This is a genomic window from Anaeromyxobacter soli, assembly GCF_022808855.1.
Taxonomy (GTDB): domain Bacteria; phylum Myxococcota; class Myxococcia; order Myxococcales; family Anaeromyxobacteraceae; genus Anaeromyxobacter; species Anaeromyxobacter soli.
Window position 1 is genome coordinate 1 of sequence record NZ_JAKZLF010000006.1, and the last position, 54,757, is coordinate 54,757.

The 54,757-nt window shown below is 74.7% G+C and carries 54 protein-coding genes and 1 riboswitch (1 of these 55 cut by a window edge); of the genes, 32 read left to right on the top strand and 22 right to left on the bottom strand.

Features of this window, described 5'->3' with window-relative positions; translation table 11 throughout:
• Nucleotides 1–184 precede the first annotated feature (184 nt).
• The 3 genes from MLV88_RS06225 to MLV88_RS24515 all read right to left on the bottom strand — a co-directional run bounded on the left by MLV88_RS06225 (nt 185) and on the right by MLV88_RS24515 (nt 4,349).
• Complete coding sequence (locus tag MLV88_RS06225) at nt 185–1,657, bottom strand: sigma-54-dependent transcriptional regulator (protein ID WP_242337819.1); 1,473 nt, start codon at nt 1,655–1,657, stop codon at nt 185–187.
• A gap of 17 nt (nt 1,658–1,674) precedes the next feature.
• A complete protein-coding gene (locus tag MLV88_RS06230) occupies nt 1,675–3,225 on the bottom strand; it encodes an ATP-binding protein (protein WP_242337821.1) in 1,551 nt (516 codons plus the stop codon).
• A 149-nt stretch (nt 3,226–3,374) separates the two neighbouring features.
• Nucleotides 3,375–4,349, bottom strand: coding sequence for a GGDEF domain-containing response regulator (locus MLV88_RS24515; protein ID WP_242337823.1), 975 nt, complete (start codon nt 4,347–4,349; stop codon nt 3,375–3,377).
• 158 nt (nt 4,350–4,507) lie between these two features.
• Between MLV88_RS24515 and MLV88_RS06240 the strand changes: the two genes are divergently transcribed.
• A complete protein-coding gene (locus MLV88_RS06240) occupies nt 4,508–5,278 on the top strand; it encodes a haloacid dehalogenase-like hydrolase (protein ID WP_242337825.1) in 771 nt (256 codons plus the stop codon).
• Between the two features lie 13 nt (nt 5,279–5,291).
• Here the strand turns inward: MLV88_RS06240 and MLV88_RS06245 are convergent, their stop codons facing one another.
• On the bottom strand, nt 5,292–6,632 hold the full coding sequence (locus tag MLV88_RS06245; protein ID WP_243337084.1) for a hypothetical protein: 1,341 nt from the start codon (nt 6,630–6,632) through the stop codon (nt 5,292–5,294).
• Nucleotides 6,633–6,687: 55 nt separating this feature from the next.
• Here MLV88_RS06245 and MLV88_RS06250 point away from each other — a divergent pair, with 55 nt between their 5' ends.
• From MLV88_RS06250 to MLV88_RS06265, 4 genes are all read left to right on the top strand, one after another.
• Nucleotides 6,688–7,251, top strand: a complete 564-nt coding sequence (locus tag MLV88_RS06250; protein WP_242337828.1) for a cob(I)yrinic acid a,c-diamide adenosyltransferase — start codon at nt 6,688–6,690, stop codon at nt 7,249–7,251.
• A 100-nt stretch (nt 7,252–7,351) separates the two neighbouring features.
• On the top strand, nt 7,352–8,047 hold the full coding sequence (locus MLV88_RS06255) for an SDR family oxidoreductase (RefSeq protein WP_242352895.1): 696 nt from the start codon (nt 7,352–7,354) through the stop codon (nt 8,045–8,047).
• A 121-nt stretch (nt 8,048–8,168) separates the two neighbouring features.
• Nucleotides 8,169–8,558 carry an iron-sulfur cluster insertion protein ErpA gene (gene erpA / locus MLV88_RS06260; protein WP_242337832.1) on the top strand — a complete coding sequence of 130 codons (390 nt, stop codon included), beginning with the start codon at nt 8,169–8,171 and terminating at the stop codon, nt 8,556–8,558.
• Between the two features lie 119 nt (nt 8,559–8,677).
• Nucleotides 8,678–9,331 carry an MBL fold metallo-hydrolase gene (locus MLV88_RS06265; RefSeq protein WP_242352897.1) on the top strand — a complete coding sequence of 218 codons (654 nt, stop codon included), beginning with the start codon at nt 8,678–8,680 and terminating at the stop codon, nt 9,329–9,331.
• 13 nt (nt 9,332–9,344) lie between these two features.
• Here the strand turns inward: MLV88_RS06265 and MLV88_RS06270 are convergent, their stop codons facing one another.
• Both MLV88_RS06270 and MLV88_RS06275 read right to left on the bottom strand, forming a co-directional pair.
• Nucleotides 9,345–10,202 (bottom strand): enoyl-ACP reductase FabI, encoded by an 858-nt coding sequence (locus MLV88_RS06270; protein WP_277956783.1) that lies wholly within the window; start codon nt 10,200–10,202, stop codon nt 9,345–9,347.
• Nucleotides 10,203–10,208: 6 nt separating this feature from the next.
• Nucleotides 10,209–10,538 (bottom strand): tetratricopeptide repeat protein, encoded by a 330-nt coding sequence (locus MLV88_RS06275; protein ID WP_242337836.1) that lies wholly within the window; start codon nt 10,536–10,538, stop codon nt 10,209–10,211.
• A gap of 102 nt (nt 10,539–10,640) precedes the next feature.
• On the opposite strand from MLV88_RS06275, the gene mobA reads away from it, so the two are divergent.
• The 6 genes from mobA (at nt 10,641) to narI (ending at nt 19,817) form a co-directional block, all read left to right on the top strand.
• Nucleotides 10,641–11,249 (top strand): molybdenum cofactor guanylyltransferase, encoded by a 609-nt coding sequence (gene mobA, locus MLV88_RS06280; protein ID WP_242352899.1) that lies wholly within the window; start codon nt 10,641–10,643, stop codon nt 11,247–11,249.
• Between the two features lie 284 nt (nt 11,250–11,533).
• Complete coding sequence (locus tag MLV88_RS06285; protein ID WP_242352901.1) at nt 11,534–12,052, top strand: cytochrome c family protein; 519 nt, start codon at nt 11,534–11,536, stop codon at nt 12,050–12,052.
• On the top strand, nt 12,049–15,654 hold the full coding sequence (locus tag MLV88_RS06290; RefSeq protein WP_242352904.1) for a nitrate reductase subunit alpha: 3,606 nt from the start codon (nt 12,049–12,051) through the stop codon (nt 15,652–15,654). The genes MLV88_RS06285 and MLV88_RS06290 overlap by 4 nt, the downstream gene beginning before the upstream one ends.
• Nucleotides 15,655–15,727: 73 nt before the next feature.
• A complete protein-coding gene (gene narH / locus MLV88_RS06295) occupies nt 15,728–17,179 on the top strand; it encodes a nitrate reductase subunit beta (RefSeq protein WP_255821417.1) in 1,452 nt (483 codons plus the stop codon).
• The gene (locus tag MLV88_RS06300) at nt 17,176–17,721 is read left to right on the top strand and encodes a molecular chaperone TorD family protein (protein ID WP_242337844.1); all 546 of its coding nucleotides are present in this window, start codon (nt 17,176–17,178) and stop codon (nt 17,719–17,721) included. The genes narH and MLV88_RS06300 overlap by 4 nt, the downstream gene beginning before the upstream one ends.
• A complete protein-coding gene (narI, locus tag MLV88_RS06310; protein WP_277957209.1) occupies nt 17,718–19,817 on the top strand; it encodes a respiratory nitrate reductase subunit gamma in 2,100 nt (699 codons plus the stop codon). Before MLV88_RS06300 ends, narI begins: the two co-directional genes overlap by 4 nt.
• A 79-nt stretch (nt 19,818–19,896) precedes the next feature.
• Here narI and MLV88_RS06315 read toward each other — a convergent pair whose 3' ends face one another.
• Together MLV88_RS06315 and crcB are read right to left on the bottom strand one after the other, a co-directional pair.
• Nucleotides 19,897–20,910: a hypothetical protein gene (locus MLV88_RS06315; RefSeq protein WP_242337846.1), complete on the bottom strand. Its 1,014-nt coding sequence runs from the start codon at nt 20,908–20,910 to the stop codon at nt 19,897–19,899.
• Between the two features lie 152 nt (nt 20,911–21,062).
• Nucleotides 21,063–21,437 carry a fluoride efflux transporter CrcB gene (gene crcB, locus MLV88_RS06320; protein WP_242337848.1) on the bottom strand — a complete coding sequence of 125 codons (375 nt, stop codon included), beginning with the start codon at nt 21,435–21,437 and terminating at the stop codon, nt 21,063–21,065.
• A 190-nt stretch (nt 21,438–21,627) separates the two neighbouring features.
• On the opposite strand from crcB, the gene MLV88_RS06325 reads away from it, so the two are divergent.
• Nucleotides 21,628–22,371: an SDR family NAD(P)-dependent oxidoreductase gene (locus MLV88_RS06325; protein WP_243337087.1), complete on the top strand. Its 744-nt coding sequence runs from the start codon at nt 21,628–21,630 to the stop codon at nt 22,369–22,371.
• A 180-nt stretch (nt 22,372–22,551) separates the two neighbouring features.
• Here MLV88_RS06325 and MLV88_RS06330 read toward each other — a convergent pair whose 3' ends face one another.
• Both MLV88_RS06330 and MLV88_RS06335 read right to left on the bottom strand, forming a co-directional pair.
• On the bottom strand, nt 22,552–22,920 hold the full coding sequence (locus MLV88_RS06330) for a DUF1841 family protein (protein ID WP_243337091.1): 369 nt from the start codon (nt 22,918–22,920) through the stop codon (nt 22,552–22,554).
• Between the two features lie 102 nt (nt 22,921–23,022).
• On the bottom strand, nt 23,023–23,511 hold the full coding sequence (locus tag MLV88_RS06335; protein ID WP_242337854.1) for a hypothetical protein: 489 nt from the start codon (nt 23,509–23,511) through the stop codon (nt 23,023–23,025).
• Between the two features lie 376 nt (nt 23,512–23,887).
• Between MLV88_RS06335 and MLV88_RS06340 the strand changes: the two genes are divergently transcribed.
• The 10 genes from MLV88_RS06340 (at nt 23,888) to MLV88_RS06385 (ending at nt 33,967) form a co-directional block, all read left to right on the top strand.
• Nucleotides 23,888–25,225 carry a YeiH family protein gene (locus tag MLV88_RS06340; protein ID WP_242337856.1) on the top strand — a complete coding sequence of 446 codons (1,338 nt, stop codon included), beginning with the start codon at nt 23,888–23,890 and terminating at the stop codon, nt 25,223–25,225.
• Between the two features lie 9 nt (nt 25,226–25,234).
• Entirely contained in the window at nt 25,235–25,468 is a 234-nt protein-coding gene (locus tag MLV88_RS06345) for a hypothetical protein (protein WP_242337858.1), read from the top strand.
• Nucleotides 25,465–26,826 carry a uroporphyrinogen-III C-methyltransferase gene (gene cobA / locus MLV88_RS06350; RefSeq protein WP_242337860.1) on the top strand — a complete coding sequence of 454 codons (1,362 nt, stop codon included), beginning with the start codon at nt 25,465–25,467 and terminating at the stop codon, nt 26,824–26,826. Before MLV88_RS06345 ends, cobA begins: the two co-directional genes overlap by 4 nt.
• A gap of 10 nt (nt 26,827–26,836) precedes the next feature.
• On the top strand, nt 26,837–28,675 hold the full coding sequence (locus MLV88_RS06355; protein WP_242359821.1) for a nitrite/sulfite reductase: 1,839 nt from the start codon (nt 26,837–26,839) through the stop codon (nt 28,673–28,675).
• A 73-nt stretch (nt 28,676–28,748) separates the two neighbouring features.
• Nucleotides 28,749–28,824: riboswitch (SAM riboswitch) on the top strand.
• A gap of 37 nt (nt 28,825–28,861) precedes the next feature.
• On the top strand, nt 28,862–30,139 hold the full coding sequence (gene thrC / locus MLV88_RS06360) for a threonine synthase (RefSeq protein WP_242338313.1): 1,278 nt from the start codon (nt 28,862–28,864) through the stop codon (nt 30,137–30,139).
• Nucleotides 30,140–30,156: 17 nt separating this feature from the next.
• Complete coding sequence (locus MLV88_RS06365) at nt 30,157–30,432, top strand: MoaD/ThiS family protein (RefSeq protein ID WP_242338311.1); 276 nt, start codon at nt 30,157–30,159, stop codon at nt 30,430–30,432.
• A 4-nt stretch (nt 30,433–30,436) separates the two neighbouring features.
• Nucleotides 30,437–31,603: a molybdopterin-synthase adenylyltransferase MoeB gene (moeB, locus tag MLV88_RS06370; protein WP_242338309.1), complete on the top strand. Its 1,167-nt coding sequence runs from the start codon at nt 30,437–30,439 to the stop codon at nt 31,601–31,603.
• Between the two features lie 2 nt (nt 31,604–31,605).
• Entirely contained in the window at nt 31,606–32,574 is a 969-nt protein-coding gene (cysK, locus tag MLV88_RS06375) for a cysteine synthase A (protein ID WP_242338307.1), read from the top strand.
• Nucleotides 32,571–33,527 (top strand): PLP-dependent cysteine synthase family protein, encoded by a 957-nt coding sequence (locus tag MLV88_RS06380; RefSeq protein ID WP_242338305.1) that lies wholly within the window; start codon nt 32,571–32,573, stop codon nt 33,525–33,527. The genes cysK and MLV88_RS06380 overlap by 4 nt, the downstream gene beginning before the upstream one ends.
• On the top strand, nt 33,524–33,967 hold the full coding sequence (locus tag MLV88_RS06385) for a Mov34/MPN/PAD-1 family protein (RefSeq protein WP_242338303.1): 444 nt from the start codon (nt 33,524–33,526) through the stop codon (nt 33,965–33,967). Before MLV88_RS06380 ends, MLV88_RS06385 begins: the two co-directional genes overlap by 4 nt.
• 90 nt (nt 33,968–34,057) lie before the next feature.
• On the opposite strand, the gene MLV88_RS06390 is transcribed toward MLV88_RS06385, so the two are convergent.
• From MLV88_RS06390 to MLV88_RS06410, 5 genes are all read right to left on the bottom strand, one after another.
• Nucleotides 34,058–34,891, bottom strand: a complete 834-nt coding sequence (locus tag MLV88_RS06390; protein WP_243337093.1) for a DUF3014 domain-containing protein — start codon at nt 34,889–34,891, stop codon at nt 34,058–34,060.
• Between the two features lie 7 nt (nt 34,892–34,898).
• A complete protein-coding gene (locus tag MLV88_RS06395; protein WP_242338299.1) occupies nt 34,899–35,915 on the bottom strand; it encodes a bile acid:sodium symporter family protein in 1,017 nt (338 codons plus the stop codon).
• Nucleotides 35,916–36,024: 109 nt separating this feature from the next.
• On the bottom strand, nt 36,025–36,600 hold the full coding sequence (locus MLV88_RS06400; RefSeq protein ID WP_242338297.1) for a class I SAM-dependent methyltransferase: 576 nt from the start codon (nt 36,598–36,600) through the stop codon (nt 36,025–36,027).
• 93 nt (nt 36,601–36,693) lie between these two features.
• Nucleotides 36,694–37,857 (bottom strand): M24 family metallopeptidase, encoded by a 1,164-nt coding sequence (locus MLV88_RS06405; protein ID WP_242338295.1) that lies wholly within the window; start codon nt 37,855–37,857, stop codon nt 36,694–36,696.
• 122 nt (nt 37,858–37,979) lie between these two features.
• Nucleotides 37,980–38,162, bottom strand: coding sequence for a hypothetical protein (locus MLV88_RS06410; protein WP_242352924.1), 183 nt, complete (start codon nt 38,160–38,162; stop codon nt 37,980–37,982).
• Nucleotides 38,163–38,307: 145 nt separating this feature from the next.
• Between MLV88_RS06410 and MLV88_RS06415 the strand changes: the two genes are divergently transcribed.
• A complete protein-coding gene (locus tag MLV88_RS06415) occupies nt 38,308–38,823 on the top strand; it encodes a GNAT family N-acetyltransferase (RefSeq protein ID WP_242338291.1) in 516 nt (171 codons plus the stop codon).
• 14 nt (nt 38,824–38,837) lie between these two features.
• On the opposite strand, the gene MLV88_RS06420 is transcribed toward MLV88_RS06415, so the two are convergent.
• Nucleotides 38,838–40,367: a hypothetical protein gene (locus MLV88_RS06420; RefSeq protein ID WP_242338289.1), complete on the bottom strand. Its 1,530-nt coding sequence runs from the start codon at nt 40,365–40,367 to the stop codon at nt 38,838–38,840.
• A gap of 169 nt (nt 40,368–40,536) precedes the next feature.
• Here MLV88_RS06420 and MLV88_RS06425 point away from each other — a divergent pair, with 169 nt between their 5' ends.
• On the top strand, nt 40,537–41,187 hold the full coding sequence (locus tag MLV88_RS06425) for a hypothetical protein (RefSeq protein WP_243337095.1): 651 nt from the start codon (nt 40,537–40,539) through the stop codon (nt 41,185–41,187).
• A 438-nt stretch (nt 41,188–41,625) separates the two neighbouring features.
• Here the strand turns inward: MLV88_RS06425 and MLV88_RS06430 are convergent, their stop codons facing one another.
• Nucleotides 41,626–42,252, bottom strand: coding sequence for a TetR/AcrR family transcriptional regulator (locus tag MLV88_RS06430; RefSeq protein ID WP_242338285.1), 627 nt, complete (start codon nt 42,250–42,252; stop codon nt 41,626–41,628).
• Between the two features lie 112 nt (nt 42,253–42,364).
• On the opposite strand from MLV88_RS06430, the gene MLV88_RS06435 reads away from it, so the two are divergent.
• The 3 genes from MLV88_RS06435 to adeC are packed head-to-tail and all read left to right on the top strand — an operon-like array spanning nt 42,365 to nt 48,240.
• Entirely contained in the window at nt 42,365–43,576 is a 1,212-nt protein-coding gene (locus MLV88_RS06435) for an efflux RND transporter periplasmic adaptor subunit (protein ID WP_242338283.1), read from the top strand.
• A 37-nt stretch (nt 43,577–43,613) separates the two neighbouring features.
• Nucleotides 43,614–46,784, top strand: coding sequence for an efflux RND transporter permease subunit (locus MLV88_RS06440; RefSeq protein ID WP_242338282.1), 3,171 nt, complete (start codon nt 43,614–43,616; stop codon nt 46,782–46,784).
• Nucleotides 46,777–48,240, top strand: a complete 1,464-nt coding sequence (gene adeC / locus MLV88_RS06445) for an AdeC/AdeK/OprM family multidrug efflux complex outer membrane factor (protein WP_242338280.1) — start codon at nt 46,777–46,779, stop codon at nt 48,238–48,240. Before MLV88_RS06440 ends, adeC begins: the two co-directional genes overlap by 8 nt.
• 28 nt (nt 48,241–48,268) lie before the next feature.
• On the opposite strand, the gene MLV88_RS06450 is transcribed toward adeC, so the two are convergent.
• From MLV88_RS06450 to MLV88_RS06460, 3 genes are read right to left on the bottom strand one after another with little or no spacing between them, the layout of a single operon-like run.
• Entirely contained in the window at nt 48,269–48,868 is a 600-nt protein-coding gene (locus MLV88_RS06450; protein WP_242338278.1) for a hypothetical protein, read from the bottom strand.
• The gene (locus MLV88_RS06455) at nt 48,865–49,131 is read right to left on the bottom strand and encodes an anti-sigma factor family protein (protein ID WP_242338276.1); all 267 of its coding nucleotides are present in this window, start codon (nt 49,129–49,131) and stop codon (nt 48,865–48,867) included. Before MLV88_RS06455 ends, MLV88_RS06450 begins: the two co-directional genes overlap by 4 nt.
• Nucleotides 49,128–49,787 carry an RNA polymerase sigma factor gene (locus tag MLV88_RS06460; RefSeq protein ID WP_242338274.1) on the bottom strand — a complete coding sequence of 220 codons (660 nt, stop codon included), beginning with the start codon at nt 49,785–49,787 and terminating at the stop codon, nt 49,128–49,130. Before MLV88_RS06460 ends, MLV88_RS06455 begins: the two co-directional genes overlap by 4 nt.
• 222 nt (nt 49,788–50,009) lie before the next feature.
• On the opposite strand from MLV88_RS06460, the gene MLV88_RS06465 reads away from it, so the two are divergent.
• The 3 genes from MLV88_RS06465 (at nt 50,010) to MLV88_RS06475 (ending at nt 52,075) form a co-directional block, all read left to right on the top strand.
• On the top strand, nt 50,010–50,315 hold the full coding sequence (locus MLV88_RS06465) for a hypothetical protein (protein ID WP_242338273.1): 306 nt from the start codon (nt 50,010–50,012) through the stop codon (nt 50,313–50,315).
• A 93-nt stretch (nt 50,316–50,408) separates the two neighbouring features.
• A complete protein-coding gene (locus MLV88_RS06470; RefSeq protein ID WP_242371253.1) occupies nt 50,409–51,797 on the top strand; it encodes a dihydrolipoyl dehydrogenase family protein in 1,389 nt (462 codons plus the stop codon).
• The gene (locus MLV88_RS06475) at nt 51,794–52,075 is read left to right on the top strand and encodes an anti-sigma factor family protein (RefSeq protein WP_242338269.1); all 282 of its coding nucleotides are present in this window, start codon (nt 51,794–51,796) and stop codon (nt 52,073–52,075) included. The genes MLV88_RS06470 and MLV88_RS06475 overlap by 4 nt, the downstream gene beginning before the upstream one ends.
• Nucleotides 52,076–52,129: 54 nt before the next feature.
• Here MLV88_RS06475 and MLV88_RS06480 read toward each other — a convergent pair whose 3' ends face one another.
• Both MLV88_RS06480 and MLV88_RS06485 read right to left on the bottom strand, forming a co-directional pair.
• Nucleotides 52,130–52,879, bottom strand: a complete 750-nt coding sequence (locus tag MLV88_RS06480; RefSeq protein WP_242338268.1) for a hypothetical protein — start codon at nt 52,877–52,879, stop codon at nt 52,130–52,132.
• On the bottom strand, nt 52,876–53,403 hold the full coding sequence (locus tag MLV88_RS06485; RefSeq protein WP_242338266.1) for an RNA polymerase sigma factor: 528 nt from the start codon (nt 53,401–53,403) through the stop codon (nt 52,876–52,878). Before MLV88_RS06485 ends, MLV88_RS06480 begins: the two co-directional genes overlap by 4 nt.
• Before the next feature lie 273 nt (nt 53,404–53,676).
• Here MLV88_RS06485 and msrB point away from each other — a divergent pair, with 273 nt between their 5' ends.
• Both msrB and msrA read left to right on the top strand, forming a co-directional pair.
• Nucleotides 53,677–54,165, top strand: coding sequence for a peptide-methionine (R)-S-oxide reductase MsrB (msrB, locus tag MLV88_RS06490; RefSeq protein ID WP_242352973.1), 489 nt, complete (start codon nt 53,677–53,679; stop codon nt 54,163–54,165).
• Nucleotides 54,162–54,757 carry the 5' portion of a peptide-methionine (S)-S-oxide reductase MsrA gene (gene msrA / locus MLV88_RS06495; RefSeq protein ID WP_242338262.1) on the top strand. Its footprint extends 61 nt past the window's final position, so only the first 596 of its 657 coding nucleotides appear in the window; the start codon lies at nt 54,162–54,164; the stop codon falls past the right edge of the window. The genes msrB and msrA overlap by 4 nt, the downstream gene beginning before the upstream one ends.

The window sequence follows — 54,757 nt, forward strand, 5'->3', positions numbered from 1 at the left end:
GGCCCCACCCGGCTCGGCGGGGCCCGTGAACCTGCGCGCCCGCTGACGCGGGTGCGCGCAGGTTCCCCGCCGGGAGGGACTGCGTCCCTCCCCGTCGCTTCGCGACGGGGCCCCTCCCTGTGAACGACTCGGCTAGGGGCGTGCGCCACCGCGTGGCGGCGCGCTCGCTTCGCTCGCCGGCCGCCTACCCTGCCGCGCGATCGGCCTCGTCCTGCTCGCCCACGTCGGGCTCCACGTCGGTGCGGTACTTGCGCAGCACGCGCTTGAAGTTGGACCGGTCCATGCCGGCCTTGCGGGCCGCCGCCGAGATGTTGCTGTCGCAGTGGCGCATCAGCGTCTCGACGTAGCCCTTCTCGAACCGGCGCAGCGCCTGCTCCTTCGCGGCGGCGTAGGACATGGTGAGCCACACGGACTCGTCGCCGCTCGCCGGCGCCTCGCGCACGAGCGGCGCGGTGCGGCCGGTCACGGCGGGCGGGAGGTCCGACGCGCTCACCGCCTCGCCGCGGCAGAGCACGACCGCGCGCTCGATCGCGTTCTCGAGCTCGCGGACGTTCCCGGGCCAGCGGTAGCCGCAGAGGAGCTCGACCGTCTCCGGCGACAGGGTGCGCACGCGCTTGGCGAGCCGCTCCGCGTACCGGCGCAGGAAGTGGTGGGCGAGCAGCGGGACGTCGTCGACGCGATCGCGGAGCGGGGGGAGCGGGATGTTGATGACGTTGAGGCGGTAGAACAGGTCCTCGCGGAACTTGCCGGCCTTCACGAGGCGCGGCAGGTCGCGGTGCGTGGCGGCGATGACGCGCACGTCGACCCGCACCGAGTCGGCCGAGCCGACGCGCTTGAGCTCGCCCTCCTGCAGCACGCGCAGCAGCCGGACCTGGGTCGCCATCGGGATGTCGCCGATCTCGTCGAGGAAGATCGTCCCGCCGTCGGCGGCGTCGAACAGGCCCTTCTGGTCGCGCTGCGCGCCGGTGAACGCGCCCTTCACGTGCCCGAAGAGCTCAGACTCGAGCAGCGTCTCGGTGAGCGCGCCGCAGTTGAGCGCCACGAACGGCTGGGCGCGCCGCGGGCTCCGCGCGTGCAGGGCCCGGGCGACGAGCTCCTTGCCAGTGCCGCTCTCGCCGGTGACGAGCACGGTGGTCGCGCTGTAGGCGACCGCCTCGATCATCCGCACCACCTCGCGGATGGGCGCGGAGTTGCCGACGAGCCCCTCCGGCGCCGCGCCCTCCTTCTCGCGGAGCTGCGTCTCGAGCCGGCGGTTGCGGTCGAAGAGCATCTTGCGCTCGGCCGCCTTGGCGACCGCACGCGCGACGAGCTCGACGTCCTCGAACGGCTTCGTGAGGTAGTCGTACGCGCCGGAGCGGACCGCGGCGAGCGCGGTCTCGACCGTCGCGTGCCCGGTCATCATGATGACCTCGACCTCGGGCCGGCGGTGCTTCACCGCCGACAGGAGCTCGAGGCCGGAGAGCTGCGGCATCTTGATGTCGAGCAGCGCGACGTCGAAGTCTTCGTGCGCGAGCCGCTGCGTCGCCGCGATGGGCGAGTCGAGCGCGACCACCGCGTAGCCCTTCTGCTCGAGCAGAGCCTGGAGCGCGCGGAGGAGCGTCGGCTCGTCGTCGACCACGAGGACGCGTACGGGCTTGGTGTCTGTGCCTTCGGCCATGATGAGGTCCCCTCGGTTCAGTGCTTCGACTGCGTCGCCGGCAGGTCGACCACGAAACAGGCGCCCCCCTCAGGGCCCGGCTCGACGCGGATCGAGCCGCCGTGGTCCTCGGCGATCTGGTAGCAGATGGAGAGACCGAGCCCGGTGCCCTTCCCCTCGGGCTTGGTCGTGAAGAACGGCTCGAAGATCCGCTTCGCGATCTCCGGGCGCACGCCCGGCCCGGTGTCGGCGACGGACACCCGCACGCGCCCCGGCGCGCCGGGGCCGGCGGTCACGGTGAGCCGCCCCGCGCCGCTCATCGCCTGGATGGCGTTCACCACCAGGTTCACGACGATCTGCTGGAGCTGGTTCGCGTTCCCGAGCGCGGTGACCGGGCGGTAGTCGCGCACCACCTCGACCTTCCCGTCCTTCATCTGCGGGCGGAGCAGGAACAGCGCGTCGTCGGCGACCTGCGCGAGCTCGACCGGGCCCTTCTCCTCGCCGCGCGGCCGGCGCGAGAAGCGCAGCAGGCTCTCGACGATGCGCTTGGCGCGCATCGCCGCGTCCTGGATGAGCTTCAGGTTCTCGAGGTCGGCCGGCGAGCGGTCCTCGCGGCTCATGAGCTGCGCGAAGGCCAGGATCCCGCCGAGCGGGTTGTTGATCTCGTGCGCGACGCCGCCGGCGAGCTGGCCGATGGCGGACATCTTCTCCGCCTGGAACAGCCGCTGCGTGACCTCGCGCTCCTCGGTGACGTCCTTCATCACCACGACGAAGGCGGCGTCCTCGCCCGTGAACGGGAAGGAGCGGACGAGCCAGGTGCGGTCGCCGCGGACGGCCTCGGCCTCGGCGCCGCCCGCCGCGACGCGGCACCGCGACGGGCAGGGCAGCGCGCCGAAGGCGTGCTCCCGGCAGCGCAGGCTGGGGAGCGCGTTCACGGCCACGCCCGCGGCGCGCGCGAACGCCGCGTTCGCGCGGACCACCTCGCAGCCGCCGCTCTTCACGATCGCGACCGGGTCGCCGAGCGCGTCGAAGCAGGCGCGCCACTCCTCGGCGGCGCGCACGAGGGCCACCTGCCGCGCCACGAGGTGCGCGTCGAGCTCGCGGTTCACCCGCTCGAGCTCCGCGTTGCGCACCGCGAGCTCACCGGCGAGCCGGTCGTTCTCCTCGAGCGTCCAGAACTGGTCGATCGCGCTCTGCACGGTGATGAGCAGGTGCGCGTCGTCCCAGGGCTTCCAGATGAAGCGGAAGATCTCGGAGCGGTTCACCGCCTCCTCGATGGCGGCGGAGTCGGCCTGGCCGGTGAGCAGGACCCGCTGGACCCGCGGCCAGCGCTCCTTCACCCTGCGCAGGAGGTCGATGCCCGTCATGCCCGGCATCCGGTGATCCGAGACGATCGCGTGCACGGGCTCGCGCTCGAGGAGCTCGAGGGCGTCCTCCGCCCCGGCCGCCTCCAGGATCCGGCAGCGCGCGCGGCGCAGGACGCGCTGGAGCGCGCGCCGGACGAGCTCGTCGTCCTCGACGATGAGGAGGGTGCACTCCCGGCTGGGTCCGGGGTGCACGCATCCCGTCGAGGTGACCTGCGCGTCCATCACGGGGTGCCCCCACGGTGCATCGTCCGGTCCACGTGGGACGGACCCGGGGAGCAATGTTTTCGCAGCGTTGAGCGCGCTCGGACCCGGGTAGCGATGCGCTCCGGGTCAACCTATACCCTTACCCTGACAGTAACGCCACTTTGCGTTCAGCCGTTTGCGGGAGGGCCGGGCGGCGGGGTCGAGCTGGGCGACTGGTAGAGACGGATGGTGTTCCGCCCGGCGCGCTTCGCCTGGTAGAGCGCGTCGTCCGCGAAGCGGAGGAGGTGCTCGTGCGCCGTGATGTCCTTCGAGGGGAAGAACGCCACGCCGAGGGAGGCGGTCACGCGCAGCTCCGCCGGCCCGGCGTGCGCCTCCGCCGCGACGGCGTACGCCTTCGCGCCGAGCGCGCGCCAGATCCGCTCCGCGACGGCGAGGGCGCCGGGCAGGTGCGTCTTCGGCAGGATGACCGCGAACTCCTCGCCCCCGTAGCGGCAGCAGATGTCCGGATCGCGGATCGACGCGCGCGCCACGGCGGCCGCCTCGCGCAGCACCGCGTCGCCGGCCGGGTGGCCGTGCCGATCGTTCACGGTCTTGAAGTGATCGAGGTCGATCATGATGAGCGACAGCGGGTCCGCGTAGCGGTGCGCGCGGCAGAACTCCTCGTAGAGCCGCTCGTCGAAGAAGCGCCGGTTCTTGAGGCCCGTCAGCGCGTCCGTGACCGAGCGCTCCTCCAGATCGCGCTGGGCGCGGCGGAGCTGGTCCTGGAGCGACTTGATGCGCAGCATCGCCGCGCAGCGGGCGAGGACCTCCGCCTCGGCGAACGGCTTCGCGAGGAAGTCGTCCGCCCCGAGCCGCAGCCCGGTCACCTTGGAGTCGACGTCGCACCTCGCCGACAGGATCATGACCGGGACGAAGGGCTCCTCGGGCCTGGCCTTGACGGTGCGCAGCACCTCGAGCCCGTCCAGGTCCGGGAGCATGAGGTCGAGCAGCACGAGATCGGGCGGCACCCCGCGGATGGCGCGGATCGCCTCGCCTCCGTCGCGCGCGATCCGGACGCGGTAGCCCTCACGCCTCAGCACGGACACGAGCCAATCGACCTGGCTCGGCGAGTCGTCGACGACGAGGATCTCCGGCGCGGGCACGCGGCGCCGACTCTAGCCGAGATCCGGGGGGCCCCCAAGGACGCGGGCGTGCGCGCCTACGCCCACGCGACGCGCCGCGCGCACACCGGCGACGCGCTCCCACCGCAGGCTCCCACCCGGGCGTTTCCGCCGCCGCGCCGGCGCCCTACTCGAGGGACATGAGCCGCCGCACGCGCCCAGCCGCGCAGGAGCCCACCCTCGCCGCCGCGCTCTCGCGCGCCGCCGCCGCCGCGCCCCGGGGCGTGGTCGTCCTGGATCTCGACTCGACGCTGCTCGACAACCGCCCGCGCCAGGCCCGCATCCTCCAGGACTACGGCCGCGTGGCGGGGCTGCCCGCGCTGCTCGAGGCGCGCCCCGAGCACTGGCAGGGGTGGGACCTGCGGCTCGCGATGGCCAACGCCGGCCTCACGCCCGCGGAGGTGGCGGCGCACGCCGGACCGGCGCGGCGCTTCTGGGCGGAGTGGTTCTTCACGAGCGCGTACTGCCGCCTCGACGCCGCGCTCCCCGGCGCGGCCGCGTTCGTCCGCGCGCTCGCGAGCGCCGGCGCGCGCATCGCGTACGTGACCGGCCGACCCGCCCGCATGGTCGAGGGCACGTTGCACGTCTTCCGGCGCGAGGGGTTCCCGGCCCCGGACGGCGCGGGCGTACACCTGCTCATGAAGGACGACCTCGCGCTCGACGACGACGCGTGGAAGGAGGTCGCGGCCGCGCGCGTCGAGCGGCTCGGCCCGGTGGTCGCCGCGTTCGACAACGAGCCCGCGCACGTGAACCTCTACGCCCGCCGCTTCCCGGAGGCGCTCGTCGTCCACCTCGCGACCGATCACTCCGCGCGGCCGATCGCGGTGCTCCCGGGGATCCCGGCGATCGCGGACTTCCGCTCCGGGCCGCTCACGGGGGAGGAGCCGTCCGCCGCCGCGGGAGTCCCGTGACCCGCCGCGGCGCTCACCGCAGCGCCTCGTACACGTCCGCGGGCACCACCGGCGCGAGCCCGCCGCCGCCGAGGATGTTGACCACCGGCGAGGCGGCGGCGCGGACCACGGAGCCGTCGGCCCGCGAGGGCCCCAGCCCGCAGTAGGTGGACAGGTCGCGATAGAGCATCCCGCTGTCGAGGCCCTCCGGCGTCACGCGCGTCGCCGCCCGGCGCGCCGCGAAGATCCGCTCCTGCGCGACGAACCCTCCCCCGCGCGCGTCGCCGAGCGCCGCCTCGACGGTCCGCGCCCACTCCTCGGGGGCCTCCTCCGCGCCGAGGTGCACGCTCTTCCCGCCGTAGTCCCAGCTCCGCTTCAGCACCCAGCGCGCCCGCTCCTCGAGGAGGCGCGGCGCGAGCGCCGGGGTGAGCCGCCGCGTGATCGGGAGCCGCGCCGCGGCGGCGCGCTCCTCCGCGTCGAGCCCGGCGCGCCCGGCGAGCGCCGCGTCGTCCGCGCACTCCGACAGCCGCGCGAAGAGGGCCTTCGCCTCGAGCAGGCCGTTCACCGGGTTCACGAGCACGTGGCGCGCCGGGGCGAGCAGCGCGCGCGCGAACGGCGTGGCCGGGTCCACGCGGTTCGCCCACACGTGCCGGTACAGCACGTCCCAGCGCTCCGGCTCGCACGCCGCCGGGACGAGGTTCGCCGCGGCGTGCCCCATCCGCGCGAGGTGGGCCTGGAGGCACCGGAGCTCGCCGATCTGCGCGTCGCCCGGCCGCGCGACGATCGCGATCGACGGGCGCTCGCGCGTGCCGCCGCGCGCCCGGTAGTACGCGACGAGCACCTCGCGCAGCCGCTCCATGTGGCTGCCGCAGCGGGCGACGAGCGCCTCCGCCTCGCGGGGAGGCTTGCCGCGCGCGGCGGCGGCGGCGCGGATCCAGGCGTGCGCGGCGAGATCCGCGTAGCCGGACATGGCCGGGATGGTGGCGTTGAGCTCGAGCGCGCGGGGCGGGCCGCCGCCCTCGGGGACGAGGAAGTCGACCCGGGCGTGGAGCACGGGGAGCGGCGCCTCGGCGAAGAGCTTCGCCATCGCCTCCGCCTCGAGGCCCTCGAACGGCTCCACGAGCGCGGCGCGATCCCGCGCGTCCCCGTGGAGGAGGAGGTGGCGCACGAGCTTCACCGCGCCGGACAGGATCGCCTGCGCCTCCCGCGCGGCCGCGGCGAGCGCCTCGCGCGACGGCACCTCCGGCTCGGCGACGAGCGGGATCGGCACCACGCTCCCGTCGGGCCTCGCCACCGTGAGCCCGCCCGCCCAGGCGCGCTCCGCCGCCGCGCGTCCGACCGCCGCGAGCGCGTCTCCCTCGAAGATGGGCTCCATCCGCTCCTCGCGCGGGCGTTGCGGCCCGCCTCGTGCCTCTGATAGGCACGCTGGCGTGAAGATCTACACGAAGAGCGGCGATCGCGGAGAGACCGGCCTGTTCGGGGGGCCGCGCGTGCGGAAGAGCGACGCGCGGGTCGACGCCTACGGCGAGGTGGACGAGCTCAACGCGGCGGTGGGCTCGGTCCGCGCGATCGTCGAGGATCCCGAGATCGACGCCCAGCTCGCGCGCGTGCAGCACGAGCTGTTCTGCGTCGGGGCGGAGCTCGCGACGCCGCACGAGGCGAAGGCGCGCAGCGCGATCCCGCCCATCGCCCCGGCGTGGACCGCCCGGCTCGAGGCGGCCATCGACGCGTTCGACGCAGCGCTCCCGCCGCTCCGCCAGTTCGTGCTCCCGGGCGGCACGCGGACCGCGGCGGCGCTCCACCTCGCGCGCTGCGTCTGCCGCCGCGCGGAGCGGCGGGTGGTGGCGCTCGCGGCGGAGGTCGAGGTCGCGCCCGAGGCGCTCGCGTACCTGAACCGGCTCTCCGACTTCCTGTTCGTCGCGGCGCGGGTCGCGAACGCGCGAGCGCGGCGCGACGAGACGATCTGGGACCCGCCGCGCGAGGACGAGGCATGACGGCGCCGTCCGCGCGCATGGAACCGGCCGCGACGCCCGCCGCCTCCCTGCGCGACGGCACCGCGCGCCTCGCGGCGGCGCCAGGCAGGCGAGGGCCGCCGTGACGCCCGTCGCGCTCGTCACCGGCGCGGGCGTGCGGGTCGGGAACGCGATCGCGCGCGACCTCGCGCGCCACGGGTACGCGGTCGTCGCCCACTACCGCTCGCACCCGCCGCGCGGCCTCGCGGACGCGTTGCAGGCGGACCTCGCCCAGCCGGACGGACCCGCGGCGCTCGCCGCCGCCTTCCGGCGCGGCCACCGCAGGCTCGATCTCCTCGTGAACAGCGCGGCGGCGTTCGACGCGCTCCCGCTCGAGGAGACCGACGCCGCGGCGTTCGACTCGCAGATGGACCTCAACGCCCGCGCGCCGCTCCTGCTCACGCGCGCGCTCGCGCCGCTCCTCCGCCGGTCCCGCGGCTCCGTCGTGAACGTCGCCGACGTGGGCGGCGGCCTCGTGCCTTGGCGCGGCTTCGCGGCCTACGCGGCCTCCAAGGCGGCGCTCGTCCGGCTCACCGAGTGCCTGGCGCTCGAGCTCGCGCCGGAGATCCGGGTGAACGCCGTCGCGCCCGGGACGGTGCTCTGGCCGGAGGCGTACCCGGAGAAGCTCCGCCGCACGCTCGCCGCCCGCATCCCGCTGGGGCGTCCGGGCACTCCCGCCGACGTCGCGGCGGCCGTGCGCTTCCTCGCCGGGGCGCCCTTCGTGACCGGCGCGGTGCTCCCCGTGGATGGCGGGCGCCACCTCTCGGGGCGCGCCTGAAGCTCGCGGCTTCCGCGCCCGTCCGCACCTCGCATTGAAGCGCCCAACCCCCGCTGTTAGACTCCCTTGCGTCACGTCAAAGCGGGCGGGCGACCAACCCCGCCACGGAGAATTTCGACACATGGATGCCATCACCCAGACTCCCGTCACCCCTGCCGCCCCCGCCGCCGACGCCGGGACGGAGAATCCCGTCAGCCTCACCGCCAAGGCGATCGAGATGGTGAAGGACGCGATGGAGCGCGAAGGGCTCCACGCGTACGGCATCCGCGTCGGCGTGATGGGCGGCGGCTGCGCGGGCTTCCAGTACTCGATGGACTTCGAGAAGGACCCCCGTGAGGGCGACGTCTCGTTCGAGCAGGACGGCGTGAAGCTCTACGTCGATCCGATGAGCTCGATGTACCTCCAGGGCGTCACGATCGACTACGTGGTCGGCCTCCAGGGCGCCGGCTTCAAGTTCAACAACCCCAACGCGCGCACGACCTGCGGCTGCGGGTCGTCCTTCTCGTACTAGCCAGGCGCGCGCCCGCGAGCGCGGGTCGCCATCGTCGCCGGGGGCCGGGGGATCGATTCCCGCCGGCCCTCGTCGCTTCCAGGGGCCCGGCAGCGCGCGAGGGCCGGGGGATCGAAGCGATGCTCGTCGTCCGGAACGCCGTCGTCGGCCCCTTCGCCGCGAACGCCTACGTCGCCGCCTGCGACCGGACGGGCGAGGCGCTCCTCGTGGACCCGGGCGGCGAGATCCCGCGCGTCCTCGCGCTCCTCGAGCCGGACTGGCGCGTGACGCGGATCGTGTGCACGCACGGACACATCGATCACGTCGCCGGCGCCGCCGAGGCGAAGGACGCGACGGGCGCCCCCCTCTCGCTGCACGCGGCCGACGCGGGCTGGCTCGAGGCGCTGCCGCGCCAGGCGGAGATGTTCGGGTTCGATCCGGTCGTCGCGCCGGCGGTCGATCACCAGCCGGCCGACGGTGAGACCTTCCGCGTGGGCGCGTCGGAGGGGCGCGTCATCCACACGCCCGGTCACAGCCCGGGCTCGATCTGCCTCTTCTTCCCGGAGGAGCGGCTGCTCTTCAGCGGCGACACCCTGTTCGCCGGCTCGGTCGGGCGGACGGATCTCCCCGGCGGCGACTTCGACGCCCTGCACGCCTCCATCCAGGGGAAGCTCTTCCCGCTCGGCGACGAGGTGCGCTTCCACCCCGGCCACGGGCCGGCGGGGCTCCTCGGGGAGGAGCGCCGCTCGAACCCGTTCGTGGGAGAGAAGCCGCGGCGCGGCCGCTTCGTGTGAGCGGCGGCGGCGCCTACTCCATCGACACGACGCCCAGGATGTTCTGCCCGGCGTCGACGTGCAGCACCTCGCCCGTCACGTTGCGCGCCAGGTCCGAGCAGAGGTAGAGGGCCGCGCGCGCGCAGTCCTCCTGGTCGACGTTCCGGCGGAGCGGCGTCTTCGCCGCGTTCTCGCCGAGCATGGTGCGCATGCCCTTGATGCCGGCGGCGGCGAGCGTCTTGATGGGCCCGGCGCTGATCGCGTTCACCCGGATGCCCTCCTGGCCGAGGTCCTCGGCGAGGTAGCGCATCGAGGACTCGAGCGCGGCCTTCGCGACGCCCATCACGTTGTAGTTCCGGACGACCTTCTCGGCGCCGTAGTACGTGAGCGTCACGATGCTCGAGCCAGCGGGCATCATCGGCCGGAACGCGCGGGCGAGGGCGATGAGCGAGTAGGCGGAGACGTCCATGGTGATGCGCCACGCGTCGCGGGTCGTCACGTCGGCGAAGCGGCCGTCGAGCGCGCTGCGCGGCGCGAAGCCGATCGAGTGGACGAGCACGTCCACGCGATCCCACACCTTGCCGATCTCCGCGACCGTGCGGGCGATGTCCTCGTCCTTCGAGACGTCGCAGTCGACGATCGCCTTCGCGCCGATGCCCTCGGCGATGGGGCGGACGCGCCGCTCCATCGACTCGCCGGGGTACGTGAACGCGAGCTCGGCGCCCTCGCGCTGGAACGCCTCCGCGATCCCCCAGGCGATGGAGCGGTCGTTCGCGACGCCGGTGATGAGCGCGCGCTTGCCGCGCAGGAGGCCGCCGAGCGAGAGCCGGACGTCGTCCGTCTCCATGCGCGCGCGGGTCACTTCGACGTCCTTGGGATCGATGGGGCTCATCTTCTGTCAGGCTCCTCGGGCACGGACGGCGTCGAGCGCCTGCGAGAGCTCGCTCCGTGCGTGCATGTCGTTCGTGCGGGTCGCGGCCGCGATCCCGTCCTCGTAGGCCCGCGCCGCCTCGCCGTCCAGGCCCGCCGTCTCGAGCGACTGGCCGAGCATGAGGTAGGTCGGGACGTAGTCGGGCTTGCGCCGCGCCGTCTCGCGGAACTCGGCGACGGCCTCGTCTCCGCGGCCGGCGGTGCGGAGCGCCATCGCGAGCGAGTAGCGCGCGAAGGCGTCGTCCGGGCTCTTCGCCACGAATGCCCGGAAGGCCTCGATGCGCTGTTCCGGCGTCATAGGGGGGCTAGGGTTGTACCCGAATCGACCGCTCGACTCCATAGCGGCGGCGGTCCGCCGGCGCCCGGCGGACGCCTCCTCACGTTATGCTCGACCCCGGTGATGTCGGCACGCATCTCGGACTGCACCGGCGCGCTCATCGCGGGCGGACGGGCGACGCGGCTCGGCGGCCGGCCGAAGGGGCTCCTGCGCGTGGGCGGCGAGCCCATCGCGGCGCGCTCGCTCCGCCTGTTCCGCGCGCTCTTCGACGGCGGCGCGCTCGTCGTCGCGAACGACCCCGCGCCCTACGCGCCGCTCGGCGCGCCCATCGTGCCGGACCTCGTGAAGGGGAAGGGCGCGCCCGGCGGCGTGCACGCCGCGCTCTCCGCGGCGCGCACGACCTGGGTGTTCACCGCCGGCTGCGACATGCCCTTCGTGTCCGAGGCGGGCATCGCGCTCCTCGCCTCGCGCCGGGCCGGGGCCGAGGCAGTCGTGGTGCGCTGGCAGGGCCGCCTCGAGCCCCTGCACGCGCTCTGGTCGCGCGCGTGCCTGCCGCTCCTCTCGCGCCTCCTCGCGGAGGGCGATCCGTCGCTCCAGGCGATCGCACGGAGCGTCGCGGCGGCGATCGTGGAGGAGAGCGAGTGGCGCGCGGTCGATCCCGAGGGGCTCGCGTTCGCGAACGTGAACACGCCCGAGGATCTCGCGCGGCTCGGGCTCGTCCCGCCGCCGTGAGGGCGCGGCGGCGCCCGCGCCCGGGGCCGCCGTCGCACGAGCCCTGCGAGCATCGACTCCGTCGCGAGCGGCCGCGGGGGCGCGCGCAAAGCATGCGGACGTCCGGATCCGACCTACCGTTCCATCGGTGGATTCGGTGAGGTCAGCGGTCGCGTATTGACGCACGTCAAATTAGGCCCCGAATGGCCACCGACGGAAACTCTTCCGGTCTCGGCAATTCCTGCGCTAACCAGCAATGGCAACTTCGGGTCAACCAGCACCGACCCGCACCCGAGGAGCAAGCGATGCCTCCCATCGATCGCCTGTGCGGCGCGCTCGTCCTCGCCGCCGCGCTCACCCCCGGCCTGGCCGGCGCCGCCGCCGACCCGCGCCAGGGCGAGGCGCTGTACGTGGGGACGACGCCGCTCGCGAACGGCGGCGCGCCGTGCCTCGCCTGCCACGGGCTCGCGGGGCACGGGCTCGCCTTCAGTGCGAGCTTCGGGCCGGACCTCTCGGCCGCGGCGGAGACCTACGACGCGGAGACGCTCGCGGCCGCGCTCGAGGACGTGCCGTTCCCGAGCATGGAGCCCATCTACCGCGGCCACGCCCTCACCGCGCGCGAGCGCGGCGACCTCGCCGCGTTCCTCCTCGAGGCGCGCGCGGCGCCGCCTCCCTCGGGAGGCCCGCTCGGGCGCCTGCTCCTGGAGGCGGGCCTCGTCGCCGCGGCGATCTTCGCGCTCCTCGCCGTCCTGTTCCGCCGCCGCATGCCGCCCGTCTCGGCCGCGCTCGCGCGCGCCCGCCGGGCCGAGGGGGGTTCCCGATGAGCTTCCTGCGTGACGTCCTCGACCCCTCCTCGCGCCGCTGGGAGCGGCTGTGGCGCGACCGGCACCAGCACGACCGGTCCGTGCGCTCGACCCACGGCGTGAACTGCACCGGGAGCTGCTCCTGGAACGTGCACGTGAAGGAGGGGATCGTCGCCTTCGAGACCCAGGCGACCGACTACCCCGCCCTCGAGGGCGTGCCGCCCTACGAGCCGCGCGGCTGCCAGCGCGGCGCGTGCTACTCGACCTACCTCTACTCTCCGCTCCGCGTGAAGACCCCCTACGTGCGCGGCGCCCTCCTCGACGCGTGGCGCGCGGCCAGGGCGGCGGACGCCGATCCGGTCGCGGCCTTCGGCGCGCTCATGGCCGACCCGGCGCGCCGCGCCGCGCTGCAGGCGGCGCGGGGCAAGGGCGGCTTCCGCCGCGCGAGCTGGCAGGAGGCGGTCGAGATCGTCGCGGCCTCCATCGTCCACACCGTGAAGCGCTGGGGCCCGGACCGCGTCATCGGCTTCTCGCCCATCCCGGCCATGTCGATGCTCTCGTTCGCCGCGGGCTCCCGCTTCCTCCAGCTGCTCGGCGGCGTGAACCTCTCGTTCTACGACTGGTACTGCGACCTCCCGAACGCCTCGCCGGAGGTGTTCGGCGAGCAGACCGACGTCGCGGAGAGCGCCGACTGGTTCAACAGCAAGTACGTGCTCGTGCTCGGCTCGAACGTGGCGGTGACGCGCACGCCCGACGCGCACTTCCTCGCGGAGGCGCGCCACGACGGGGCGAAGGTCGTCGTGCTCTCGCCCGACTTCAACCCCACCTGCCGCCAGTCCGACTGGTGGATCCCCGCGCACGCCGGGCAGGACGGCGCGCTGCTCTGCGCGGTGAACCACGTGCTGCTCTCGGAGGTCCACGCCCAGCGCGAGGTGCCGGCGTTCCGCGACTTCCTCACCCGCTACACCGACGCGCCGTTCCTCGTCGCGCTCGACGTGAAGGACGGCGTCGCCGCGCCCGGGCGCATGCTCCGCGCGGAGGCCCTCGGCCGCTACCGCGGCGAGGAGCACGGAGGGTTCAAGTTCCTGGTCTGGGATCGCGCCGCCGACGCCCCGCGCATGCCGCAGGGCACGCTCGGCTTCCGCTGGCAGGCGCGCAAGGGGCAGTGGAACCTGAAGCTCGAGGACGGGCAGGACGGCTCGCCCATCGACCCGGTGCTGTCGTTCCTCGAGCGCCACGACGCGGTGGTCGCGCTCGAGGTGCCCGACTTCGGCTCGGACCGGGTGTGGCGGCGCGGGGTGCCGGTGCGGTTCGTCGAGACGGACGCCGGCCGGGTGGCGGTCGCGACCGTGCAGGATCTGCTCTTCGCGCAGCACGGGGTGGGGCGCGGCCTCGCGGGCGAGTACCCGGCGAGCTACGACGACGCGGAGGCGCCGTTCACCCCCGCCTGGCAGGAGCGGTACACCGGCGTGGACCGCGCGCAGGTCGTGAGGCTCGCGCGCGAGTGGGCGGACACGGCGGAGCGCACCGGCGGGCGCTGCTCCGTCATCATCGGCGCCGGCGTGAACCACTGGTACCACGCGGACCTCGCCTACCGCGCCGCGCTCACGACGCTCATGTTGTGCGGCTGCGTCGGCAAGAACGGCGCCGGCCTCAACCACTACGTCGGCCAGGAGAAGCTCGCGCCGGTGGCGCCGTGGGCCACGCTCGCGGGCGCGCTCGACTGGGCGAAGCCGCCGCGCTTCCAGAACGCGCCCTCGTTCCACTACGTCCACTCCGACCAGTGGCGCTACGAGCACGCCGAGCGGGAGGGCCGGCTCGACCCCGCCTCGCGCGGCGATCGTCCCCACGCGATGGACCACCAGATCCGCGCGGTGCGGCGCGGCTGGCTCCCGTTCTACCCTCAGTTCGACCGGAGCTCGCTCGAGGTCGCGCGCGAGGCGGCCGAGGCCGGCGGGGCGGAGCCGAAGGCCATGACCGCCCACGTGGCGCGCGCGCTGGAGGAGAAGCGCGTGCGGCTCGCGGTGGAGGATCCCGACGCGCCCGAGGCCTGGCCGCGGGTGCTCCTCGCCTGGCGCGGCAACGCGCTCTCCTCGAGCGCCAAGGGCCACGAGTACTTCCTGCGCCACTACCTCGGCGTGAAGGCGCTCTCGATCGCGGAGGAGTCGCCGGAGGGCGCCCGCGAGGCGGTGGTGCGCCCCGCGCCGGAGGGGAAGCTCGACCTCGTGGTCGCGCTCGACTTCCGCATGACCACCACCGGGCTCCTCGCCGACGTGGTCCTGCCGGCGGCGACCTCGTACGAGAAGGACGACCTCTCCTCGACCGACCTCCACTCCTTCGTCCACCCGATGCAGGCGGCGGTCCCGCCCTGCTGGGAGGCGAAGAGCGACTTCGACGCCTTCGCGGCCCTCGCCGACGCGGTCACGGCGCTCGCGAAGGCGCACCTCCCCTCCCCCGTGCTCGACGTGGTCGCGACCGCGATCGCGCACGACACGCCCGCGGAGATGGGCGATCCCGAGGCGCCGGACTGGGCCGACGGCGCGGCGCCGCTCGTCCCCGGCCGCAACGCCCCGGCGCTGGCGATCGTCGAGCGCGACTACGCGCACCTCGCCGAGCGCTTCCGCGCGCTCGGGCCGCTCGCCCGCGAGCAGGGCATCGGCGCCCACGGCCTCGGCTGGCCCATCGCCGACCTCTACGACGAGCTCCTGCGCGAGCGGCCCACCGTCGCCTTCGGCGGGAAGACCTACCCGTCGGTCGCGACGGCCCGCGACGCCGCGAACGTGGTGCTCCACCTCGCGCCCGAGACGAACGGCGAGGTCGCCTGGCGCGCCTTCCACGAGGAGGAGAAGAAGGTCGGCCTCCCGCTCGCGGACCTCGCCGAGGGCACGCGCGGGGTGCGCACCACCTTCGAGGACCTCGCGGCCCAGCCGCGCCGCGTGCTGACGAGCCCGTGCTGGTCCGGGATCGTGAACGACGGCCGGCCCTACGCGGCGTACACGCTCAACGTCGAGCGGCTCGTCCCCTGGCGGACGCTCACCGGGCGCGCGCACCTCTACCTCGACCACCCCGGCTTCCTCGCCGCCGGCGAGGGGCTCCCCACCTACAAGCCGAAGCTCGATCCGGCGCTGCTGCAGGACCTCGACGCCACGCAGGCGGACGGGCCGGCGCTGAAGGTGAACTTCATCACCCCGCACGGAAAGTGGAGCATCCACTCCACCTACGGCGACACCGTGCGGATGCTCACCCTCTCGCGCGGGCTCCACCCGCTCTGGCTCAACGACCGCGACGCCGCCGGGTGCGGGATCCGCGACGGCGACTGGGTCGAGGTCGTGAACGACCACGGCGCCGTGGTGACGAAGGCGGTGGTGAGCGCGCGCGTGCCGCGCGGCATCGCGATGCAGTACCACGCGCCCGAGCGGACGATCGCCACGCCGCGGACGCCCGCGCGCGGGGGCCGCCGCGCGGGCGTGCACAACTCGCTCATGCGCATCCGGCTCAAGCCCACGCTCATGCTCGGCGCCTACGGGCAGATCTCGTACGGCTTCAACTACTGGGGTCCCACCGGGACGAACCGCGACGCTTACGCGCTCGTGCGCAGGCTCGAGCGCGCGCCGGAGTACTGACGACCGCGATGGCACGGCAACGTTCAACGAGCGAAGCGAGCCCGCCGGGGCGCCCGTTCAATTGGAGACGGCCATGACGATGGAAGTGCGCGCGCAGCTCGCGTCGGTGTTCCACCTCGACAAGTGCATCGGCTGTCACACCTGCTCGGTGGTCTGCAAGAACCTGTGGACCGACCGGCGGGGCTCCGAGCACATGTGGTGGAACAACGTCGAGACGCGGCCCGGGACGGGCTACCCCGCGCTTTGGGAAGACCAGGAGCGCCACCGCGGCGGGTTCGTGGTGGAGGACGGCGAGCTCCGGCTCCGCCTCGGCGGCCGCGGCAGCATCCTCGAGCACCTGTTCCAGGCCCCGCGCCTCCCCACGCTCGACGACCAGTACGAGCCGTGGACGTACCGCTACGAGGACCTGTTCCAGGCGAAGGCCTCGGACGACCTGCCCACCGCGCGGCCGGTGTCGGCCGTGACGGGCCTGCCGATCGACCCGAGCGCCGGACCGAACTGGGACGACGACCTCGCCGGCTCGAGCGTGCACGCCGCCGCGGATCCCAACCTCGCCGCGCTCGAGCCGGCGGAGCGCGAGGCGCTCCTCGCGCTCGAGGGGATCGTCTTCTTCCACCTGCCCCGCACCTGCAACCACTGCCTAAACCCGGCCTGCGCCGCGGCCTGCCCGTCCGGCGCCATCTACAAGCGCGGCGAGGACGGGATCGTGCTCATCGACCGGGAGGCCTGCCGCGGGTGGCGCATGTGCGTCCCGGCCTGCCCGTACAAGAAGACGTTCCACTCGTGGTCTGAGGGGAAGTCGGAGAAGTGCATCGGCTGCTACCCGCGCGTCGAGAGCGGCGAGCCCCCCGCCTGCTTCCAGGCGTGCGTCGGGAGGATCCGCTACCAGGGCGTCCTGCTCTTCGACGCGGAGGCGGCCCTGCGCGCCGCGCGCGCGCCGGAGCACGATCTCGTCGCCGCGCAGCGCGCCGCGCTGCTCGACCCCGCCGACCCGGAGGTCGTCGCGGCGGCGCGGCGGAGCGGGATCTCCGACGCGACCCTCGACGCCGCGCGGCGCTCGCCCGCCGATCGGTTCGTGCGGCAGTGGGAGGTGGCGCTGCCGCTCCACCCCGAGTTCCGCACGCTGCCCATGGTCTTCTACGTGCCGCCGCTCTCGCCGGTGCGGACCGGCGCCGCTGACGGCGCGGCCCTCACCCCGGCCGACGCCCAGCGCATCCCGGTCCGCTACCTCGCGGCGATGTTCGCGGCGGGCAACGACGAGGTCGTCCGGTCCGCGCTCAGGCGGCTCGTCGCGGTGCGCACCCGCCGCCGCGCGGCCACGGTGGGCGACGTCAGCGAGGCGGACGCGGCCGAGGCGCTCCGCACGGCCGGGCTCACGCCCGAGGTGGCGGACGCGCTCCACCGGCTCACCGTGTACCCCACGCTCCGCGAGCGCGTGGTGCGGCCGCCCGGCGGGCGCGAGGCCGAGACCGAGCAGCTCGTCGGCCTGCAGGGCCTCGCCGGGCTGCGCGCGAGGGTACCGTGACCGCGCCCGCGCTCTCGCGCGAGGCGGCGCGCGCGTTCGCCGACCTCCTGTCCTACCCCGACGACGCGCTCCCCGGCCGGCTGCGCGCCCACGCGAGCCACCTCCCGGGCGGGATCGGCGCCGCGCTCGACACGCTCGCCGACCGGCTCGCGCTGCTCGGCCCGGGCGGCGCGGAGGAGCTCTACACGGCCACCTTCGATCTCCGCCCCGCGGTGAGCCCGTACGCCGGGATCCACCTCTGCGGCGAGGGGCCCCGGCGGAACGCCCTCCTCGCCCACCTCGCGGCGCTGCGCGCGGAGGCGGGCCTCCCCCGCGCGAGCGAGGTGCCCGACCACTTCGCCGAGCTCCTCCGCTACGTCGCGGAGGCGCCGGAGGGCGGCGAGGCCGACGACGTCGCCGCGCTCGTCCTCGCGCCCGCCGCCCGCCGCGCGGCCGCCGCGCTCGACCACGACCACCCGTACCGGGCCGCCCTCGAGGCGCTCGCCGCCGCGCTGCCCGCGCCGGCCGGCCCGCCCGTCGCGCCCCAGGAGGCCGGACCATGACGGACCTCGTCCTCTTCGCCGTCGTCCCGTACGTCGCCGTCGCCCTCGCCGCGGCCGGGCTCGTCCTCCGCCACGCGGGGGCGGGCGCCCCCATCTCCGCGCGCTCCTCGCAGCTCCTCGAGTCGCGCCTCCTCCACTTCGGCGCGGTCCCGTGGCACGTCGCGATCCTCGCCATCCTCTCCGCGCACGCCTTCGCGGCGCTCGCCCCGCGCACGATGGGCCGCGTGCTCGGCGACCCGGCGCGGCTGCACCTCCTCGAGGTGACGGGCCTCGCGCTCGGCGCCTGGGCGCTCGCCGCCGGCGCGCTCCTCCTCTGGCGGCGGCTCGCCCTGCCCCGCGTGCGCGCCGTCACGAGCGCCATGGACGTCGTGGTCCTCGCGCTCCTCGTCCTGCAGGTCGGGCTCGGCCTGTACGTGACGCTCTCGCTGCGCTGGGGCTCGATCTGGTACCTGCACACGGCCGCCCCGTGGCTGCGCTCGCTCTTCACCCTCTCGCCGGATCCAGCCTTCGCGGCCGTGCTGCCGACGCCGGTGAAGCTCCACGCGGTGCTCGCGTTCGTGCTCGTGGCGCTCATCCCGTTCTCGCGCCTCGCCCACGTCGTCTCGTTCCCGCTGCGCTTCGCCGGCGGCGTCCGCGGCCGCACGGTCTGGGCGCGCGCCCCCGCCGGCGTGGACCTGCCCCGGCCCGCCGCCGCGGTGCTGCGCTCCCGCGCGCTCGAGCCGCAGGTGCTCTCGGTGTGGGACCCGGAGGACGCGGCGGCGTGGGCGCGGAGCGGCGAGGCGACTGCCCGGCGCAACCTCTGGATCTCGATCTTCGCGCTCTTCCTCGCGTTCTGCGTGTGGATGGTCTGGAGCGTCGTCGTGGTCCGGCTGCCCGACGTGGGCTTCGCGCTCGACACCGGCCAGCTCTTCTGGCTCGCCGCGCTGCCGGGGCTCTCCGGGGCCACGCTCCGGATCTTCTACTCGTTCGCGGTCCAGCTGTTCGGCGGGCGCCTGTGGACGACGATCACCACCGCCTCGCTGCTCGTCCCCGCGATCGGCATCGGCCTCGCGGTGCAGGACCCCACGACGCCCTACCCCGTGCTGCTCGTCCTCGCCCTCCTCGCCGGCCTCGGCGGCGCGAACTTCGCCTCGAGCATGGCGAACATCGGCTTCTTCTTCCCGGGCGCGAGGAAGGGCACCGCGCTCGGCCTCAACGGCGGCCTCGGGAACCTGGGCGTGTCCGGGATGCAGCTCCTCGTGCCCTTCGCCATCACCGCCGGCGTGTTCGGCGCCCTGGGCGGCGCGCCCCAGGTCGCGGTGAAGAACGGCGTGGAGCAGCACCTGTGGCTGCAGAACGCCGGCTTCGTGTGGGTGCCCTTCATCCTCCTCGCGACGGCGCTCGCCTGGCTCGGCATGGACGACGTCGCGAGCGCGCGGGCCTCGTTCCGGGAGCAGGCGCGCATCTTCCGCAAGCGGCACACCTGGATCGTCTCGGCCCTCTACCTGGGATCCTTCGGCTCGTTCATCGGCTTCTCGGCCGCGCTGCCGCTGCTCGTGAAGGGGTCGTTCCCCGGCGTGGACCCGGTGCGCTACGCGTTCCTCGGCCCGCTCGTGGGCGCGCTGTTCCGGCCGGTGGGCGGGTGGCTCGCCGATCGCGTCGGCGGCGCGCGCGTGACGCTGTGGAACTTCCTCGCCATGGCCGGGCTCGCGCTCGCCGTGCTCTCGTTCCTGCCCCGCGGCGGCGCGGCGGGCCACTTCGCCCCGTTCCTCGGCGCGTTCGTGCTCCTCTTCGCCGCGACGGGGGTGGGGAACGGCTCCACCTACCGCATGATCCCGGCGATCTTCGCGGCCCTGAACCGCGCGCCCGCGGGCGCCTCCCCCGCCGCGCTGGCGGCGGCGCGCCGCGCGGCCGCCACGGAGTCCGCCGCGGTCGCGGGGTTCGCGTCGGCGGTGGCCGCGTACGGCGCCTTCTTCGTCCCGAAGGCATTCGGGACCTCGGTCGCGCTCACCGGCGGGCCGGGCGCGGCGATCGTCGGCCTCGTCGCGTACTACGCCCTCGCCGTCGCCGCGACCGCGTGGTGGTACGCGCGCAGGGGCGCGGCGATCAGCTGCTGAGCGCGCCCGCCGCGGCGGGCCGAGCGGAGGACGCGGGGAGCGGGCGGCGTCGCGGGGGGAGGCGGCGCCGCCTCCCCCTTCACCAGCTGTACCCCATGCCGAGCTTCAGGTAGGGCCCGTCCTCGCCGCCGGTGTAGCTCGTGAAGTTCTCGTCCTGCGCGTCCCCCGCGAGCCGGGCGCCCCACCCGCCGCCCACGCTGGAGGTGAAGCCGCTCGCGTGGATCATGTTGAAGCCGATCTCCGCGGCCACCCCGACGCGCGCGAAGTTCGAGGAGCCCTGGACGGTCTCGCGTCCGAAGCTGAGGTCGATGCGCGGCCCGATGCGGAGCCCCTCGTTGTTGTGCCCGAAGACGAACAGGTCGGCGCCGCTCCCGAGCCCGAAGGAGCTCACGTTTCCGTTCGAGGCGTTCGTGCGCGAGTACCGCGCCGAGACGAGCCACGACGCGTGCTCCCACGGGAAGGGCCGGATGTAGGTGGCGTTGACGCCGAGCCCGCTGAACCAGCCGAGCGGGTTCGTGACGACGGTGTTGTCCACCGCTCCCCGGGAGGTCATCCCCATGCCGACGCGCCGCTCCCGGAACTCGCTCGGAGGCTGCGTGAAGCCGGTGGGGATGCTCTCGCCGGGCGGCGGGGTCGCCGTGCCGACACCGGGTGCGACCGTCCCGCCCTGGCGCACGAGCCCCTCGCAGCTCGCGCGGAGCGCCGTGACGTCCACCCCGGACTCCACACGCCCGTTCAGCAGCTCGACGCACGAATCGGCGAGCGTGCGGCCGGGGGGAGCCACGCGAGGCTGCCCGGCCGGCGCCGCGGACGCCGTCGGCTGCTGCGGCGCAGGGGCCTGCTGTGGCGCAGGGGCCTGCTGCTGCGGCGTGACGGCCTGCGGCGCAGGGGCCTGCTGCTGTGGCGCGGCGGCCTGCTGCTGCGGCGCGGCGGCCTGCTGCTGCGGCGCGGCGGCCTGCTGCTGCGGCGCGACGGCCTGAGGTGCCGCCGACTGCTGCGGCGCCGCGGCGGATTGCTGTTGAGACTCGGCCTGCCCCTCCGCGGTCGCGGCGACGAGCGCCGCGAGCGTGGCCGCCAAGAGCTTCCTTTGCATGGCCCCCTCCCGCCGCGTGCGCCCGCCCGCACCGTCGCCGGCCGGCGATCCTGGCCGCGGCTCCGGGTACTTCCCCGGAGCTAAGCGTGTGCACGGGGGCACCCCGGGCGCATCCGGCGAGCGTGCGACGCCCGGGCGAGCCGGGCGCGAGCTCACCCGAGCGTGCGCGCGGCGAGGAGGCCCACGAACCCCGCGGCGAGGCACCCCAGGAGCGTGAGGGCGACGTTCGCGAGCGCGTGCGCCGGGCCGCGCTCGAGGAGGGCGAGCGTCTCGTAGTTGAACGACGAGTAGGTCGTGAAGCCGCCGAGGATCCCCGCCCCGAGGAAGAGCCGCACCTCCGGCGAGATCCCCTCCCGCGCCCCCGCGAGCCCCATGAGCAGCGCGAGCAGGAACGAGCCCACGACGTTCACGATGAGCGTACCGCGCGGGAAGTCGGCGCCGAGCGCGCGCGCCGCCCAGGTCGAGACGAGGTAGCGCGCGCCGCTGCCGAGCGCGCCGCCCGCGCACACGATGAGGAGCCGGATCACGGCCGCCGGTCTATCGCGGCCGGCGCCGATCCGCAACGGTGCGGCGCCGCGCTGGACGACCGTTCGCGGCCCCGCCGCGATGCGCGGGTCGCCCCGGCGGGCTCGCCTCGCTCGCGGACCGTTTCCAAAATCCCGATCGCTCGTCTAGGCTCGCCTCGGCCCTTCTCCCTCGCACCGGAGGTCACCCATGATGAAGAGACGCGTCGCCCTCGTGACGGGCGCGAGCCGCGGCATCGGCGCGGCGACCGCGAAGCTCCTCGCGCGCCACGGCGCCGCCGTGGCCGTCAACTGGTTCCAGAGCGAGGAGGCGGCGCGCGCCGTCGTGGACGAGATCCGCGCCGCGGACGGGCGGGCGGTCGCGGTGCGGGCCGACGTGCGCGATCCCGGGCAGGTCGCGGGGATGGTCGCGGAGGCGGAGGCGGCGCTCGGCCCCATCGACACGCTCGTGGTGAACGCGTCGATCTCGTTCCCCATCCGCCCGTTCGTCGAGTACCGCTGGGCGGACTTCCAGGCGAAGCTCGACGGTGAGCTGGGCGCGGCGTTCCACTGCTGCCAGGCGGTCGCCCCCGGCATGATCGCCCGCGGGTCCGGCTGCATCGTGGCGATCTCGAGCGGCCTGTCCCGCCACCCCGGCCCGGGCTTCTGCGCCCACAGCACCGCCAAGGCCGGGCTCGACGCCTTCGTCCGCGGGCTCGCGCTCGAGCTGGGGCCCCACGGCGTCCGCGTGAACGCCGTCGCGCCTGGGCTCACCGACACCGACGCGACCGCTCATCAGCCGGCCGCCCAGAAGGAGGCGATGGCCCGGATGACGCCGCTCCGCCGGATCGGGGTGCCCGAGGACGTCGCGGGCGCGGTGCTGATGGTGGCGTCCGAGCACGGGCGCTTCCTCACCGGCGTGTACGTGCCGGTGAGCGGCGGCGCGCTCATGGCCTGAACGGCCGATCACGATCCGCGAACAGGCGAGCGAAGCGAGCCCGCCGGGGCGACGCCGGCGAAGCGGCGAAGCCGCTCGCGGCGGCGCACGGGACCCGGCGAGCAGGGGTGGGGTCCCCGACGACGGCGGTCAGCCGTCGGCGGGGCGGGGGCGCCGCCCCCGTTCGAACATGGCTGGCCGCTACCGCGCCGGCGCCGGCGGCGGCCGGGCGTCGGGCGCGCGGGCGTAGGCGGCGGCGTCGAAGCGGCCGCCCTTGAGCGCGGCGTCGAGCGCGTCCGCCGCCACGCGCCCCACCACGTGCAGCGCCTCGTGGCGCGTGAGGCCGCCGGCCACGAGCCGCTCGACCGCGCCGCGCGCCTGCGGCGGCTCGCCCGAGGCGAGCTGGTCCTCCACCACGAGGTGGAGCGCTGCGTGGACGCGCGGCTTCGGCATCGGCGGGTGCGGTCGGGAGAGCGCGTGGTGGTGCGCCTCGACCGCGCGCAGGCGCTCCTCCTGCGGGACGTCCTTCCAGGCGCGCGGCTCGGGCGCGCGATCGGCGTCGTAGTCCATGCTCGGCGCGGACCTTAGCGCCGCGCCCGGAGGCGCCGCAACCCGCCGCGAGGCGAAGGCGCGCGCAGCATCGGACGACGAACAGGCGAGCGAAGCCCGCCGTCAGTACACGTGACACCCGACGCACAGCGGTCGGGTGGCCACCGCCTCGCCCGGCCGGGGCCGCCGTGCCTGCGCCTTGCCCGCGTCCTCTCCGGGGAGGACGGCGCGAGGATCGGGCGCGAGCCGCGCCTCGGCGCCGGGCGGGAGCGCGACGTGGGCGGCCCAGGGCGAGTCGGCGTCGTGACAGGTCGCGCACCGCACCTCCCCCTCGGGCAGCCGGATCTGCCGGCGGGCGACCTCTGCGGGATCGCGCAGCGCGGACGAGCGACCCGCCTGGGCCTGCGCGTACGAGAAGTCCACGGGGTGCGTATGGCCTTCGCGCCCGCGCGGGTGGCAGGCCACGCACGCGGCGCTCGACGCGGTCGCCTGGGGCGAATGAAGCGCGCACGCTCCGGCGGCATCGGCGGTCGCCGGAGCCGGCACCTCCGCCCCGGCCGGCGCGGCGAGCGCCCAGAACGTGAGCACTGCGACCGGTGCACGCCTCGTCATGACCGCCTCCTCGACAGAACGAGATAGTGGCGCTCAACCCCGGCGAGGAGACCCCGTCACGGCGCGGAACGGGCTCCGGGGGGAACCGGCTGCGCTCGTCCGTTAAGTCGGACACTCATCCGTTGTCCGCTTGACAGGAGTTTCGTCCGTCATCTAGGATTCGCACACGATGCGCGCCCTCCCCGCCTCCTCCCGCTCCGCCGCGCGTCGGACGCTCCACCGGCGATGCATGTGTCGCCGGCCGGCGCCTCCCGCGCGAATGCGCGGCTGAGCGCCGGCGAGCTCCTTCACCCCGTTCGAGTAGACGCGCCGGCCGTCACGGGCTGCCGGACGGCGCGTCCCTGGCGAAGCCCTGCGCACCGCACGAGGAACTCCCATGTCCGCCGCTCCTCCCTCCACGCTCCCCTGGCACCGCCGCGAGGACACCTGGGCGATCCTGATCGCGCTCGGGATCGTGCTCGCCGTCACCTCCGCCTTCTTCCTCGGCGCGACGCGGCTCGTCTCGACGGCGGCGCTCTCCTTCCCCGCCTGGTCGGACGCCGGGAAGGTGCTCGCGACGCTGCAGGCGAACCCGGCCTCGCCCCTCGTGCTCTTCGGCGTCTTCCTCGCGCTCTTCGGCGCCGCCTCGGCGGTGATCGGCTGGGACGTCGCGAAGTACGCCGCCGGGTTCGGCGTGCTGTTCGTGTTCTCGATCGTGGTCGCGATCCTCGGCTCGAACGAGGTCCTGAAGGCCTGGCAGCTCGAGCCGCCCCTCCTCGCGCTCGTGGTCGGCATGGTGCTCGGGAACGCCGTCGCGCTGCCGCGCTGGTTCCAGTCGGCGCTCCGCACCGAGTTCTACGTCAAGGTCGGCATCGTGCTCATGGGCGCGACGCTGCCGTTCACGATCATCCTCCAGGCCGGCCCGCTCGCCATCCTGCAGGCGACGATCGTGGCCGTGACGACCTTCGCCGCGATCTACCTCGCCGCGACCCGGCTGTTCGGCCTCGATCCGCGCTTCGGCGCCACGCTCGGCGCGGGCGGCTCGATCTGCGGCGTGTCGGCGGCCATCGCCATCGGCGGCGCGTGCCGCGCGGAGAAGAGCCACGTCTCTGTGGCGATCTCGATGGTGATCCTCTGGGCCGTCGCGATGATCTTCCTCCTCCCCGTCGGGGCCCGGCACCTCGGCCTCGGCCCCGGCCAGGCCGGCGCCTGGATCGGCACCTCGGAGTTCGCCGACGCCGCGGGCTTCGCCGCCGCCGCCACCCTCGGCGACGAGCGCGCCATCAAGACGTTCACGCTCATGAAGGTGGTCGGGCGCGACATGTTCGTGGGGGTGTGGGCGCTCGTGGTGGCCTTCCTGTCGGTCACGCGCTGGGAGCGGAAGGGCGCCGCCGAGGCGGAGCGGGTCCGCCCGGCCGAGATCTGGCAGCGCTTCCCCAAGTTCATCCTCGGGTTCCTCGTCGCCTCGCTCGCCGTGACGGTCGTGCTCGCCTCCGTCGACTCGAAGATCGGGACGCAGTTCTCCAAGGAGGCGATCGGGCCCCTCAAGAACCTGCGCGGCTGGGCGTTCACCTGGACGTTCCTCTCGATCGGCTTCACGACCCGCTTTCGCGAGCTGACCCGGTTCGGCTGGCGCCCGTTCGCCGCGTTCGCGCTCGGCGTCCTCGTGAACGTCCCGCTCGGCTACTGGCTCTCCACCTCCGTGTTCGCGTCCTACTGGGACGCGGTGAAGTAGGAGGCCGCGATGGTCGACCACGTCACCCGCGTCACCGTGGACGCCCGCGCGCCGCGGTCCGGCGCGCTCGCCGACGCGCTCGCGGCGCGTGGGTTCGAAGTCCGCCGCGAGCGCGCTCGCATCGTCGCCGAGTCCACCACGGTCGAGGCCGGCGACGCGAAGCGCCACCTCCTCGCGCTCGGGTTCCGCGATCGGGAGTTCCAGGTGTTCCTCGAGTACGTGCGCCAGTGGGGGGTGCTGTGACCGCGCCCCTCGTCCCGCTGTTCGTGAAGCTCGCCGGCCGCGAGGTCGTGGTCGTGGGCGGCGGGGCGATGGCGGCCCTGCGCGTCCGGCAGCTCGCCGAGGCCGGCGCGCGCGTGACGGTGGTCGCGCCGGAGGTGCGCGACGACGTCGCCGCGGGCGCCGCGGCGGTGCACCGCCGGCCGTTCCGGCCCGCGGATCTCGACGCGGCCTGGCTCGCCGTCGCCGCCGCGACGCCGGCGGTGAACCGCGAGGTCGCGGAGGCCGCCGAGGCGCGGCGCCTGCTCGTGAACGCGGTCGACGATCCGGAGACCGCGACCGCGTACACCGCCGGCGTCGTCCGGCGGGGCGACGCCACGGTGGCGATCTCCACGGGCGGGCGCGCCCCTGCCCTCGCCGGGCTGCTGCGCGAGGCGCTCGACGCGCTCCTGCCGCGCGACCTCGCGTCCTGGGTGGACACCGCCGAGGCGGAGCGCGAGGGCTGGAAGCGCGCCCGCGTGCCGCTCGCCACCCGCCGCCCGCTCCTGCTCGAGAAGCTGAACTCCCTGTACGCGCGCGCGCCCTCCCCCGGCGCCGCCGCGCCGACGCCGCCGGGCCTGGTGTCGCTCGTCGGCGCGGGGCCCGGCGATCCGGGCCTCCTCACCCGGCGCGCCGCCGACCGGCTCGCCGAGGCGGAGGTCGTCCTCTACGACGCGCTCGTGGACGCCGACGTGCTGAGGCTCGCGCCGCGCGCGCACTGCTTCCAGGTCGGGAAGCGCGCCGGCCGCCCCAGCGTGTCGCAGCGCGCGATCGAGCGGCTCCTCGTGGGCGCCGCGCGGCAGGGCAAGCGCGTCGTCCGGCTCAAGTGCGGCGACCCGTTCGTCTTCGGGCGGGGCGGCGAGGAGGCGCGCGCGCTCGCCGCCGCGGGCGTGCCGTTCGAGGTCGTACCCGGGGTGTCGTCCGCCATCGCCGCGCCCGCGCTGGCCGGCATCCCGGTGACGCACCGCGGGCTCGCGGCCGGCTTCGCGGTGATCGCGGGGCACGACGAGCGGACCTACGGGCCGATCCTGGATCGGATGGGCGCCGAGACCTCGCTCACGCTCGTCGTCCTCATGGGGATCGGCGCGCGCGAGCGGATCGCGACCCGGCTCCTCTCGCGCGGGTGGGATCGGGAGACGCCCGCCGCGATCGTCCTCGGCGCGTCGTCCCCCGACGCGTTCGCCTGGAAGGGCACGCTCGCGGGGCTGCGCCACGCCGCGCTGCCCGATCACCCGGAGCTCCCCGGCACCCTCGTCATCGGCGCCGTCGCCGCCCTGCAGCTCACCTCCTCGCGCGCCGACGCGCGTGACCACGAACCGCTCGCGCCCGCGCAGAGCGCCTGAAAGGAGCCGCATGTCCCGCCCCTCAGAGCCCACCCCGCCCGTCCGGGAGACCTTCGCGGACGACCGCGAGATCGACGCCTTCGTCGAGACGCTCGGCCGCTTCGAGCGCGGTGAGATCGACGCCGACGCCTGGCGCGCCTACCGCGTGGTGCGCGGCGCCTACTCGCAGCGGCAGGACGGCCTGCACATGCTGCGCATCAAGCTGCCGCAGGGCGCGACCTCCGCCGCGCAGCTCCGCGCGCTCGCCGACGTCGCGGCGCGCTTCTCGCGCGGCTACGGGCACGTGACGACCCGCCAGAACTTCCAGGTGCACTTCGTGCGGCCGGCGGACCTCGAGCCCGCGCTCCGCCGGCTCGCGGCGGACGGCGTCACCACCTCCGGCGCGGGCGGCAACGCGGTCCGCAACGTGGTCGCCTGCCCCCTCGCCGGCGTCTCGCCGGACGAGCTCTTCGACGTGACGCCCTACGCCGAGGCGGCGACGCGCCACTTCCTGCGCCACCCGCTCGCGAACGCGCTGCCGCGCAAGTTCAAGATCGCCTTCGAGGGCTGCGCCGAGGACCACGTCGCGACGGCCATCCACGACCTCGGCTTCCGCGCGCGCGTGCGGACCGAGGGCGGGCGGACCGTGCGCGGCTTCTCGGTGACGGTCGCGGGCGGGACGGCGTCCCTGTGCACCTCCGGCGCGCCGCTCGTCGACTTCCTGCCCGCGTCGGAGCTCCTCGCGCTCGCCGAGGCGATCGTCCGCGTGTTCCACGCCCGCGGCGACCGGGTGAACAAGCAGCGCAACCGGCTCAAGTTCCTCGTCCGGTCGCTCGGGTTCGAGCCCTTCCGCGCGCTCGTCGAGGAGGAGCTCGCGCGCGTGCGGGCCGAGGGCGCCCCGCGGCTCCCGTTCGATCCCGACGCCGCGCCGGCGGACGCCCCGCCGCCCGCGCACGCGCGTCCGGAGCCTCCCACCGCCGCGGAGATCTCCGCGCGCGTCGCCGCGGCGCCGCCCCGCGGCCCCGGCGAGCCGCCGGCGGTCCTGCCCGTGCTCGCGCCGTCGCCCGCGGCGCTCGCCGCGTTCCGCGCGACGAACGTCCGGCCCCAGCGCCAGCCCGGCTTCTCCGCGGTCACCGTGTCGCTCCCGCAGGGAGACGTCACCGCCGCGCAGCTCGAGGTGCTCGCGGACCTCGCGCTCGCGCACGGCGACGGCGCCGTCCGCTTCGCGAGCGACGGCAAGGTCCTGGTGCGCTGGGTGCCGTCCGACGAGGTCCCCGCCCTGTTCGCGCGGCTCGCCGCGGCGGGGCTCGGGCGCGACGGCGCGCGGAGCGCCGCGGACGTCGTCGCCTGCCCCGGCGCGGACGTGTGCCGCCTCGCCGTGACGCGCACCCGCGGGATCGCGCGGCTCGTCGAGGAGCGCGTCCGGCAGCGGCTCGGCGCGCCCGGCCTCGCCGCCGCGCTGCCGGTCCACGTCTCCGGCTGCCCGAACGGCTGCAGCCAGCACCACCTCGCCGCCATCGGCCTGCAGGGGAGCGCGCGAAAGCTCGGCGGCCGGGCGGTCCCGCAGTACTTCGTGCTCGTCGGCGGGGGCGCGGAGGACGGCGTCGCGACGTTCGGGAAGCTGGCGGGCAAGGTGCCCGCGCGGCGCGTCCCCGAGGCCGTGGAGCGGCTCACGGCGCTGTACCTCGCCGAGCGGCGCGAGGGCGAGGCCGCCGGGCCGTTCTTCTCCCGCGCGCTCGATCGCGTGAAGGCCGTCGTCGCTCCGCTCGAGGCGCTCAGGCTCGAGGACGCCGCGCCGGAGGACTTCGTCGAGCCCGGGGCGAGCGACGACTTCAGCCCCGAGACCCAGGCGGGCGAGTGCGCCGCCTGAAAATGGAGATCCTCCGCTTGACGGGAGGCTCGTCCGCTAAATAGGATGACCACCGATCGCCGCAGCCGCGGCGATCGGAGTCCGTGGCGATTTGCGGCGTATTGCGGCCACGTTAAACCAACCGCTAAAAAGCCCCTCCCCGGCTGCCTGCAGTGCCGTCCGGCGAGGGAGAAGGAAGTCTCCAGCATGTCCTCGTCCCTCGCGGCCGCGCCCCGCGCGGCGTCCGCTTCAGCGGATCCGCACCGTCCGGAGCTGTCCCCCCTCGTCTGCCGCCGCTGCGGCGCGCGCTTCGAGCCTCGCCCCGTGGCGGTGTGCGAGGAGTGCGTCGGGCCCCTCGAGCCGGCGTACGAGAGCGACCGCGTCCTGCCCACGCGCTGGCAGATCGAGGCGCGGCCCCGCTCGATCTGGCGTTACCGCGAGTGGCTCCCCATCCTCGGCGAGCCCGTCCTCTCGCTCGACACCGGCTTCACGCCGCTCGTGGACGCGCCGGCGCTCGCCCGCGCGCTCGGCGTGCGGCGCGCGCTCGTGAAGAACGACGCGGTCTCCCACCCGACCCAGTCGTTCAAGGACCGGGTGGTGGCGGTGGCGCTGAACGCCGCGGCGGGGCTCGGCCTCGACACGGTCGGCTGCGCGTCCACCGGCAACCTCGCGAACGCCGTCGCCGCGCAGGCGGCGCGCGCCGGGCTCGCCGCCTGGATCTTCATCCCCGAGGACCTCGAGCTCGCGAAGATCGTGGGCACCGCCGTCTACGGCCCGCGCCTCGTGCGCGTGCGCGGCACGTACGACGACGTGAACCGGCTCTGCGCCCAGGTGGCGGATCGCTTCGGCTGGGGGCTCGTGAACCTGAACCTGCGCAGCTACTACGGCGAGGGCTCGAAGACCATGGCCTTCGAGATCGCGGAGCAGCTCGGCTGGCGGCTGCCCGACGCGGTCATCGCCCCGATGGCGGGCGGCTCGCTCGTGACGAAGCTCGACAAGGGCTTCCACGAGCTCGCCGGCGCCCACCTCGTGGACGGGCCGCTGCCGCGGATGTACGGGGCGCAGGCCGCCGGGTGCGCGCCCATCGTGAACCTGTTCGAGAAGGGCGGCGAGGCGATCGAGCCCGTGGTCCCCCGCACCATCGCCCGCTCGATCGCCATCGGGAACCCGGCGGACGGGCCCTTCGCGGCGAGGGCGATCCGCGCCTCGGGCGGCGCGGCGGCGGCGGTCACCGACGAGGAGCTCGTGCGCGGCATCCGCCTCCTCGCCGAGACCACCGGCGTCTTCACCGAGACCGCCGGCGGGGTCACCGTCGCCGCAGCGCTGAAGCTCGCGCGCGAGGGTAAGCTGCGCGCGCAGGACGAGCTCGTGCTCTGCATCACCGGAAACGGTCTCAAGACCATCGACGCCGTCGTCCCCGCCCTGCCGGAGACGCCGGTCATCTCAGCGAAGCTCCGCGAGGTCGCGGCGCTCGTGGACGCCTGATCCGAGGAGAGACGAAGATGCCCATCACCTTGAGGCTCCCCGCCGTGCTCGCGAAGGCCGCCGGCGGAAAGACCGTCCACGAGGCGCGCGGCGCCACCGTCGGAGAGGTCGTCGGCGACCTCGCGGGCCGCTTTCCCGAGCTCGGCCCCCGGCTTCGCGATGCGAAGGGCGAGCCGTACCCTTACGTCATCTTCTACCTGGACGACGAGGACATCCGGTTCCAGCAGGGCTTCGCGACGCCCGTGCCGGACGGCGCCGAGATCGTGGTCGTCCCCGCCATCGCAGGAGGCTAGCGAGATGTCCATCGGCCGCACCGCACAGGAGCTCCCGCCGCTGTCGCAGGAGGAGATCCTCCGCTACAGCCGCCACCTCATCATCCCGGAGGTCGGCGTCGAGGGTCAGCGCCGCCTCAAGGCGGCGCGCGTGCTCATGGTGGGCGCGGGCGGCCTCGGCTCGCCCATCGGGCTCTACCTCGCCGCCGCGGGCGTCGGCACCCTCGGGATCGTCGAGTTCGACGTGGTGGACGCGACGAACCTGCAGCGCCAGGTGCTGCACGGCACGAAGGACGTCGGCCGCAAGAAGGTCGAGTCCGCCCGCGATCGGATCCGCGATCTCAACCCGCACGTGGAGGTGGTCGCGCACGAGGCGTGGCTCACCTCCGAGAACGCGCTCGAGATCATCCGGGACTACGACCTCGTGGTGGACGGCACCGACAACTTCGCGACGCGCTACCTCGTGAACGACGCGTGCGTGCTGCTCGGCAAGCCCAACGTCTACGGCTCGATCTACCGGTTCGAGGGCCAGTCCACGGTGTTCTGCACGGACGCGGGCCCCTGCTACCGCTGCCTCTACCCGGAGCCGCCTCCCCCCGGGCTCGTGCCCTCCTGCGCGGAGGGCGGCGTGCTCGGGATCCTGCCGGGCCTCGTCGGGCTCGTGCAGGCGACCGAGACGGTGAAGCTCATCGCCGGCATCGGCGAGCCGCTCGTCGGGCGGCTCCTCCTCGTGGACGCGCTGGGGATGCAGTTCCGCACGGTGAAGCTCCGCAAGGACCCGCGCTGCCCCGCCTGCGGAACGCGCGAGATCGAGGAGCTCATCGACTACCAGCAATTCTGCGGGATCCGCGGCGGCGAGGACGAGACGGCCGGCGTGCCCGTCCTCACGGTCGCCGAGCTCGACGAGCGGCGGCGCGGCGGCGCCGACCTCGACCTCGTCGACGTGCGCGAGCCGCACGAGTGGGACATCGGCCGGATCGAGGGCGCGCGCCTCGCGCCGCTCTCCTCCTTCGCCGACGCGCTCCGCACCTTCGACAGCGCGCGCGACGTGGTCCTCTACTGCAAGAGCGGCGTGCGCAGCGCGAAGGCGGTGCGCCAGCTCCAGGAGGCAGGGTTCAAGCGCGTGTGGAACCTCGAGGGCGGCATCCTCCGCTGGAGCGAGGAGATCGACCCCACCGTGCCGCGGTACTGACCGTGCCCGCCTCCGCGCGCCCCCGCGCCGCCCCGCCGCTCGAGACGATCCTCGACGCCGTGGGCGGCACGCCCGTCGTGAAGCTCCGCCGCGTGGTCCCTCCCGGCGCGGCGGAGGTGCTCGCGAAGCTCGAGTCCATGAACCCGGGCGGCTCGGTCAAGGACCGCATCGCGGTCGCCATGATCGAGGCGGCCGAGCGCGACGGCCGGCTCGCGCCCGGGGGGCGCGTGGTGGAGCCGACGAGCGGGAACACCGGGCTGGGGCTCGCGCTCGTCTGCGCGGTGAAGGGCTACCGGCTCACGCTCGTCATGCCGGACTCGACCTCCCTCGAGCACCGGCAGGCGCTCGAGGCGTACGGGGCGGAGCTGGTCCTCACCCCCGCGGAGGCGGGCATGCCGCCCGCGGTGGCGCGGGCGAGCGAGCTCTCGCGAGAGACCGGCGCGCTCCTCCTCCAGCAGTTCGAGAACCCGGCGAACCCGCAGGCGCACCGCGACGGGACCGCGCGCGAGCTCCTCCTCGCCCTCGACGCGCTCGGCGGGCCGTTGGGCGCCTTCGTCGCAGGCGTCGGGACGGGCGGGACGCTCACCGGCGTCGCCGGGGTCTTGCGGAGGGAGCGCCCCGGGACGCTCATGGTCGCGGTCGAGCCCGAGGCCTGCGCCGTCCTGTCCGGCGGGACTCCCGGCCCGACGCGGATCCAGGGGCTGGGCGCGGGCTTCGTCCCGCGCGTGCTCGACCCGGCCGCGTACGATCGGGTCGAGCGGGTGAGCGACGAGGAGGCGTGGGCGATGAAGCTCCGGCTGGCCCGGGAGGAGGGGCTCCTCGTCGGCACCTCGAGCGGCGCGGCGGTCGTCGCTGCGATCCGGGTGGCGCGCGAGCTCGGCGCGGGCCACCGCGTCGCAACCGTGCTGCCCGACACCGGCGAGCGCTACTTCTCCGCGGCGGAGTGGTTCGCGCGCGAGGCCGCGCGATGACCGCGCCCGGCCTCCGCCACGGCGCCGCGCCCGTCGAGACGGTGGCGCGGCTCGTCGGGAGCACGCCGCTCGTGCGGCTGCGCCGCATCGGGGCGGAGCTCCCCGGCATCCGCCTCTACGCGAAGTGCGAGTTCATGAACCCCGGCGGCTCGGTCAAGGACCGCCCCGCGCTCCGCATGATCGAGGCCGCGCTCCAGGACGGGCGCCTCGGGCCCGGGCGCACCCTCGTCGACTCCACGAGCGGCAACACCGGCGTCGCCTACGCCTGGATCTGCGCGGCGCTCGGGGTCCGCTGCGCCCTCGTCATGCCGCGCAACGTGAGCGCCGCGCGCAAGCGCATCGCGCAGGCGTTCGGCGCCGAGCTCGTGTTCTCGGATCCGCTCGAGGGCTCCGACGGCGCCATCCGCCAGGTGCGCGAGCTCGTGGCGCGGGAGCCGGATCGCTGGTTCTACCCGGACCAGTACGGGAACCCGGAGAACCCGCGCGCCCACGAGCTCGGGACCGCGGTGGAGATCGCCGAGGCGCTCGACGGCGGGGTGGCCGCGTTCGTGGCCGGGATCGGCACGAGCGGCACGGTGATGGGGACCTCGCGCGGGCTGCGCGCGCTCGCGCCGGGGGTGCGCTGCCACGCGGTCGAGCCCGCCGAGCCGCTCCACGGCCTCGAGGGGCTGAAGCACATGGAGAGCTCGATCGTGCCGGCGATCTACGACGAGGCCGAGCTCGACGGGAAGATCTCCATGCCCACCGCGGAGGGCTGGGCGATGGCCGAGCGCCTGGGTCGCGAGGAGGGGCTGCGCGTCGGGCACTCGAGCGGCGCCGCGGTGGCCGGGGCGCTCCAGGTGGCCGAGCGCATGGCGGCGGCCGGCGAGCGGGGTAACGTCGTGACGGTCCTGCCGGACCGCGCCGACCGCTACTTCGAGCCGCGCCGCTGGGACCGGAGGATCACCTGGTGACCTACGGCCCGGAGCTGCTGGCGCGCCTGCGAAAGCTCAGCGAGGCGGACCCGGAGCGCGAGGTGTGCGGGTTCGTCGTCCGCCGCGGCGACGCGCTCGAGGCCCTCTCGCTCCCGAACGTCGCCGACCGCTACCACGCGCTCGATCCCGCGAGGTTCCCGCGCACGAGCCGCGAGAGCTACCTCATGGATCCGCGCGCCCAGCTCCGCGTCCACGAGGAGCTCGAGGCGAGCGGCGGCGAGATCGTGGCCGTGTGGCACTCGCACGTGGAGGTCGGCGCCTACTTCTCCGCCAAGGACCGGGCCGACGCGGTGGTGGACGGCCAGCAGCTCCTGCCCGGCGCCGAGTACCTCGTCCTCGGAGTCCGGGGAGGGCGCGTCGACGAGGCGCGGCGCTACCGCTTCGACGCGGGCGATTTCGTCGAGGCGAAGCTCGACTAGCCCGCCGCGAGTCGAACTCGAGCTCGACCCCGACCCTTCGAAGCTCGACTGCTCGACCTCGACTGCTAGCGAGGCCGAGCCCACACCCGCCTATCGCGTCGCCGGCGAGGGCGCGTCGAGCGCGGGGGGCACGGGCATCCCGAGCGCCTCGAGGAGCTCGCGCGCCCTCCCCTGCACGATGCGCGTGTTCCGCGGCCCCATCCTGAGCAGGTGCTTCTCCACCTGCGGCGCCATCTCGAGCCGCTCGTCCTGGAACAGGAACACGCCCTCGCGCTCCACGACCGGAACGTCTCCCTCGACCACCGGGGCGGCCGCGAGCCGGCCGAGGGCGCGCGCGGTGACGTCGTCGAGCGACGCCTCCGGATAGCCGAGCGCGCGGTAGGCGAGCTGGAGGACCCCGTGGAGCGAGCGGTAGACGCGCGCCGCCTCGCGGGCGTCCACCGAGGCGATCGCGTCGCCGAAGGCGTCGTAGCGCGCGTACGAGGCCGGGTCGATGACGGTCTCGGCGCCACGCCGCTGCACCGAGAACGGACGCTCCGGCCGGAGGGGGTCGAGCTGCTTCCGGGGCGAGACGCCCTCCGCGAGGTTGTCGAGGAGCACGGCGGCGCGCCGGACGACCTCGCCCTGCGCGAGCGTCCGCCGGTAGAGCTCGCTCTGCGAGACCGTGTCGGCGAGCGCGCGCGCCTCGGGGTCGCTGACGTTCGGCCCGAGGTCCGCCGCCCGCACCGGCGGGGCTGCCGGCGACGCCGCGGGCGAGGTCTCGCCGGCCGGCGACGCGGGCGCGGCGGCCGGCGGGGTCTGCTCGGTGCGCCCGCCGAAGCGCCGGCTCGCCCAGAAGCCGGCAGCGCCGAGCACGACGAGGATCGCGACGACGAGCGGCGCCCTGCTGGGCCGACGGAGCGTGGTCTTCGGGGTCTCGTCCATGCGTGCCTCACTCGTGAGCGGCCGCGGGGGCCGGGGACGGCGCGCCCTGGAGGCGCCGCGCGTAGCGCTCCGCCAGGATCGAGCCGACGAACAGCTGGAGCTGATGGTAGAACATGATCGGCAGCACGATGAGGCCGAGCCCGGGGTGCGCGCCGAAGATGAGCTTCGCCATCGGCACCCCCGAGGCGAGCGTCTTCTTGGACCCGCAGAACACCGCGGCGATCTCGTCCTCCTTGTCGAGCCCGACGAGCCGCGCGAGGCGCGTCGAGAGCGTCAGGACCACCGCGAGGATGAGCGCCGCCCCCGCGACCGCGATCGCGAGCACGGAAACGCCGTGCTTCGTCCAGAGCCCCGCCCGGACCGAGTCCGAGAACGACACGTAGACGAGCAGCAGGATCACGAGCTTGTCGAACGTGCTCGCGTGCCGGTGCCAGCGCTGGAACCACGCGCCGAGCGCCGGGCGGAGGAGCTGACCGAGGACGATGGGGAGGAGCAGCAAGGTGGCGATGTCGAGCACGGCGCGTCCGACGGAGAGCGACTCGCCCGAGGTGGACGCCCACACGCTCACGAGCAGCGGCGTCGCGATGATCCCGATGAGGCTCGACAGGGTCGCGTTGAAGATCGCGCCGGGGACGTTCCCGTGCGCGACCGCCGTCATCGCCACCGAGGAGGAGATCGTGGAGGGCAGCGCGCAGAGGTAGAAGAAGCCGAGCAGCAGGTCCTCCGGCAGGAACCGCCCGAACGCCGCGGCGAGCACGAGGCCCACGATCGGGAACGCCACGTAGGTCATGGCCTGCACGACCGCGTGCAGCTTCCAGCGCATCATGCCGGCGCGCAGGCGGTCGCGGGAGAGCGCGAGCCCGTGGAAGAAGAAGATGCCGAAGATGCCGGCGTTCGCGACGCGGTCGGCGTGCAGCGGCCCCCCGCTGCGGCCGAGCTCCGGCAGCAGCGTCGCGAGCACGACCGCCGAGACCATGCCGGCGAGGAACCAGTCCCGGGCGAGGCGGCGCAGCCGTTCGATCACGCGGTGACCTCCACCGACAACGAGTAGCACGAGCGGCCGGGTCCAGCCGGGTGACTTGGAAGCGCGCCCATTCCCCTGGCCTCCCGCGGGGCGCGCCACGCGGCCTTCTTCACCCGGCGGCCGCCGCGGGCTTCCGCGCGACGAGCCGCGCCTCGTGGCGGCCCGACTCGAGCCAGCCCTCCTCGTAGCGGACGACCTCGAGCCCGCGGACGAGCGTCGGGAGCTCGCCGTCCTCGAGGAGGTGCGCCGGCCCCGGGCGCGCGTGGCGCTCGAGGTTCCTCCGCGTCGCGTGCGCGACGACGAGGAGTCCTCCCGGCGCGAGCTCCGCCGGGATCGCCGAGAGGAGCGGCCGGTGGAGGAAGTACGTGCAGAGGACGAGGTCCCACGGGCCGTGCGGCAACGGCGACGCCTCGAGATCGATCCGGAGGGTCGCGAGCGAGAGCCCGCGCCGGCGCGCCTCGCGCGCCGCGCGCTCGAGCGCGACCTCCGAGACGTCGGCGAGCGTGACCTCGAGCCCGCGCCGGGCGAGCCAGAGCGCGTTCCGGCCCGAGCCGCCCGCGACGTCGAGCGCCCGACCCTGCCGCGGGAGGAGCGCGTCGAGCGCGTCGAGGAGCGGCGAGGGCTCGGGGATCGCGTCCTCGTCCCGGTACCGCGCGTCCCACCGCTCGCGATCGCCCTCGGCCACCCTCTTCTTTCTAGTCGAGGCGCGCCGCGAGAGCGCCGGAGGGAACGGGGGCTCGGGAGGGGCGAGCCGCAGGCGAGCGCCCCACCGGTACGATCAGACGACCATCACCGCGTCCGGCAGCTCCGTGATCCGCTCCCCGCCGCCCTCGCCCACCGCCCAGGTGTTCTCGATCCCGATGGCGCCGAGCCCGGGGAGGACGAACTTGGGCTCGACGGCGAGCACCTGCCCGCGCACGAGCGGCACGTCGAGCCCGGGCGCGAGCACCGGCAGCTCGTCCAGCTCGAGGCCGACGCCGTGGCCCACGAAGCGCGCCTGCGCCCCCGGCGGTCCCATGAAGCGATCGCCCAGCCCCTCCCGCTCGGCGAGCGCCTTCGCGCGCGCCCAGAGCTCCGACGGGATCGCGCCGGGCCGGAGCCCCTTCACGACCTCCTCCTGGATCGCGAGCGCCACCTCGAACGCGCGCGCGAGCTCGGGGGCGAGCCGGCCGCACACCGCGATGCGGGTCATGTCCGTGACGTAGCCCGCCTTCATCGCGGTGTAGTCGAGCAGGATCGGCACGTCCCCCGGCACGGGCTCGACCGACGCGCCGAGCGGGGAGGACGGCGACAGCCCGCGCCCGGTGACCGGCCCGTCGAAGTAGCTCGGGGCGGTGGCGGAGCCGGCGGCGAGCGCGAGCCCCATGAAGAACTCCTGGTTGAACCCGCGCAGCCGCGGGCTCCCCTCGTTCCCGGCCTTGCGCATCCGGTACTCGAGCTCCGCGGCGAGATCGACCTCGCGCATGCCGGGGCGGAGGAAGGACGGGATCTCGCGGAAGACGCCGCAGAGGAGCGCCGCGGTCTCGCGCATGCGCTCGAGCTCCCAGGGGGACTTCACGCTCCGCTGCACGCGGAGCGCCATCGACACGTCCGCGAGCTCCGCGCCGAGCGCGCGCGCCCAGAAGCGCTCCACCGCGCCCGGGGCGACGTCGAAGGTGAACCCTACCCGACGCGGCCCGCCGAGCGCCGCCGCGAGCTCCTTCGAAGCCGGGAACGGGCGGACGTCCGCGAGCGGGCTCTCCGCCCGGGCGCGCTCGAGGCTCTTGCGCACGAGCAGGACCGCGTCGCCGCCCGCCGGCACCCACAGCGCCGCGTTCTGGCGCGTGCCGGCCAGGTAGAAGACGTCGGTCGCGTGGACGAGGACCGCGCCGTCGAGCCCCTGGGCGCGGAGCGTGTCGCGAAGGGCGTCGAGGCGGGCCCGGCATTCGGTGGCGGGGGTCATGTGGTCAGCATGGACGGGACGGGGCGCGCCCTGCAACCGGGGGCGCCGTGACCCGGGCGCCACTCCCGGAGCTCCTCACCCTCGGTGACGGCGTCGCATTCCCCGACGCCGCCGCGTCGCGGCTACGGCCTCGTCGAGAGCCAGACGAACGCCCCGATCAGCGCGACCAGCGCCAGCACGGCGACGACGATCGCCCCGGCGCCGCCCTTCCGCTCGACACGGTAGCGTTCGAGGCCCGGGCTCGCGAGGCGAGCGCGGACGGTGTCGTCGAGGTAGCGCCGGGCGGTATCCCCGAGGCGTGGCATCTTTGCGGCCATCCCATCACCCCTTTCGTCGCGAGCCATCCTACCGCACGGACCGGCCCGTCTCGGCGGCGCTCGGGGACTCACCGCCGGGGCGAGCGCGACCCGGCGCCCGCCGGCGGCGAGGCACATGGGCTACCGTGGTGGGATGAGCGAGATCGAGATCCGCCGGGCCCGCCCCGAGGACGCGCCGGCGCTCGGGCGGATGGGGGCGACGCTGGCGCGCCTCCACAACCGGATGGACTCCCGGCGCTTCTTCGCGAGCCCGGGGATGGAGGAGGGCTACGCCTCCTGGCTCGCGCGCGAGCTCGCGAGCCGGAAGGCGGTGGTGCTCGCGGCGGTGTCGCGCTCGCGCGGGCGCGAGCAGCTCGTGGGGTACGCGTACGGCCGGCTCGAGGGGCGAGACTGGAACACGCTGCGCGACCCCTGCGGCGTCGGCGTCGATCTCTACGTCGCGCCGCGCGCGCGCCGCCGTGGCGCGGGCCGCCTGCTCCTCGAGGCGCTGGTGCGCGAGCTCGGCCGGCGCGGAGCCCCACAGGTCGTCATCCAGGTCGCGGCGCGGAACGGCCGTGCGCTCGCGATGTTCGAGGGGATGGGCTTCCGCCGGACGGTGGTGGAGCTCGCGATCGATCCCGCCGAGCTCCGGACGCCCGGCGCGGAGTGACGGCGGGACCCGCGTCAGGCGACGCGCGGGCCGGCCGGAGCGCCGGACGACGGCGCGACGCGAGGAGCCCCCCACGCGGCGTTCCGGTCGTGCATCCCGGCGAGCATGCCGATCATCCCGGTCATCGCCTGCTCCGGGCTCGAGGTCCCCCCGATCGCCGCGTAGACCCCCGCCGCGACCGCGTGGGCGGCGTACGCCCCCTCCGCGTACCTCCCCGCCTCGACGCGCGCCTTCCCGGTCCGCGCCCCTGCTCCCTCGAGCTCTCGACGCAGCTCGGCGACGACGGCCTCGTCCTGGTCGCGCCAGTCCTGGAGGTCGCGGAACGCACGTCCGTCCAGCGCGCGGAGCCGCGTCTGCGCGATCGCGCGCGCCACCACGGCGGCCGAAGCCTTCGCGACGCCGGCCGTGACCGGAAACTCGCCGAGGCGAATCCTCCCGAGGTCGCGATCCGCCTCGGCGGTCAGGCGGTCCGCCCACCGCGTCGCGCCCTCGAACGACAGGAGCCGCACGGTCTCCGCCGCGAGGTACGCGCGCGCGATGTCCGCCGGATGCGGATCCTCCGTCCTCCCGACGTTCCGCAACGTCCCCGCGCCGCCCGCGGCCCCGTTCATCGCCCGGAAGTACCCGACGAGCCCGACCGCCGCCGCGGGCCCCATGTTCAGCACGCCGAGGACGTCCGACGCCGTCTCCTCGATGCGGTCCGCCCAGTAGTCGGCGAGGGCGAGCCCCATCTTCTCGCCGAGGAGCCGCTCTCGCACCACCCGCGCGAGCTCGTCGCGCAGCCCGTCGTCCGCCTCGAGGAGGTCGTGTCCCGCCGTCTCGTGCGCGAGGGCCGGCCACGCGAGGATCCCCGCCGAGGCGTTCGCCGCCGGGAGGCTCACCACCGCCGCCTCCACGCCGAGCGTCTCCGTGGCCGTCGCCGGCCAGGTGTACGGGCCGGTCTCGGCGCTGCCCCATCGCACGAGCGGCGGGACCACGCCGTGATCGGGCGGCTTCACGCCGCGGCGGTCCTCGGCGGACAGGAACCCCTCGTAGAGATCGCTCACGACCTCCTGGAAGGCGGCCGTCGCGCGCGCCGCGTAGCCCTCCCCGTGCTGGAGCACCGCCTGCGCGACGTCGAGCAGGAGGCGCGCGGCCCCCTCGCGCTCGGGATCCTCCGCGAGGACGCGGGCGAACCCGCGCGCGCCGAGCCGATCGAGCGAACGCAGGAGCGGGTCCGCGACCTCGCGCCGGTAGCTCGGCGGGAGCTTCGCAGCCGCCCGCTCGAGCCGCGCCCTGAGCGAGGCGAAGGTCGTCGGATCCGGCGGGCCGTCCCCGCCCGCGAGGGCCGCCGTGCGGGCGTCCGCGATGCAGGCGGCGAGGCCCGCGAACGACAGCGGGTCGGAAGGCGAGCGCGGCGCGACGGCGCGGAGCGGCGCGACGCCGTTCGCAGCGTGAAGCGGGTCGCGACGGAGCTCCGGACCGGGGTGCGGGGCGGCCTCGGGCAGCTCGGCGGCCGGGGCGAGGCTTCGGACGGATGCAGCGGAGACGGTTCTCGGGAACATGTGCGCCTCTGGGTGTGGGGGATCGCGCGGGCTTGCGACGGCCGTGCCGGCGCCGTGCCGCGCGCAACCGCGGAGGAGCTGGGGATCCGCGCGCCGAACCTCGCCGTCTCACGCCCACGGCCCACCGCCGCGCGGCCGGGCGGTACGCGCCGCGGACCGATCGCGGGTCGTGGATGCTCAGAACCCCACGATCTCCCCGCTGCACACGCAGCTCCCGCTCGTGGCGCCAGCGGGGACCTCGCAGTTGCCGGAGCAGCAGTCGCCGTTCGCGGTGCAGCTCCCGCCCGCCGCGGCGCACGAGGACGCCGGGCTGCACGTGCCGCTCGTGGCGCCGGCGAGGATCTCGCAGACGCCGGAGCAGCAGTCGCCGGTCGCGGTGCAGCTCCCGCCCTCCGCGACGCACGACGACGGGCTGCACGTGCCGCTCGTGGCGCCGGCGACGATCTCGCAGACGCCGGAGCAGCAGTCGCCGGTCACGGTGCAGCTCCCGCCCGCCGCGGCGCACGACGGCGGCCTGCACGCGCCGCTCGTGGCGCCCGCCGGGAGGTCGCACGAAAGCCCCGCGCAGCACTCGACGCTCGCGGTGCAGCTCTCTCCCACGAGGCCGCACAGGACGGGCGGCGCGGCGACGCACGTGTACTTGCCCTGGCCGCCCGTCGGGAGGCAGGTCGATCCGCCGCAGCAGCTCGTGTCGGCGGTACCGGTGCACCGCGCACCCTCTGCCAGGCAGGCGAAGCACCGCAGGATCCCGGCGCGGTCGGCGACGCACCGGCCGTGGTCGCAGCACTGCTCGCAAGGCGACGCGCAGGAGCCGTTGTAGCAGGCGCCCGCGCAGCACTCTGCGTTCTGCCGGCAAGGCATCCCGGTCGCCAGGCACATCATCGTGAACGGCACCTGCACCCGCGGTTGCCCTCCCGTGCGGAGGGATCGCAGGTCAGGCCGGCGCAGCAGACGACGCCGCCCGCGCACGACTGCCCCGCGGCGCCGCACGCCGCGTCTGCTCCGCTCGCCGCCTCCGAGGTCTTGCAGGAGGAGGCGCCGAGCGACAGGGCGAAGACCAGCGGCAGCACTCGTCGACTCAAGGTGGCGTGCGTCATGGCGGCTCCTCCTCGCGAGCCGAGACGAATACCACCGCGCGTGCGCCACGGGTGACGGACAGTGCGCTACGGCCAGGAGTGAATGTGGGATTCCGGAGCCCGACACGACCGGGACTGCGACATCGCGCTCGCGCCGCGCTCCCGGCTCCAGCGCGCCGGCGTCACCGCCCGAACGCGCGCAGGAACGTCCGCACCGCGCCGCGCACCGCCTCGCGCACGGCCGCGTCCGCGGGCCGCTCGAGGATCCCGAGCCGGGCCTTCAGCACGAGGTCGGACTGGCACAGGCTCACGAACTGCACCGCCGCCGCGCGGGGGTCCTCGAGCAGGAGGACGCCCCGCTCCTTCCAGCGCTGGAGGTACGCGGAGAGCATGGCGTAGAGCGAGCCCGGGCCGCGGTCGTAGAGCGTCTGGCCGATCTCCGGGAAGCGCGACGACTCCGCCTGCGCGTGGCGGTAGAGGCCCACCACGGCGGGCGAGAGGAGCAGCCCCATCACCTTCTCGCCGGTCTCCTGCAGCGCCTGCTCGAGCTCGCCCGCGGGCTCGGCGAGGAACGCCCGGATCCCCTCGCGCAGGGCGTCCACCTCCTCCGAGAGGCAGGCGACGTAGAGGCCCTTCTTGTCGCCGAAGTGGTTGTAGACCGTCGCCTTCGAGACCCCGGCGCGGGCTGCGATGACGTCCACGCAGGCCCGCTCGTAGCCGAGCTCGCCGAAGGTGGCGCGCGCCCCCGACAGGATCTGGCGCCGCTTCGCGGGGGAGAATTCCGCTGTTCTGGCGCCAGGTTCGCTCATTCGCACGCTCTATACTGAACGGTTCAGTCTTGACCGTCAACAGGTGCGACAGTATGTCTTGCGGCTCGCCGGAGCGCTCGTCCGGCGTGAACGGATCGACGAAAGCCGCGAAATGACTCCTCTCTCCGTGACCTCGCCCGTCGCTCCGCGACGCGCGCTCCCGTTCCCCCTCCGTGCCGGAGCGTCGCTCGCCACGGTCGCCGCCCTCGCGCTCGCCCTCTCCGGCTGCGAGCGGACCCAGGCGAAGGGACCGCCTGCCGCGGCCCGCCCGGTCGAGGTCGGGGTCGTGACGCTCGCCCCGACCTCGGTGACGCTCGTGAAGGAGCTGCCCGGCCGGACGTCGGCGTTCCGCGTCGCCGAGGTGCGCGCGCGCGTGAACGGGATCGTGCTGAAGCGGCTCTTCACGGAGGGCAGCGACGTGAAGGAGGGGCAGCCGCTCTTCCGGATCGACCCGGCGCCGTACCAGGCGGCGCTCGACAGCGCGAAGGCCGCGCTCGCGCGCGCGGAGGCGAAGGTCGCGTCCGCGCGGCTGCAGGCGCAGCGCTACACGGAGCTCGTCGAGGCGAACGCGGTGAGCCGGCAGGAGCACGACGACGCGGTGGCGACGCTGAAGAGCGCGGAGGCCGACGTCGCCGCGGGGCGCGCGGCGGTGCAGGCGGCGCGGATCAACCTCGGGTACACGACCGTCACCTCCCCGGTGCCCGGCCGCATCGGGCGCTCCGCCGTCACCGAGGGCGCCTACGTGCAGCAGGCGCAGGCGACGCTGCTCGCGACGGTGCAGCAGCTCGACCCCCTCTACGTGGACGTCACGCAGTCGAGCACCGACGCCCTGCGGCTGCGTCGCGACCTCGAGAGCGGGAAGCTCCAGAGCGCCGGGAAGAACCAGGCGAGCGTCTCGCTCGTGCTCGAGGACGGGCGGGAGTACGAGCAGCACGGCACGCTGCAGTTCTCCGACGTCTCGGTCGACGCCGGCACGGGATCGATCTCGCTCCGGGCCATCTTCCCGAACCCGCGCGGCGACCTCCTCCCCGGCATGTTCGTCCGCGCGCGCATCAACGAGGGTGTGAACCCGCAGGCGATCCTCGTCCCGCAGCGCGGCGTGACGCGCGACCAGAAGGGCCAGCCGACCGCGCTCGTCGTGAACGCCGAGAAGAAGGTCGAGCTCAGGCAGCTCGTGACCGACCGCACCATCGGCGACACGTGGCTCGTCACCGACGGCCTCAAGGCCGGCGATCGGGTGATCGTCGAGGGCCTGCAGAAGGTCCGGCCCGGGGCCGAGGTGGTCCCCGTCCCCGCCGCGTCCACGCGGCAGGCCTCCCGCTAGCAGCGCGGTCGCACCCTCCCCAGGAGATCGGACACCCGTGGCCAGGTTCTTCATCGATCGCCCCATCTTCGCGTGGGTGATCGCGATCATCGTGATGCTGGCGGGGGTCCTCTCCGTCCTGTCCCTGCCGGTGGCGCAGTACCCGGCGATCGCGCCGCCCGTCATCAGCGTCAACGCGAGCTACCCCGGCGCGTCGGCGAAGACGCTCGAGGACACGGTCACCCAGGTGATCGAGCAGAAGATGAACGGCCTCGATCACCTGCGCTACCTGTCCGCGACGAGCGACTCGGCCGGCAACGCGAGCGTGGTCCTCACCTTCGACGCCGGGACGAACCCGGACATCGCGCAGGTCCAGGTCCAGAACAAGCTGCAGCTCGCGATGCCGCTGCTGCCGCAGGAGGTGCAGCGCCAGGGCGTCCGCGTCGCCAAGGCGGTGAACAACTTCCTCATGATCGCCGGCTTCGTCTCCGAGGACGGCAGCATGAGCCGCAACGACCTTGCGGACTACGTCGTCTCGACGCTCCAGGACCAGGTGAGCCGCGTGACGGGCGTCGGCGACGTGCAGGCGTTCGGGTCGGCGTACGCCATGCGGATCTGGCTCGACCCGGAGAAGCTCACGAACTACGGCCTCACCCCGCTCGACGTGAGCGGCGCGGTCCAGGCGCAGAACGCCCAGGTCTCGGCCGGCCAGCTCGGCGGCGCGCCCGCCGTGAAGGGGCAGGAGCTCAACGCGACCATCACCGCGCAGACGCGGCTCCAGACTCCGGAGCAGTTCCGCGACGTCCTCCTGCGCGTGAACCCGGACGGCTCGCAGGTGCGGCTCGGCGACGTCGCGCGCGTCGAGCTCGCCGGCGAGACCTTCGAGATCGAGAGCTACTACAACGGCCGCCCGGCGGCCGGCATGGGCATCAAGCTCGCCAGCGGGGCGAACGCGCTCGCCACGGCGAGCGCCGTGCGCGCGCGGCTGGACGAGCTGTCGCGGTTCTTCCCGCCGGGGATGAAGGTCGTCTACCCGATCGACACGACGCCCTTCGTGCGGCTCTCCATCGAGGAGGTCGTGAAGACGCTCCTCGAGGCGATCCTGCTCGTCTTCCTCGTGATGTACCTGTTCCTCCAGAACTTCCGGGCGACGCTCATCCCCACCATCGCGGTGCCGGTCGTGCTGCTCGGCACGTTCGGCGTGCTCGCGGCGGCGGGGTACAGCGTGAACACGCTCACCATGTTCGGCATGGTGCTCGCCATCGGGCTCCTCGTCGACGACGCCATCGTGGTCGTCGAGAACGTCGAGCGCGTGATGAGCGAGGAGGGGCTCTCGCCCCGGGAGGCCACGCGCAAGTCGATGGGGCAGATCACCGGCGCGCTCGTCGGCATCGCGCTCGTGCTCGCCGCGGTGTTCGTCCCGATGGCCTTCTTCGGCGGCTCGGTGGGCGTCATCTACCGCCAGTTCTCGATCACGCTCGTCTCGTCGATGGCGCTCTCCGTCGTCGTCGCGCTGACGCTCACCCCCGCGCTCTGCGCGACCATGCTGAAGCCGGTCGCGAAGGGCCACGGCCTCGAGCGGGGCGGCCTCTTCGGCGCGTTCAACCGCCTGTACGACCGCGGCAGCGCGCGTTACCGCGGGCTCGTCGGCGCCCTGCTCGGCCGGACCGGGCGGGCCATGATCGCCTACGTCGCGATCGTCGCCGCGCTGTCGGCGCTCTTCCTGCGCGTGCCCACCGCGTTCCTCCCCGAGGAGGACCAGGGCCAGCTCTTCGTGCAGGTGCTGCTCCCGCCCGGGAGCACGCTCGAGCACACCCGCGAGATCATGCTGCGGGTGTCCGACCAGCTGCTGCACGACGAGAAGGACGCGGTCGAGTCGGCGATGAGCATCGTGGGCTTCAACTTCGGCGGCCGCGGCCAGAACGCGGGCGTCGCGTTCGTGAAGCTCAAGGACTGGAGCGAGCGCAAGGAGGCGCGGCTCAAGGCGAAGGCGGTGGCCGGCCGCGCCATGGCCGCGTTCTCGGGCATCAAGGACGCGATGGTGTTCGCGTTCGTCCCGCCCGCCGTCTCCGAGCTCGGCAACGCCACCGGCTTCGAGCTCCAGCTCCAGGACCGCGGCGGCCTCGGCCACGAGCAGCTCGTGGCGGCGCGCAACCAGCTCCTCGGCCTCGCCGCCAAGCACCCCGCCCTCGCCAAGGTCCGGCCCGCCGGCCTCGAGGACACGCCGCAGTACAAGGTGGACGTGGACCAGCAGAAGGCCGCGGCGCTCGGCGTGTCGCTCGCCGACGTGAACGCCACCCTGTCCTCCACGTGGGGCATCTCCTACGTGAACGACTTCATCGACAAGGGCCGCACGAAGCGCGTGTACCTGCAGGCGGACGCGCCGTTCCGGATGCAGCCCGCGGACGTGGAGCGCTGGTACGTCCGGAACCGCCAGGGCCAGATGGTCCCGTTCTCGTCGTTCTCGAGCGGTCGCTGGACCTACGGCTCGCCGAAGCTGGAGCGCTTCAACGGGACGCCGGCGGTGGTGATCCAGGGCGAGGCCGCGCCGGGTCACAGCACCGGCGAGGCCATGGCCGCCATGGAGTCCATCGTGAAGCAGCTCCCCACCGGCGTCGGCTCGGAGTGGTCCGGGCTCTCGTACGAGGAGCGGCTGTCGGGCGCGAACGCCCCCGCGCTCTACGCGATCTCGCTGCTCGTCGTGTTCCTGTGCCTCGCGGCGCTGTACGAGAGCTGGTCCATCCCGGCCGCCGTCATGCTCGTCGTGCCGCTCGGCGTGCTCGGCGCGGTGCTCGCGACGCTCCTCGGCGGGCTCGCGAACGACGTCTACTTCCAGGTCGGCCTGCTCACGACCATCGGGCTCTCGGCGAAGAACGCCATCCTCATCGTCGAGTTCGCGAAGGAGCTGCGCGAACGCGGGAGAGGCGTGGTGGAGGCCGCCCTCGAGGCCGCGCGCATGCGGCTCCGGCCGATCCTCATGACCTCGCTCGCGTTCATCCTCGGGGTCCTGCCGCTCGCGCTCGCGCGCGGCGCGGGCGCCGGGAGCCAGAACGCCATCGGCTTCGCCGTGGCGGGCGGCATGATCTCGGCGACGGTGCTCGGCGTGCTCTTCATCCCGGTGTTCTTCGTCGTGATCGGGCGCCGCGCCAGGGTCACCTCGGCCCCCGCGCCGGCGGAGGGCGACGAGGAGGGGGACGGGGGGACCGAGGGGGAGGCGCTCCATGCGTAGCGCCCCGCTCGCCGCGGCCACGGCCGCGGTCCTCCTCGCGAGCTGCACCCTCGCGCCGCGCTACCGCCGCCCCGAGGCTCCCGTCGCCGGGCAGTGGCCCGAGGGCGCCGCCGCGGAGGCGGCGCGCGCCGCGGCGCCCGGGGCAGCGCCGGCGGAGCTCGGCTGGCGCGACGTGTTCGGCGACCCGCGCCTGCAGGCCCTCATCGCGCTCGCGCTCGAGAACAACCGGGACCTCCGCGTCGCCGCCCTGAACGTCGAGCTCGCGCGCGCGCAGTACCGCATCCAGCGCTCGCAGCAGCTCCCCACCGTGGCGGGCACCGCGAGCGCCACGCGCCAGCACGTCGACGCCGACCTCAGCCCCACCGGCCGCGCCTCCACGAGCACGCAGTGGGAGGTCGGCGCGGGCGTCACCGCGTTCGAGCTCGATCTGTTCGGGCGGGTCCGCAGCCTCAAGCGCTCGGCGCTCGAGCAGTACCTCGCGACCGAGGAGGCCCGGCGGAGCGCCCACCTCTCGCTCGTCGCCGAGATCGCCACCCAGTACCTCGCCGCCCGCGCGCTCGACGATCAGGTCGCGCTCGCGCGGCAGACGCTGAAGACGCTCCAGGCCTCCTACGACCTCACGAAGCGCAGCTACGACGTGGGGCGCACCTCGGAGCTCGACCTGCGCACGGCGGAGTCGCAGGTGCTCTCGGCCCGCTTCAACCTCGCCGCGTACGCGCAGCAGCGCGAGCAGGCGCAGAACGCGCTCGTGCTCCTCGTCGGCCAGCCCTTGCCGGCGGGGCTCCCCGCCCCCGAGCCGCTCGAGGCCGCGCCGCTCCTCGCCGACCTCCCGCCCGGGCTCCCGTCGGAGCTCCTGCAGCGGCGGCCGGACATCCTCGGAGCGGAGCACGCGCTCCGGGCGGCGAACGCCAGCATCGGCGCCGCGCGCGCCGCGTTCTTCCCCTCCATCACCCTCACCGCGTTCGGCGGCACCGCGAGCGGCGAGCTCTCCGGGCTCTTCGGCGCCGGCTCCGGGCTCTGGAGCTTCACGCCCCAGCTCACCCTGCCGCTCTTCACCGGCGGCCGGAACCGCGCGAACCTCGACGCGGCGGAGGTGCGGAAGTCGATCGAGGTCGCCCGGTACGAGAAGGCGATCCAGGTCGCGTTCCGCGAGGTCGCCGACGCCCTCGCCGCGCGGGCGTCGCTCGACGATCAGCTCGCCGCCCAGACGGCGCGCGTCGAGGCCGAGCAGCGGCGCTACGCCATCTCCGACCTGCGCTACCGCAAGGGCGTCGACAGCTACGTGACCGTGCTCGTCGCTCAGCGCGACCTGTACGCCGCGCAGCAGCAGCTCATCCAGTCGCGGCTCGCGCGGCTCGGGAACCTCGTCGCCCTCTACAAGGCGCTCGGCGGCGGCTGGCTCGAGCGCTCCGCCCACGCCGCGGCCGCGAGCACGCCGCCGTCTCCGGCGCCGTGATCGCGGATGCCGTCCGGGGCCCGGTGACTCACGGCCCCGAGTCCACCTCCCCCACCCGGAGCCGCTCGGCGAGCCACCGCGCTTGCCACGCGCGCTCCGCCTCGAACGCCGCGAGCCCGCCGCCCAGCGCGGAGGCGAGCGTCGCGGCGATGTAGGAGGTCGTCGCGGGGCCGACGTGCAGCGCGTTCTGGGCGGCGTCGGCCACGAGCTCCGCCGCGCGGGAGGCGGGGCCTGCGCCGCTCGCGACGTCCGCGATCGCGTCGAGCTCGGTCGCTCGCGCGAGCGCGTCCCGCGCCGCGGTGGGCACGTGCGGCAGGGCGAGGTCGCGGGCGCGCAGCGCGCACGCCCGCGCGTAGTCCCCGGCGAGCGCCCGATCCCAGGCCGCGACGCGCGCGACCAGCCGCGCGCGGGGAGCCGCGACCTGGTAGCGGGCCTCTCTCACCGGGCCGTCGAGCTCGATCCGCCAGAGCTCGTCGGCGAGCCAGTACGGGAGATCGCCCGCGCGGCAGGCGTGGATCCAGAGCTCGGGCCGATGGGCTGCGGCGCTCACCCATTCGCCCGACGCGGGCCACTGGAAGCGGGTGAAGGGGGCGAGCGCGCCCGCGGCGAGGAACTTGAAGGCGATCACGCGCCGCCTCCGGAGCCCTTCTTCCAGTCGCGAAAGATCGCGAGCAGCGCGTCGCGCGCCTCGGGCGCGACGGACTCCTCGGTGAGCTCGCCGGCGCGCTCGAGGACCCGGCGCATCTGGGCGAGGTAGGTGCGGCACCAGTCGCAGTAGGTGAGGTGCAGCTCGAAGCGGGTCCGCTCCTCGACCGGCAGGGTCGCCTCCAGGTAGTCCGTCACGAGCTCGACGAGCTCGCGGCAGGAGAGATCGGGGACCGCGGCCGTCACGGCGCCTCCTCCCGTCCCATGCGCGCCTCGAGGAAGGCGCGCACCTTCGAGCGGGCGCGGTGCAGCAGCACGCGCTGGTTCACCTCCGTGATGCCGAGCAGCGCGCACACCTCGCCGGCCTCCCAGCCCTCGACGTCGCGCAGGGACATGACCGTTCGCTGGGCGTGCGGGAGCGTCTCGAGCGCCTCGGCCACGAGCGCGACCAGCTCGCTCGACTCCGCGCGCGCGTCGGGCCAGGGCTCGGGCGGCTCCGACCAGTGGCCGGCCCACCGGTCCTCGTCTCCCCGGAAGCGATCCGGCGACACCGACGGCGCGTCCTCCTCGTCGTCCGGTCCGAGCGACGACATCGGCACCGAGCGACTCTCCTTCAGCCCCCGCGCCTTCGCGCAGTTCACGAGGATGCTGAAGATCCAGGACTTGAGCGACGAGCGCCCCTCGAAGAGGTGGAGCCCCCGGAGCACGCCGAGCCACGCCTCCTGCACGACCTCCTCCGCCACCGCCTGGCTCCGCACGAACGTCGCCGCGACCCGCACCATCGCGCCGTGATGGCGCGTCACGAGGGCGAGGAACGCGGCCTCGTCGCCGGCGCGGAGGGCCGCGAGCTCTCGCTCCTCGGCTGCGCACCCGACCGGCTCCGAAACGCACGGCGGCTCCATCCGCGGCACCTCCCCTGCCAGGAACGCGGGTCGCGCCGGATGTAGCTCGCAGGGCGCCGGGCCACTGTGCTTCGACGGGGACGGCCGTTCGGAGTCGGGCGACTCCACCTCGTGCGCAAGGGGCAGGCGCCAATGCACGGGCGCCCGCCCGCCGAGCTGCCGCCGCTCGTGTAACGGAGGTGACCCTCCGCGCCTCTACGACGAGAGGAGAGCGAGGACGTCATGGCGCACGCAGAGCACGAGCACGACCTCGAGCAGGCGGCGTTCCGGAGCTGCATCACGGGCGCCGTGGTCGCCACCGGCCCGTTCCACGACGTGACGCTGCTGCCCGACGGCCTCGACGCGGACCTCGAGGAGTGGCAGGCGGGGTTCCTCACCGTCGCGGGGCGGTTCCTGGACCGCCGCGAGGCGGCGGTGGCGCTCGGCCACGCCGGGCGGCTCGAGGCGCGCGCGTACTTCGCCGGCGACCCGTGCCCGACGCTCGAGGCCGGCCACCCGGTGAGCTGGCATGGGCGGCGGGCGGCCTGAGCGTCGCCCCGGCCGCGCGGCCAGGCGCCCTGCTCGGGAGCGTAACGGTGGCCAGCTTTTCCCACACCGCTCGCGTGCGGACGTCCCGTGCGCGTGCCCCGGGAGACCCCCATGGACCTCGACGCGATCGTCGTCGGCAGCGGCCAGGCGGGCGTGCCGCTCGCCACCCGCCTCGCGAGCCACGGCCAGCGGGTGCTCCTCGCGGAGCGCGGGCCGCTCGGCGGCACGTGCACCAACACGGGCTGCACGCCCACGAAGACGCTCGTCGCGAGCGCCCGCGCCGCACACGTCGCGCGGACGGCGGGCCGGCTCGGCGTGCAGGCCGGGGCCGTGAAGGTGGACCTCCCCGCGGTCATCGCGCGGAAGGACGCGATCGTCCGCCGCTGGCAGGAGAGCATCGCGAAGCGCCTCGCCGGCGCCGGCGCGAACCTCCGGCTGGTCCGCGGCCATGCGCGGCTCGTCGGCGAGCGGACCGTGGAGGTCGCGGGCGAGCGCCACCGCGCCGCGGTCGTGATCCTGAACGTGGGCGCCCGCCCGATCGAGCCGCCCATCCCCGGCCTCGGCGGCGTGCCCTGGCTCGACAACCGGCGCCTGATGGAGCTCACGGAGCTCCCGTCGCACCTCGTGGTCGTGGGAGGCGGCTACATCGGGTGCGAGCTCGCCCAGGCGTACCGGCGCTTCGGCGCCGACGTGACCGTGGTCGAGCCCGCCCCGCACCTCCTCGGCCACGAGGACCCCGAGATCTCGGAGGCGATCGAGGGGTTCTTCCGGGACGAGGGCCTCGCGCTCGCGCTCGGCGTCCGCGCCGAGCGCGTCTCCGGCGAGCCCGGACGCATCACGGTGGGGCTCTCGAGCGGGCGCGCGGTGACGGGCTCCCACCTCCTCGTCGCCACCGGCCGCAGGCCCAACACCGACGACCTGGGCTGCGACGCGGCCGGCGTGAAGCTCGACGGGCACGGCTTCGTCGAGGTGGACGATCACTATCAGTCGAGCGCGCCGGGGGTCTACGCGGTGGGCGACTGCGCGGGCGGCCCGCAGTTCACGCACGCGGCCTGGGACGACCACCGGCTCCTGTTCGACGTCCTCACGGGAAAGCCGGGCCGCGGCCGGAAGGATCGACTCATCCCGTACACCGCGTACACCGACCCCCAGGTCGCGGGCGTGGGGCTCACCGAGCACGAGGCCAAGGAGAAGGGCGTCCGGTACGAGGTCGCGACCCTGCCGTTCGGCAGCGTCGCGCGCGCGATCGAGACCGACGAGAAGGCGGGCGTCCTCAGGGTGCTCGTCGATCCGGTGAGCGAGCGGATCGTCGGCGCGTCCATCGTGGGCGCGGAGGCGGGCGAGCTCATCCACGTCTTCGCGGCGCTCATGCAGGCCGGCGCACCGGTGCGCGCGCTGGTCGACATGGAGGTCGTGCACCCCTCGTTCGCCGAGGGCCTCCAGTCGGTCGTCATGGCGCTCCCGCGGTACGCCCTGTCGTGAGCGGCGCGACGACCGGCGAGCTCCCCGGCGAGCTGACGTGCCGCGAGCTCGTCGAGCTCGTCACGGAGTACCTCGAGAACGCGCTCGCGCCCGACGAGCGGACGCGCTTCGAGCTGCACCTCGCCGTCTGCCCCGGGTGCGAGGCTCACGTCCAGACGCTGCGCGCGACGCTGCGGGCCGCGGGCCGACTCTCGGAGGAGTCGCTCCCGGAGGAGGCGCGCACGCGCCTGCTGCGCGCGTTCCGCGACTGGAAGCGCCGCCCCCCGGGCGCGGCGTGACGCGTTCTCTGCTCGGCGGGCCTGCGAAGAAAGCGCTCCGGGCCGCGCCCCGCGTCACGCGACGCGCAGGCGCGGCCGCCGCCAGAGCAGGCTCGCGCCGGCCGCGGCCAGGAGCACCCCGCCCACGTGGAAGGCCAGGAGGTGCGGGACCTCGCTCTGCAGTCCGCAGGTGACCTGGAGCGCGGCGTCGCCGGCCAGCGCCCCGGCCGCCGCCACCCCCGCGACAGCGAGGCGCGCCGGCGAGGTGGAGCCCCCGCGGAGCGCGAGCCAGACCGCCCCCAGCACCAGCGCCGCAGCGGCGAGCTCGCTCGCGAGGCAGTCCGCGCCCGGTGCGCCGGCGATGGGGGTCCCGGCAGCGGCGATCCCGGCGAGGATCGTCGCGACCACGCTCCCCCCGAGGACGAGCAGCGGCCTCCGGTTCGCCGCCGCGGCGAGGGCGAGGGCGAGCGCCAGCACGAGACCGGCCCTGCCCCAGTCATCGATCGCGCCGGAGCGGCTCCGCGCGATCACCACGAACACGAGGGCGGCCACGCAGGCCGCGGCGCTCGACCCGATCGTACGCCTGCGCGCCTCGCGCCGGAGCTCGGCGACGATCGAGCGAGACACCCGCTCGAGCGCCCCCGCCGGCAGCGGCACGGGGTCCGAGCGCTCGATGAGCACCTGGAGCCGCTCCGCCTCCCGGAGCGCGCGGGCGCACTCCGCGCACGCCTTCGCGTGCAACGCGGCGGCGATCCGCTCCGGGTCGTCGGGGGCCAGCGCGGCGAGCCCCGGCGCGTCGCCCCCGACGTGCTCGCGGCCGGTCATGAGCGGTCCTCCGCGACGAGATCCGCGAGGGCGACGCGAAGCTGCTCGTAGGCGCGAAACGCCCGCAGCTTGGCGGCGCCCTCGGAGATGCCCAGCACGCGGCCGATCTCGGCGAAGCCGAGCTCCTCGAAGCGGTGCAGGTAGACCACGACGCGCTGAGGCTCGGCGAGGCCTTCCAGGGCGACCCGCACCCGCTCGGCCCGCTGCCCTGCCAGGACTGCCTCTCCCGCATCACGCGCCCCGGGATCCATGACCTCGTCGTCGCCCTCCTGCACCTCGCGCCCCTGCTTTCTCAGCCAGTCGATCCGCACGCGCCCTGCGATGGTGAAGACCCAGGGGCGGAGCCGCTCCCCTCCCCGCCAGCTCGCGCGCGCGACGTGCATCTTCAAGAACGTACTCTGCAGGAGATCCTCGGCCACCGCTCCAGGCCCGACCGATCGCACGAAGAACGCGTGAACGGACGGCGCGAGGGAACGGAACAGGCGCTCGAACGCTCCCGCGTCTCCCGCGACGTAGGCCTCCATCAGGGCCTCCTCGTTCACCTGACCCCGCATACGTGCGCCGAGGGCTCCGGGTTACGCAGCCGCCGCGAGTAACCGGCGCCTCCGGTCGCGCGTACTCGGAGCACCCCAGGAGCGCACGTTCCTGGAGGGAACGAACGGAGCGAGCACATGCCGCACGCGAGCCATCCGGGAGCCGTCTTCGCGTTCCTCTGGCTGTCCACCCTCGCCTGTGGGGCTCGAGCGGGCGGGACCGAAGCGGCGCCCCGCCCGGCCGTCGCGCAGGAGACCTCGAAGATGTCGACCTACCGGAAGCCGTCGGACGAGGAGCTCCACCGGCGCCTCTCTCCCGAGCAGTACCGGGTGACGCAGCAGGAGGGCACCGAGCCGGCGTTCCGCAACGCCTACTGGGACGAGCACCGGGCCGGCATCTACGTGGACGTCGTCTCCGGCGAGCCGCTCTTCAGCTCTCTCGACAAGTTCGACTCCGGCACGGGCTGGCCCAGCTTCACCCGTCCACTCGATCCCGCGAGCATCTCGACCCGCAGCGATCGCAGCCTCCTCTTCACGCGGACCGAGGTCCGCTCGCGGCAGGCCGGCTCGCACCTGGGCCACGTGTTCGACGACGGGCCCCCGCCCACGGGGCTGCGCTACTGCATGAACTCCGCGGCGCTGCGCTTCGTCCCGGTCGAGCGGCTGGCCGAGGAGGGGTACGCGAGGTTCCTGCCCATGTTCGAGTCGGTGGACGCCACGGCGCCCTCGAGCGACGGGAGGACGAGCCCGTGAAGCTTGCCCTGCTCCTCGGCGCCCTCGCGGCCGCCGTCGCGACGGTCCAGCTCCTCGGCGCTCCCGCCCGCGCCGGGCGCGGAGGCGACGGCCAGATCGGCAACCCCAGCGTGGGCACGAAGCCGGGCCACGTCGGCCACGGCACGGCGCTCGTCGCCTCCGGGAAGAACCAGCTCGCGATCTTCGCCCAGGGCTGCTTCTGGGGCGTGGAGGAGCGCTTCCGCAAGGTGCCCGGCGTCGTGGCGACCGCGGTGGGCTACACGGGCGGGCGGGCCCGGAACCCCAGCTACGAGGACGTGTGCACGAACACCACCGGCCACGCCGAGGCGGTCCTCCTCGAGTACGATCCCGCGAAGGTGAGCTACCCGGAGCTGCTCGCGTTCTTCTGGAAGACCCACGACTCGACGAGCGGCGATCGCCAGGGCCCGGATCGCGGCAGCCAGTACCGGTCCGCCATCTTCACCTTCGGTCCAGAGCAGCAGGCCGCGGCGCTCGCCTCGCGCGCCGAGGAGCAGAAGCACCTCGCGGACCCGATCACGACGGAGATCGCGGCGGCCGGCCCGTTCTGGGTGGCGGAGGACTACCACCAGCA

Excerpts from the sequence above, each read along its gene's own strand:
- MLV88_RS06415 (WP_242338291.1), top strand. The coding sequence starts at position 38,308 with ATGAGCGAGATCGAGATCCGCCGGGCCCGCCCCGAGGACGCGCCGGCG.
- moeB (WP_242338309.1), top strand. The coding sequence starts at position 30,437 with ATGTCCATCGGCCGCACCGCACAGGAGCTCCCGCCGCTGTCGCAGGAG.
- MLV88_RS06335 (WP_242337854.1), bottom strand. The coding sequence starts at position 23,511 with ATGACGAGGCGTGCACCGGTCGCAGTGCTCACGTTCTGGGCGCTCGCC.
- MLV88_RS06345 (WP_242337858.1), top strand. The coding sequence starts at position 25,235 with ATGGTCGACCACGTCACCCGCGTCACCGTGGACGCCCGCGCGCCGCGG.
- MLV88_RS06285 (WP_242352901.1), top strand. The coding sequence starts at position 11,534 with ATGCCTCCCATCGATCGCCTGTGCGGCGCGCTCGTCCTCGCCGCCGCG.
- msrB (WP_242352973.1), top strand. The coding sequence starts at position 53,677 with ATGTCGACCTACCGGAAGCCGTCGGACGAGGAGCTCCACCGGCGCCTC.
- MLV88_RS06245 (WP_243337084.1), bottom strand. The coding sequence starts at position 6,632 with ATGGAGCCCATCTTCGAGGGAGACGCGCTCGCGGCGGTCGGACGCGCG.
- erpA (WP_242337832.1), top strand. The coding sequence starts at position 8,169 with ATGGATGCCATCACCCAGACTCCCGTCACCCCTGCCGCCCCCGCCGCC.
- MLV88_RS06460 (WP_242338274.1), bottom strand. The coding sequence starts at position 49,787 with ATGGAGCCGCCGTGCGTTTCGGAGCCGGTCGGGTGCGCAGCCGAGGAG.
- MLV88_RS06330 (WP_243337091.1), bottom strand. The coding sequence starts at position 22,920 with ATGGACTACGACGCCGATCGCGCGCCCGAGCCGCGCGCCTGGAAGGAC.
- MLV88_RS06230 (WP_242337821.1), bottom strand. The coding sequence starts at position 3,225 with ATGGACGCGCAGGTCACCTCGACGGGATGCGTGCACCCCGGACCCAGC.
- MLV88_RS06420 (WP_242338289.1), bottom strand. The coding sequence starts at position 40,367 with ATGTTCCCGAGAACCGTCTCCGCTGCATCCGTCCGAAGCCTCGCCCCG.
- thrC (WP_242338313.1), top strand. The coding sequence starts at position 28,862 with ATGTCCTCGTCCCTCGCGGCCGCGCCCCGCGCGGCGTCCGCTTCAGCG.
- MLV88_RS06240 (WP_242337825.1), top strand. The coding sequence starts at position 4,508 with ATGAGCCGCCGCACGCGCCCAGCCGCGCAGGAGCCCACCCTCGCCGCC.
- adeC (WP_242338280.1), top strand. The coding sequence starts at position 46,777 with ATGCGTAGCGCCCCGCTCGCCGCGGCCACGGCCGCGGTCCTCCTCGCG.
- MLV88_RS06225 (WP_242337819.1), bottom strand. The coding sequence starts at position 1,657 with ATGGCCGAAGGCACAGACACCAAGCCCGTACGCGTCCTCGTGGTCGAC.
- MLV88_RS06290 (WP_242352904.1), top strand. The coding sequence starts at position 12,049 with ATGAGCTTCCTGCGTGACGTCCTCGACCCCTCCTCGCGCCGCTGGGAG.
- MLV88_RS06275 (WP_242337836.1), bottom strand. The coding sequence starts at position 10,538 with ATGACGCCGGAACAGCGCATCGAGGCCTTCCGGGCATTCGTGGCGAAG.
- MLV88_RS06325 (WP_243337087.1), top strand. The coding sequence starts at position 21,628 with ATGAAGAGACGCGTCGCCCTCGTGACGGGCGCGAGCCGCGGCATCGGC.
- MLV88_RS06265 (WP_242352897.1), top strand. The coding sequence starts at position 8,678 with ATGCTCGTCGTCCGGAACGCCGTCGTCGGCCCCTTCGCCGCGAACGCC.
- MLV88_RS06270 (WP_277956783.1), bottom strand. The coding sequence starts at position 10,202 with ATGAGCCCCATCGATCCCAAGGACGTCGAAGTGACCCGCGCGCGCATG.
- MLV88_RS06355 (WP_242359821.1), top strand. The coding sequence starts at position 26,837 with ATGTCCCGCCCCTCAGAGCCCACCCCGCCCGTCCGGGAGACCTTCGCG.
- narI (WP_277957209.1), top strand. The coding sequence starts at position 17,718 with ATGACGGACCTCGTCCTCTTCGCCGTCGTCCCGTACGTCGCCGTCGCC.
- MLV88_RS06480 (WP_242338268.1), bottom strand. The coding sequence starts at position 52,879 with ATGACCGGCCGCGAGCACGTCGGGGGCGACGCGCCGGGGCTCGCCGCG.
- MLV88_RS06410 (WP_242352924.1), bottom strand. The coding sequence starts at position 38,162 with ATGCCACGCCTCGGGGATACCGCCCGGCGCTACCTCGACGACACCGTC.
- MLV88_RS06365 (WP_242338311.1), top strand. The coding sequence starts at position 30,157 with ATGCCCATCACCTTGAGGCTCCCCGCCGTGCTCGCGAAGGCCGCCGGC.
- MLV88_RS06315 (WP_242337846.1), bottom strand. The coding sequence starts at position 20,910 with ATGCAAAGGAAGCTCTTGGCGGCCACGCTCGCGGCGCTCGTCGCCGCG.
- MLV88_RS06465 (WP_242338273.1), top strand. The coding sequence starts at position 50,010 with ATGGCGCACGCAGAGCACGAGCACGACCTCGAGCAGGCGGCGTTCCGG.
- MLV88_RS06430 (WP_242338285.1), bottom strand. The coding sequence starts at position 42,252 with ATGAGCGAACCTGGCGCCAGAACAGCGGAATTCTCCCCCGCGAAGCGG.
- MLV88_RS06380 (WP_242338305.1), top strand. The coding sequence starts at position 32,571 with ATGACCGCGCCCGGCCTCCGCCACGGCGCCGCGCCCGTCGAGACGGTG.
- MLV88_RS06485 (WP_242338266.1), bottom strand. The coding sequence starts at position 53,403 with ATGGAGGCCTACGTCGCGGGAGACGCGGGAGCGTTCGAGCGCCTGTTC.
- MLV88_RS06435 (WP_242338283.1), top strand. The coding sequence starts at position 42,365 with ATGACTCCTCTCTCCGTGACCTCGCCCGTCGCTCCGCGACGCGCGCTC.
- MLV88_RS06340 (WP_242337856.1), top strand. The coding sequence starts at position 23,888 with ATGTCCGCCGCTCCTCCCTCCACGCTCCCCTGGCACCGCCGCGAGGAC.
- narH (WP_255821417.1), top strand. The coding sequence starts at position 15,728 with ATGACGATGGAAGTGCGCGCGCAGCTCGCGTCGGTGTTCCACCTCGAC.
- MLV88_RS06405 (WP_242338295.1), bottom strand. The coding sequence starts at position 37,857 with ATGACCCCCGCCACCGAATGCCGGGCCCGCCTCGACGCCCTTCGCGAC.
- MLV88_RS06390 (WP_243337093.1), bottom strand. The coding sequence starts at position 34,891 with ATGGACGAGACCCCGAAGACCACGCTCCGTCGGCCCAGCAGGGCGCCG.
- mobA (WP_242352899.1), top strand. The coding sequence starts at position 10,641 with ATGTCGGCACGCATCTCGGACTGCACCGGCGCGCTCATCGCGGGCGGA.